We start from the raw sequence: 57,671 nt of genomic DNA on the forward strand, positions 1-57,671 counted from the left end.
GCGAGTCTGGCGGTTTGGTCATCGCTGGCGACAATGGCCTGTATTTCCTCGATGAAACCACTGGCGAACTCGAACACATTATCGACCCTGAGCCAGAGCTAGAAAATAACCGCTTCAATGACGGCAAATGCTCACCAGATGGACGATTTTTTGCAGGCACTATCAGCCTAGTGAAAAAACAAGAAGCCGCACTCTACCAGCTGGATGCCGAAGGCTCACTGCAGCACGCCTACGGCCCTGTGACCAACTCCAATGGCCTAGCCTGGTCAGCGGACGCATCCACACTTTATTACATCGACACCCCACGCCGCGCCGTCATCGCCTTTGATTACTCTGAGACCACAGGAGAAATTTCCCGCGAACGCCAAGTCATCAACACTGGCCACATCGACGCCTCACCAGATGGCATGACCATCGATGCCGAAGGGAAACTTTGGGTCGCATTCTGCCACGGATCATGTGTCGTGCGCTTCTGCCCAGAAACTGGATCCGAACTCCAGCGCGTCGAACTCCCCGTCATGGAAACAACCGCATGTGCCTTTGGCGGCGACAATCTCGACGAACTCTACGTCACCACCGGCATCCACGGTAGCATCGAAGAAGAAAATGCTGGCCGACTCTACAAAATCACCGGGCTCGGCGTGAAGGGCATTCCAGCATTCGCCTACAAAGGGTAAAACCATCCACTCTCAAACAAAATGCTCAGCTGACTCCAGCTGGGCATTTTTTGTGCCCTCAGGTCACGCCGAGTGCGCGGACCACTTCATTTTCCCCAGCCAGCTAGGCAAAAATAATGGCCGACTCTCTCACCCAAGAAAAGCCGGCCATTACAAACACAAACAATGAAAAAACCCCAATAGTTATGAATGACTATTAAGTGAACGAAATGATTTAGGGGAAGGTAAAAACCGTTAGCTAGATATCAGCTCGTTGTATACAAGAAGCGTCACGACTAAATCATTTTTCTAAAAAATTACGATTTGTATATCAGATCAAAAACGACCGTACGAACACTAGTTCTGGCACGCTAAATTTGCCCTAAAAAATCAGCTGGATCTAAAAAAGGATGGCCAGCTCTCTCACCCCTGAGAAGCTGGCCATCAAAACACAAACAATGAAAAAACCCCAATAGTTATGAAGACTATCAAGTAAACGAATTGAAATTTAAATAAGGTAAATCCCTTAGCTAGACATCAGCTCGTTGTATACAAGAAGCGTCACCACCAAATCATTTTTCTAAAAAATTCCTCGCAGCCAAAAAATCACCCAAACAGGCGTACCAAACCAACTTGTGATCAGCAGATTAGCTAGATTCAGCCCGTCCAGCTGGGACAAAAAAAGGCCAGCTCTCTCACCCCTGAGAAGCTGGCCCATATAACACAAACAATGAAAAAAACCTAACAGTCTCAATGAACTATCAAGTAAACGAAATGAAGGAAGGCGAGGTATAGTCGCTTAGCTTGGTATCAGCTCGTTCTAATCATAAAGCGACACGACTAGACCATTTTTCTAAAAAATCTATATTTCCATACTAACTGGATAAACAACCGTGCAGAAGCGGTTTTTCCCACCGCCCCATCGATGAAATATTCCAAGCGGAAAAACCATCAGGGCACAAAAAGAGATGGCCAGCTCTCTCACCCCTGAGAAGCTGACCATCACAAACACAAACAATGAAAAAACCCTAATAGTTATGGGAGACTACTAAGTAAGCAAAACCAGGAGCTCAATCGAGTATGGGGAGTCGAGTGAACCACCGTGCCCTGCTGTACATAAAAAGCGCCGCAGCGAAGTTTTTTGTCTGACCAATCTATAAATACCCCAAAAGACCACAAACAAACGTGCCAACCAAGCCATTCAAAACGAACAGATAACAAATCCCAAAACCGGCACCAATACAATGCCCAAGCCAGCTAGATCCTGCGACGAGAATTGGATGAAATCCCGCTAAATAATGCACGGCATTTTTTCTCCACATGACCGGTGATTCCTTATTCCACATAGCATGCAGCTGGAAACAACTTGGGTTTTTCCGGGTTTTTCCCAGCCGCCAGCTGAGCTCACCAACCAGCTGGCAAACCACAATCCAGCCAGCTTCCTCAGCGAGCTCGCCACCCCACCAATTCGGCAGGATCACCGCTAAATAATGCACGGCATTTTTTCGTCATACGGCAGCATTACCGCTAAATAATGCACGGCATTTTTTCTCCACACGACCGGTGAGTCCATATTCCACAAAGCATCCAGCTGGAAACAACTTGGGTTTTTCCGGGTTTTCCCAGCCGCCAGCTGAGCTCGCCAGCCAGCTGGCAAACCACAATCCAGCCAGCTTTCTCAGCTTTCACCATGCTAAGGAGCAAAAAAAGGTCCAAAGGACCAAGAGATCACAGCCCAGACCAAGGCAGGGCTGAAAGCCTAACGCAGGTCTGGGTGATCGCCCCGAAGAGATCTGAAGCCCCAAAGGGGCGAGAAAAAGCGCACTAGCTAGCTATGAGTGAGCTCACCAGCGGGCTATTTGAGGGCAAAAAGATAGCGGCTAGATCACTCACCCAAGAGAAGCTAGCCGCTACCAAACACAAACAATGAAAAAAACCAGTAGTCAGCGATGACTCCTAGCACAAGACGTTTGCACTAAACTAAATGAAGACTCCATATCAATCACTTACTACTTGCGTCTTGTACTAGTGAAGCGCCACAAAGCATGGTTTTGTTTAAAAAAGCATTTCTTTTTTTCCAACCTAGATTTTCCATTTATCCACGATGATTCAGGGCGCGTCTTTCCAGCTGGTTTTTGGGCAATAAAATGACCGGTACTCAAATAAATGAGGTACCGGCCATCCATACACACAAACAATGAAAAATCTTAACAGTCAATGACTAGACAGATTTTAGAACTTCTTCACTGAGCGTTGGGATGATGAATAAACCCTGTCTCACGCGCGCCCAGTTTAGGTTCTGATTAGTATAAGCATCTGGTCATGAGAATTTTTCATATATTGTGATTTTTTTATCAAAAAACACTAAAGGCTCGCCATAACACATGGACAATAGCTACCCGCAAGACATTTAGGCTGATGCAGATAGAGCTGAAACCATCTCTTTATGTGAGGTGAAATGATCTTTGCCTAAAGCTAAGAAAAACCTCACCTGCACCACATCTGGCTGATTCGGTAGCCAGCACAATAAGGCGCCAGTGGATGATTTTTCTAAATCCCACAGCTGCGCGCGCTCAGGTCGCACCCAGCCAATTTCCTGCATGCGGGAAAAAAACTGCTCGCGAGACATGCCAGCTGGCACCGCTAGCTGGCTATCGACGGTGCGATATTTCTCCTGTGGCTCGGCCAGCACCACCGGGTCAGCTAGCTCCAGCTGGCTGCGGAATTTGCGGCTATGCCAATGGCGTGTCCACCGGCGAATCTTCTGCTGCGCCCACGATACGAGCTGGAGTTTCAGCTGAGATTTGCGTCCATTGTGGCCAGCGGCCAGCGGACGCATTGGCATCACATACCGATGCAGCTGCTGGTATGGCTCCGCGCCGACGATACCATGATAAATCACCGCATCGGCATCCATGCTGCCCAGATGGTTTACTGAGCTCATGGCTGCGCCGGTATAGATCACCCCTTCCCAGCTGGCGCCTTGGTTGCGGCGAAATCGCTCAGGGTGCTCACGCATCAATAATGCCTCGGCTCGCCCGTATCCACGTTGTTGTTTCAGGTAGCGGTAGAGCGTCGTGCGCCGGTGGTGCCAAACAAAAGCCGCGCCGGAAAATCCCAGCTGGTAACCGGCCTCGCGCAAGCGCCAACAAAAATCCACATCATCACCCGCCACCCAGTAAATAGAGTCAAACCCACCAATTGCCTCAAAGGCATCTCGGCGCACACACAAGTTGCAGCCAGGCAAATGCTCGGCCTCCACATCATCCAGCATCACATGCGACGGGCCACCTGGAGCTGACGCCACGATGGCCTGCGCTTCATTCTCCGCAGCTGGCGGTAAATTCGGTCCACCACAAGCATCCCAGTCTAGCTGGTTAAATCCATGAGCAATCCATTTCAACCACGCTGGATCTGGCTCGCAGTCATCATCGGTATAAGCAAAAATCTCCCCCTTCGCCTTGCTGGCGCCAAGGTTACGCGCGGCGCTCAAGCCTGCGTGTGGCTGGCGGATCAGCCGTACTTTGGAAAATTCACCCACCACCTGCTCGATGTTGTCTTGGGATCCATCGTCCACCACGATCACCTCGTATTTAGCATAATCCAGCTGGCTGAGCGCCTGCAGGCACGCCTTCATGCGATGCGCGCCATTATGCACACAAACAATCACCGAGATCTTTGGCCAGTAAGCCTTAGGGTAGCGGTCTAACCCAGCCTCAGGGCCGTCCACCTTCTTCAGCTGGGCAGTCAAATCAGCCAGCGCTGGTTTGGCTGAGCCATCTCGGCGTTTCAGCCCAAAACTCCAATCATCCACCACTCGTCCACCATTAAACCAACGGTCAGACCAAGCGTACACCGTCGTCCCAGCTAGCCCAGCTAGCAAGCATTCCTCCAGCTGCCAGCACAGCAGCTCGCTTTGTTCAGCTTCAGCGTGGCGCTGGGTATCCATGCCCACCTCGGAGATCAAGACGGGGCGGTCGCCAGCCAAATGGTGCAGACGCGGTAAATATCCGGCAAAATCACCGCGGTCTTCTAAATAAATATTATACGCAGTGAAGTCCGCATTGCTCGGCTCCAGAAACTCGCTTGTTGGGTAGTTGGAATACGCAAATAACAAATGTGGCATCAGCTCGCGGCCTAGCTCGATCAGCTCTTGCAGCGCATTCACACAGCGGTGCACTTCCAGCCAGCGCGCGAGGTCTGAGTTCAGCTCGTTAGCTACGTAAACTGCCGCCACCGCTTGATGTTTCCCCCAGCGCAGCAGTGATTTTTTAAACTGCTCACGCACCTCCAGCCAGCTGGATTTGCTGCGCAAAAAATCATCCTGCCACGGCCAGGAAACCCCAACAAATACCCATAGGCCATTTGCCAGCGCCGCATCCAATAACTCATCGCTCGGGTCACCATAAATGCGGATCGCATTAAACCCTGCCGACCGCACCTCAGCAAGTTCACTCGCCGGATCTGGCTGCGGGTCTGGAAACGGACCAAATGTCACACATTTGATAAAAACACGCTGGCCAGCTGAAGAAAAAAATTTCCCCACCACCGTCAGCCTGTGTCTCACCGCATCATTCACAAAAAATGACCTACCAAAACATCTCGCCATTGTCAGCCGCAAAGCCCTACTAACTACTAGCTAGCTAGCTGGCCGCGATAAGACACTATCGATTGGAAATCTCAAGGCCTCCCACCAATGAATTTTTCACCGCGCAAATCCTGCGCCCTTGTGCGTAAGCAAAATTCTGAAATACAAGAGAACCCTTTTTGCTTTGCCCACTGAATCTGCTCATCACGGTAAATGATTGAATCGGGTCATCCGATTTCTGGGAAAATGATAGCCCGCGAGCGACCAAATCATCTTCCGTGGCTCTGCCGCGCGTTTCTTTGATGTAGATATCACAGCAACTTTTCTTCCAATCCATCACCATCCATACACAATAATAGGCATCCGGATCTGGCTCCACTACCGAATAAACAAGCTTCGGCTCCTGCTTGCCATTAGGCACAAGAAAATCCACCCCATTGCCTGATTCAGACTTACGTAACATCAGCCACACTTTCAGATTGTGCGCAAACTTCACCTTCTTCACAGGCACCGTAGATAAACCAATATAATGTAAGAGATCCTCGTCTAAAATCGAAAATTCATAATAATAGGTAGCCACCTCTCCCGGGAGCACTGGCGGGCACGGGCCGCTCACACCAGCAAGTTTATTGGATTTATTTCCGCCGATAATAACAGCTTTTTTATCCCATGAAGTATGCAAACAGCTCAGTGGATTCTGAGTCTCTAGCAGCCCCCAACCATCTGGCAATTCAGCATTTTTTCGGGATCTATGAAATGGCTCATAGACTTCCACTGCCTGTAACAATTGGGGGATTACCAGAAATATAATTGTGCATATATAAAAAGCTCTCACGTTCGTCTTAATCGTCAATTCTACATGACAGATCAAGGCTAAAACGAATTAATAAATGACGCCCTCACATCGCCATTTGCCTACGAGCTGAACAAGCGTCTTAGAACCAAGTGATAATGCAAATCAAACATCGTCCGCATATGCGACGCAGAATCACCATTCTCCAGCTGGCGGAACTTCTCGATGCTCTATTTCTGCGAAGACTCAGGGCCACCAGCTAAGGCGGTATTAATTCCTCCTAGCTGGACGCCTTTGCCATAAGCCCAATTCTTTAGCTCAAGCGAACCGTTTTTGGGTTCAGCACATTTTTTACACATCACGGCAAATGATTGAACAGGCCCCTTCAATCCCTTGTGAAATGGCACCTTGCGAGCAAGTAAATCATCCTCTGTCGCCTTTCCTCGCTGGCTTTTTAAATAAACATCAAAACAGCTATTCTTTGAATCCATCACCAGCCAGAGACAATAAGTTACACTCGCATCTGGCCTGAGAGAGGAATAAATTCGCTTTGCATCCTTTTGCCCAGTGGGAACAAAAATATCCACGCCTTCACCAGTAGATGATTTGCGTAGCAGTAGCCACATGCTCAAAGTACCCGAAGACCTAACACCTTCCAAAGGTAGAGATGAATAACCTAAGTAATGGAAAAGTTCCTCATCTAATAGTGAAAACTCACAATAATAGGTAGCCACTTCGCCAGCTTTGACCTGCGGACAAGGACGGCTAATTCCAGCAATCTTAGAGGAAATATTCCCACCGATAACAATGGTCTTCTCAAGCCAAGATGTCTCCACAAAATTCAATGGAGTTTTCCCATCCATCGGCCCCCAAGTATCTGGCAATACAGCCTCTTTGTGGCTGCGCTCAAATAATTCATACACTTCCTGGGCCTGCAGAAATTGGGGGGTTACCATAAATATAATAACACATATATAAAAAGTCCTCACGCTCGTCTTAATCGCCAATTGTGAATGACAGATCAAGAGCAAAAGAAACAATGAATGACATCGTGTTTCAAATTGAAAATTTAGTTAACAAGCAAACACTTAAAGCTCAACCCGTAACACAAACGAACCATAGTATGAATCCCTGTGACTGTTTTATCCAAGGCAAGCTACACAAATCAGCCACATCGACTTAGAGAAGCTGCACGCCCCACCAAAAGACAGAAAAACCTGTCTATTTATTAAAATCGATTCAGCTGGCAACCTTTCGCAAAAGCTAAATTTTTCAGCAAAATAGCACCACTTTTCAGCTCACTACTACGCTTGCTCATCACCGCGACAGTTTGCAGATCACGCTTCGCTATTTTATTAAAATCCACTCCTTTGGCTACCAAATCATCTTCACTTGCCGCACCAGTCCCAGCCTCTTTCAGATAGACATCATAGGTGAATGCCACGGTATCTAAAACCAGCCACATCGAATAATACACCCCTTCAGCCGGCTCCATGTTGGCTGAAATCACACTCGATTTCCCATCAGGCAAAGCAGCTAACAAATCCACCCCAAAACCACTGGATGAGTTGCGCAGGATCACACTGGCCTTCAAGTTACTCTCATCCTTCATCGCCTTTGCCAGAGTTGAGGAAATGCCAATGTAATGATTCACTTGGTCGTGCTGCAGCGAAAACTCAAAATAATAAGTGCCGACTTCGCCAATATTGAGCATTGGCACCTGACGCACCCAGCCAGCTAGGTCGTCTGATCGATTACCGCCAAAAACCAAAACCTGCGCATCCCAATCCGTGCGCGTAGGCGTGATCCTCGCAGACTGGGACATCGGCGCCCAGCCATTTGGCAGTTCGCCACCTTTACACTTGGTAGAAAAATCCTCGTACAACTCGCTAGCTAAAGAGGTAATACTACACAACGGCAGGAAAATAATTGCATATATGAACTTCAAACTCACACATATGTAATCGCTAACTATTCTCAATTCAGCAAGTTAAAAACCTCATCCAGCTAGCTAGAGCAACATCACATGACATTTACCGTCAATTTATAATGAGGCGCTCTTCATGAAAGTCCCACAACGCAACTAGCGCAGATTGGCTAGGCTCCCATGGTAATCCACTGAACCTAACGACACACCCTTAGCATAGGCAAAATTGCGCATTCTCAGCAGCCCCCTAACATCCTCACCACTCCAACGGGTAAGCATGGCAAATGTACAAATTGGCCGATCTACGGGTTTATTAAAACGCACTTTCTCAGCCAGTAGGTCCTCGCGGTCAGCTTCCCCAGAGCCCGCTTCCTTCAGGTAGATGTCAAAACAGAAATTTTTCATATCCACCACCATCCACAGTCCATAATACCTCTCGTAAGCAGGCTGCAAGCCAGTGACCACGGTGGTTACTTTCCCACCTGGCTCGGAGACCAAGAGGTCCACGCCATCACCAGTCGCAGACTCGCGCAGCACCACGTGCGCGGTAAAGTGGCTGAGTATTTTAAACCGCTGCGGCCTAGTTAGAGAGACACCAATATGGTGGTTGAGCTCAGTATCCTCCAAGGAAAACTCATAATAATAAGTACCCACACGTCCTAGTTCTAACTCAGGAACTGGCCGCAACCAGCCAGATAGCCATTTCGATTCACAGCCCCCAAAAATAAGCGAACGATTATCCCAATCAGTCCTAACCGGACACACGCTGGAGTGACCATGCATTGCAATCCACTCGCGAGGTAATATACTGCTCCGCGACGGGCGATCAAAATACTCATACAAAACCTGCGCCGAGAGCTGCAGGGGGGCTAACAACAACAATGCAAACAGACTAAGTTTCAGAACTTTCACAAACCTGTTAACTGAAATTCCATCGGATCAATCAAGATCTAAAGAACGATTGAGAGGACAGGTCGGAAAATTGCTAAATGTTTAGTTGATTATCAATCACTTAACTTACAATCCGTAATACATTTAAACTGTAGTATCAAAAATAATGACAAATTGGCTGAAAAAAGAATGGTTTCTCGCAGGTATGGTCGCCGCCATTCTGCTCGCAATTGCATTTCCAGCTCCTGGCGTCTCAGCTGGACCACTCCAGCTGGATACAATCACCTCCCTTGGCATTGCGCTAATCTTCTTTCTCCACGGCATCGGTCTGTCGCCCAAAGCCATCATCGCAGGCATGAGCAACTGGCGACTGCACCTCTACGTCCAGTCTATCACTTTCCTCGTCTATCCACTGATCTGGCTGATCTGCGGCGATGGCCTACAAGCCTTTATGCCTGCCGCCCTGGCCTTTGGTTTCTGCTACTTATTTGCCCTGCCTAGCACCATTTCTTCGTCCGTAGCGATGACCAGTATCGCCCGCGGCAACGTGCCTGGCGCCATCTTCAATGCCTCGCTCTCTAGCATCCTCGGTGTTTTTATTACCCCATTTCTCGTCCAGCTTTTCATGGGCCTAGACGGCGTCAGCATGGACCTATCAGCCACAGTTAGCTCCATTGCCAAAATCCTCATTCTGCCCATGATCCTTGGCCAACTGCTGCGCCGCCTACTCTTGCCGTGGCTGGACAAACGAAAATCAATCGTCAACAAAGTCGACAAAATCGTCATCCTCTTGATTGTCTACAATGCCTTCTGCGACTCAGTAGCAGGCGGCATCTGGGCTGATTTCTCCATCTGGCTGCTAGCCGTCACCATCATTATCAGCGGCCTAGTATTGTTAGCTATTTCACACGGCATCACCAAGTCCACTGGCTGGCTGAAGTTTTCCAAGGAAGATGAAATTGCCGCCGTCTTCTGCGGCACCAAGAAAACTCTCGCCGCTGGCATCCCGATGGCCAAAATCATCTTCGCAGGAGACCCCGCCCTCGGCATGCTCTTGCTGCCCATCATGATCTATCACCCGATTCAGATCTTCTACTGCGCCGTGCTCGCCAACCGCTACGCCAAGCGGCCCCAGCTGGATAACAATTAGTCATTCGACCTTGCCTAGCAGCTAGGCTGAATTTAGCCTGCCGCATGTCCAAGCAATACGCACTCATTCTCGCAGGCGGCAGCGGCACACGCTTCTGGCCATTATCTAGAAATGCCAAACCAAAGCAACTGCTCAACCTGTTTGGAGACACCACCTTGCTCGGCCAAACGATAGACCGCCTCAAAGGGCTCATCCCGGTCGAAAATATCTTCATCCTCACTAACGAGCTGCAAGAACAAGGCGTACGCGAATGCGCTCCTGAGCTGCCAGCTGAAAACATCTTTGCCGAGCCAGCCAAGCGTGATACCGCTCCAGCCGTAGCCCTCGGCATCGGCCTCATCGCCGCCCGCGATCCCGAAGCCACCATGATGGTGCTGCCAGCGGACCAGCTCATCCAAGACACCGCCAGCTACCACCAAGTGATGGCCGACGCACTTACTGTTGCAGCGTCTAGCGAATCCCTTCTAACTATCGGCATCAAACCAACTTGGCCATGCCCATCATACGGCTACATCGAGCGCGGCGACGCCCTCCAGCTAGATATGCCTGAGCTGAAAAACCAAGTCTATCAAGTTAGCCGATTCCGCGAAAAACCAAACCCTGAGCTGGCCCAACAATTCCTCGACCAAGGCAATTTCTCATGGAATGCAGGCATGTTCATCTGGTCCATCGCCAGCGTCACCAAAGAGCTCGCCCAGCACACACCTGAGCTAGCCAAGTTCATTGAAGACATCGCCGCAGCTGACGATACTAAAGCATTTGTTAAAGAAAACTTCCCTGAGCTCACGCCAATTTCCATCGACTACGCGCTGATGGAAAAAGCCAAAACCGTGCTCAACATCGAAGCCACCTTCGACTGGGACGACGTCGGCTCGTGGATCTCCGTCGCCAAATACCTCGACGAACAAGGTGACAATAACAAAACCAATACCGAGCTGGCTGAAATCGATAGCCAAAACAACATCGTCTTCAACGCCAGACCAGGAACGAAAGTAGCCCTGCTAGGCTGCGACGACCTCATCGTTGTGCAAACTGATGACGCGTTGTTAGTATGCAACCGCCACCAAGCCGACGCCATCAAAAACCTCGGCGGCCAGCTGCCCGCCGAATTACTCTAACTAACTCATCTGACCATGCTTCATCCCGTCCTCTGCATTGACTACGGCTCCGCGCGAATTGGCCTCGCCATCACCGATCCCGTCGGCATCATGGCCCATCCGCTAGAAACAATCCACTGCAAGGATGTGAATCCATTGCTGAGGATTGCCGAGCTGATAGAGCAAAGACAGGTGAAGCAGCTGGTGGTTGGCCTGCCCTATCACCTCGACGGTCGCGAGGGCGACGCTGCCGAAAAAGTCTACGGATTTGTCAAACGCCTGCAGGAGCACATTCCCCAGCTGCCCATCCACTACTGCGACGAAAGGCTCAGCACCGTAGCTGCGGCTAACAAACTGCGCCAAGCTGGCAAAAAAGCCAAGTCGCACAAAAATATCATCGACCAAGCCGCCGCTGTAGAAATCCTCAACGATTGGCTCACTAGCCAAGATACCAGCTACGAGCTGCCGCCAGAAGGGTTCTAGCATCCCCCCATCGCCAGCTAGCTGCAGCGGAATATTTCACCTCCAGCGGTGGGCAAAATTTCCAGCTAAATCCACGTTATGCCAGTCTGATTGAGCCCACAGCGGACTTCAGCGGTATCACAACGAGAAATTTCTGTCATTTTCGCCAAATCTATGGTGAAAAGCCTGCGCGCGCTGGCTTCAGCGCGAGCCACTCTTAATCGATAAGCATCATGAACGTATCACTGAACTGGTTAAAAACACACCTCGACATCTCTGACTATAGCCTAGAGAAAATTGACGATTTGCTCACCTTCGCGGGCATCGAGGTAGAAGGCGTTTCTCAAAGCGGAGTGCCATCAGACAAAGTCGTGGTCGCTCAGATCAAGTCCGCCGAACAGCATCCAGATGCTGACCGACTCAAAGTTTGCCAAGTAGACGCCGGTGAAGGCGAGCTCCGCCAGATCGTTTGCGGTGCACAAAACTACTCCGTTGGCGACAAAGTCCCATGCGCCCTCCCAGGTGCAGATCTTGGAAACGGCTTCCTTATTAAAGAAGGCAAACTGCGCGGCGTCGCCTCCCTTGGCATGCTCTGTGGTGCTGATGAAATTGGCCTCGTCTCAGAAGAAGACGGTCTATTTATCCTACCAGCTGATTCTGCAATCGGCACCAAACTCGTCGACCTCTTCCCTAGCGATACCATCATCGAGGTTGAAGTCACTCCTAACCGCCCAGACCTACTTTCCCACCTCGGCATGGCTCGCGAACTCGCAGCTCTCGCCAAAGTAGAACGCAGCCAGCTGGAAATTCCATCCGCTGAAACCACGCCAGCTGGTGATGACATCGTGCTCAGCCAGCCAGCTCAAGGGCCATACTATACCGCCCAGAAGATTTCTAACGTCAAGGTGACTGACAGCCCTAGCTGGCTGAAAGAACGCCTCGAAGCCATCGGCCTGCGCCCAATCAACAACGTCGTCGACATCACAAACTACGTGCTCCACGAGCTCGGCCACCCGCTGCACGCCTTTGATGCCGCTAAAGTAACTGGCGCGCTCGACATCCGCCTAGCAGCTGATGGAGAAAAATTTGCCGCCCTCGACGAAAACGACTACCAGCTAGAATCTAGCGACCTCGTCATCAGCGACGCGTCTGGCCAAGTGCTCGCACTAGCTGGCATCATGGGAGGAGCTGATAGCGGCGTCACCGAGACCACAACCGACGTGATTCTCGAGTCAGCCTATTTCACTCCATCTGAGATTCGCCGCACATCGCGCCGCCTCAACCTCAGCTCAGATTCATCTTACCGTTTCGAGCGAGGCTCAGACCCGCAAGCCGTTCTCAATGCCTCAGCCTATGCCGCTAAGCTGATCTGCGAAATCGCAGGTGGCCAGCTAGATGGCGCCACTCAAGTAGCCGGTGAAGCCCCAGTGCTCACCCAGCCAGTAACTCTGGACGTCGCCAAGCTCGACCAGCTGATGGGCGGATCTATCACTCTAGCTGAAGCCGAAGCTATCCTCATTTCATTAGGGTTAGAAAAAGGCGAAGACAACCAATGGATCATCCCATCATTCCGCCTCGATCTGCAGCGCCACATCGACTTGGTAGAAGAAATTGCCCGCGTCCACGGACTCGACAAAGTAGAGAGCCGCTACACAGGTACCTTTGTTGATGAATCTCCAGTGGACAAAGCCTACGACGCCCAGATGGCGCTGCGCTACAAGCTGGCATCACTTGGTTTCTACGAAGCGCAAACTATCAAACTGATTGCTGAAAAATCACTCGATGCCACCGTTGCTCAGCTCGGTGACGCGCTGCCTCAGCGACCACTGCAAGACGGCGACCTCGTCAAAGTAGCTCTGCCGCTTAGCGAAGATCACGCCATCATGCGCCCGAGCCTAACTCCAGGTCTCGTTGCCACCGCTGCACGCAACCTGCGCCAAGGAGCCAAAGCACTGCGCTTCTTCGAAATGGGTCGCCAATTCCGCAACATGGGCGGCGGCAAAGCCAAAGATCTCGAAGCTGATTCTCTAGCAATTCTCATTTCTGGTGAACTCCAGCCAGCCAGCTGGGCGAATACCAAACCATCTCTAGCTGATCTAGCTGACGCCAAAGCCATCGTTGCCCAACTCCTGCCTCAACAGGACGTACAGATCAACAAACGCGACCGCGACGGATTTATCCTCGCCGGTGATGTGCTCGCTGACGGCAAGCCAATCGGCGCCATCGCCCAACTGAAACCATCTCGCTGCCGTGAACTCGGTACTGAGCTGCCAATCTACGTTCTCGAGCTAGACCTCAAGAAACTCCAACAGCTCACCAGCGAAGATAGCCCAGTCAACCCGCTGCCTCAGTTCCCTGGCTCAGCGCGCGACTCAGCGATCGAAGCTCCGCTGAGCTTAGCTAACGGAGAGATCGAAAAAGTACTCGGCAAGTACAAAGAGCCGCTGCTAGTTGAATTCCGCTGCACCGACATCTTCGCCGATCCTAGTGGCGAGAAGATCGCCGCAGATAAAAAGTCCATGACCTACAGCTTCATGTACCGCTCAGATAAAGGCACACTGAAACAAAAAGAAGTCGATCAAGCACACCAAAAACTGCTCGATCACCTCACCAAATCACTGCCTATCAGCTTCCGATAGAAATTTCAAACCACCCCCAAACAGAAAGATCCCAGCGCTCACCGCGCTGGGATCTTTTTTTGTTATGAAATGATTGTGCTAGAGCACGCAGAAATTAGAATCTGTAAGTAAGACCTGCTTCTATACCGAAGAGGTTGTCGAATTTATTGAAGTCACCTTCAAAATCACCATAGACTTCATAAGCGCCATCTGATGGGTATTTCACATCATAATCGTTAATCCATAAGTAGCGTAAATTAACGTTGAAGGCCCAATGCTCGGTGATTCGCTGCTCAATGCCAGCTACCGCATCCAAGTAGATAGATGTCGTATCTCCGCCACCACGATAGGTTGAACTCATATCTGGTGCTTTATAGATCAGAGAGTCATTGATAAATGCTAAACCAAGGCCTACACCTGCATATAACTGAGTGCTGGATGTAAGTGAGTAAGACGCACGGTACGCCGCCCCAATTCCGAACACATCGACGTCAGATGAACCAAAATATCCATATCCATCATAGCTCTGCTCATCATTGAAGTAGAACATCTCTAATGAAAAGCTGTTGATTGCATCTAGCTGATAGCCAAAGTTGGCAAATACATAAGGAATTTCATCGTCAATAAATTGGCCACCACCAACAGTAACATAGCTAAGCCCCGCATCATCAGCTGGCAGATAGGCGCTATGATCTAGGTCTTTGGCTTGAGCTGACGCAGCTAACAGGGCCACCGCTGAGAGAGAAATGATAGAATTTTTTTTCATAGTTTTGCTTAGTCATGAAACCTAACCCACAGCCGAGGACAAACCATTGATTAGGTCGCGCCGATAACAAGCAAAATCCTTTCAGCTGTAAACTACTAATTATTGATACATAGCTAAAGATTCTTCTACCAAGCTAACAACCAAGCCATTACAAAACAAAAAAATACCCCCAGCGCGAGGCGCTGAGGGCATTCACTTACCTATGAATTCACAAGAATCCAAAAACTATTAAAATCTAAATGTCAGGCCCATCTCAACGCCAAACATCAATGGTTCAAGTTCGTCGTTTCTGATAGTAAATGAGCCGTAATCCACGTCATAATAACTCACATGCATAAGTCGCATACCGATGTTAGCATGTAGGTTATGGCTGAGTTTTTGGTCCAATCCAAATACTGCATCCATATAAAAGGTAGTCGCGTCGCCGGTGTAGCGGCCCCAATAGCCATCACTGTCACTCCACGTCAGCTTGGAATCAACAAACATTGCCCCTAACGAACCACCAAAATAAAGCTGCGTATTAGGTCCAACAGGATGATAGGCTTTATAGGCTAAGCCGATACCAAAGTAGCTATCGTCGTAAATATCGTCGACCCAATCACCGTAGCCGTAATCGTAAAAGTAACCCTCACTATTGTCGAAGAAGGTGAACTGCAGTGATACCGAGCTGAATTCGTTCAGATGGAAGCCGATGTTCGTAGTATATACGGGTTCGCTGAGGTCAAACAATGTCCCTACAGTACCTGATAGAAAGAGCCCTGTGCTCTCATAGCCTTGGCCAGGAGCCATTGGCGCTGGCTGCTGAGGCGCTTGCTGTTGGCCTGAATAATATCCATTCTGCGCCACCGCTGCTGAGACGGCCAATCCACTTACACAAATTATCTCTTTAATCATATCTCAATAAATTCTTGTTATTAAGCAGCTAGCTAGTCGCAGCCACTGCCCAGAAATAGACGGCCCGTCCGGTCATTTTATTCAATCCACCAAGACCAATGACCGAACGAGTGTCTCTAAAAAACGTTAGAAGCTGTAGCTCACACCCAGCTCGAGGCCAAAATAGACGTTGTTGAACTTCCCTGTAAACTCACCCAAGTCATAGTCAAAATCATTATCGTTAATGTAGTACATCCGCGCGCCCAGTTGGACAGATAAGTTTTGGTTGATCATCTTTTCGATTCCAACCTTCGCGTCTGCGTAGGCGCTCCACGAACTATCATCAAAGTAAAATTTTCCAAAGAACATGCTGCTCATCGTCAAGTCAGACTCAAGGTAGGCTGCTCCTATGCCGCCGCCGTAATACCAGTTCAGAGTTTCCGTCAGAGGCTCTGTACGCTGGTAAGATATACCTATTGACGTCTGATATAGTTTGTTAGTCACTTCATAGTGAGATGACATTCCGGTACCATTGTCCTTGAAGCGCATTAGCTGCAGAGACAGGCTACTTTTCTCATCAAGATGATAACCCAGACTCAGGGTAAAATATGCTTCCTGAGTATCAAACATATTACCCACGCTCGCTGAGGTGAACCAGCCACCATCTTTGCGCAGCTCTAGGTAATCGATACGGGTATCGTCCAGCGATGGCACCAGCATGTCATTGACGCTAGCTGGCTGGCTTCTTTTGTCTACAGAAGTCGGTGTTGGCTCCACAAGCATGTCATCAGCTACTACTGATTGAACTCCCACTGCACAAAGCGCCATGGCGCCCATCATTAAATGTTTCATTTTGCCTAATTGGATCGGTTTTAATTCCCCCCACACTCACCCGCATGGGTACTTCAATCACATTAACCGCAGCCAAAATTGCAACCAATTCATTTTCAGAAACATGCGTCCATTCAATTTCACCACCACTACACAACTCACTGAAAACGAAAGGGATAAAACCATTCATTCAAATACTCAATTTATTAAAACCATAAAGCCAAAAACACCTTACTCATTCATTATCAACAACAAGAGACTAGCCTGTTGATTTATCAGATCTAATAGCCAATAAAAGCAAACTAACAAACTCGTCAATCATGACAAAAACGAACGCTCTGCAACCGTTGTCACTACAGCAAAAACTAGCCCACAGGTAAAAATTAGGTCATCAATGACATCTTTATTTCTTGGCAGCCCAATGCATCTCTCTAGAGTATTGCGGTTATGGGTATGCAATCTGTAAAAAGTGTTCCAGTAGAGATCTACTGTAGAGTTCTCAAGGTAGCCTCACACATCACAGAAGCCATTATCAATGACGACAAGGTCATGCATCAGGTGCACGTCCAGCGGCTACGATCGCTTTACGATGAATACATCATCACCAACGGCGGCGCTCATCCCTTTCTTATCGAAACCATTGCAGACTTCACCGAAGACCTTCCCGAAGCTGTGATGTGGTACCAACTTGCCATCAAAGAATCGGCCAAGTACCCAGACGAGCCGGTATACACCAAGCAAATCTCAGCTGGAGAGCGCCTCATCTTCTGCAGCAACCGCAGCATGCACGAGCAGGCTGCCGCCTTCCTCACAGATGGCCACCGCGGCGCGCTCGAAGAAGAAGACTGGGAGTGGATTGGCCGCTCTGGTGATCTACTCGAGCAGATGCCCTAAAAGCTCAGCGCAATAAAAAGACTCATAAATTATCTTTGCATTCAGCCAGCTCAATTAGCAGCTGGCTGAAATTCACTACCTCTATCTGAGTCACGAGATCGTCACTCATTCGCGCATGACATAGCTGGCCGACCAGCTACTTCAGCCAGATGATCTATTCATCAGCTAGGATCCAGCTGATGCAATAAAATGCATTCCTGATGAGTCACCCACTTGACTAATTTAAACAACCTGCAAAACTGGTAAACCCAATAAGGGTAAATCAATAACCGTACCCAGAAATCGACGTGTCACCCACAGAGCAGCAAAGGCCGCAATCCCATCCTGAAAAAAATTCATCAGCTAGTGATCTTGTATCATCTATCCATATAGGCGCTGGCAGTGTTAGTATGCTAGTTGGCAGCTACGCAGATGATCAGCAAACCATTTCAGCAGTTGATTTTTTAGAGCAGCCATTGCCTCTAGCTAGAGATGTATTTGGCGAGGGCACCATACGTCGAGATACGGTTGAGAGGATTGTGAAAATCCTCAAAGACTTCCGCGCTGCGCTCAGCGAGCTAGGCATCCCAGACGGCATGCCTAACCGCGTGGTAGCCACCAACATCATCGCCGAATCTAGCAACCGCGACGCCGTTCTCAACCGCGTGCAAATCGCCTGCGGCATCAGCGTTGAACCACTAGACGACGGCGAAATGACCCGGCTGATCTACATGCAAAGCCAGGCGCTGCTGAAATCAGTAAAATCACTTTCCAACAAAAATACCTTAGTCGTTCACGTTGGCCCCGGAAATACGCGGGTTCTTTATTTCTCCAATGGCAACATTGCCCAGTACTCCAGCTACCGGCTCGGCAGCTTCCGTGCCTATCAGGCGATCCAGAAAAGCCAAGCCAAAGGCAAAGCGCTGCTCTCCATGCTGCAACAACAGACACGCGCCAGCATCGACAGCATCCTCTTTGACTATCAAAACCAGCAGATTGACCAGATGCTCGTCATTGGTCACGAAATGCAGTTCATCAGCCCTCACCTATCAGCCGCTAATAGCGAAGGAATCACGCCTCCTGAGCTGCGCTCATTCTTGAGTAAAATCGCGGACATGGGAGCCGACAAACGAGTCAAAAAATACCACCTCGACTACGCTCACGCCGACTCACTCATCGCCGCGGTAAAGATCAACTCCAGGCTGGCTGAAGCATTTAAAGCTGAGCGCGTATTCATCCCTAGCGATGATTACGAAACTGAATTGTTAGCAAACCTACCAAACTCTACCAACTTCACCGTACGCTTCCAACAAGTAGTCCGCCAATCAGCCATCTCCATTGCGAGCAGATATAAAATCGACCTCAACCACGCCAAGTTAGTTGAATCATTAAGCACGACCATATTTGATAAACTAGCACCACTACACAACCTCGGAGCCAAAGAAAGGCTGCTACTCAGCACTGCCGCCATCCTTCACGAGACAGGTAATTTGATCAGCGCCAGCTCGCACCACAAACATTCCTATTACATCATTCGCCATTCCGAAATCTTTGGACTCAGCTCCAAGGATATTGAAATTGCTGGGCTCATCGCACGCTACCACAGACACTCGATGCCCAAACCGTCGCACGAAGGCTACAAGGAACTCAGCCGTGAGAATCGCATGTTAGTCAGCAAACTAGCGGCCATCCTAAGAGTCGCAGATGCGCTAGATCGCACTCACGCACAGCGTATACAAGACATCGACATCAAGCTCAGCAATCAACGCATGAGGATTTCTATCACCACCCAGCGAGACATCGCCATTGAGCAGCTCGCCCTCAAAGAAAAGGCAGACTTATTCCGCGACATCTACGGACTCGATGCCTCACTAGAAGCCCAGCCACCGAAACAATTCTAAGCGCAGACCATCCCATGAATCCATCACACTTTATCAACCGCGAACTCAGCTGGATCGAATTCAACCAACGGGTGCTAGACGAAGCACTCAACCCAGATCTACCGCTGCTAGAGAGGTTGAAATTCCTCGCCATCTCGGGCTCTAACTTAGATGAATTTTTCATGGTTCGCATTGGTGGCTTGATGTTATTGCACCAAAGCGGCAGCCGCAAAAAAGACATCGCTGGCCTCACCCCCTATCAACAACTCACCGAAGCTAGAACTCGGCTAGACGAGATGTTGATGTGCCAATATCAACTGCTCAATGAAGAGCTGATTCCAGAACTTGAGCAGCAAGGCATTCGCCAAATTCACGATTTCAACCAGCTAGAAGGCAGCCAGATCAGCGCGCTTGAGCGGGTGTTCCACGAGAGCGTCTATCCAGTAGCTACGCCACTAGCCATAGACAAAGATAGAGACATTCCGTTGTTCCCAGATCTACAAATCGCCGTTGCCTGTTTACTCACTAACGACGATAATGAAGAACCGCGACTAGCCATCATCCCAGCGCCTAACCACGTGCCTAGGTTCATCGAAGTTCCTGACGAAAAATGGCTCAGCTACGTCACCATCGAGGACCTACTCATCAAGCACCTGCATGATTTCTTCCCCGGTGAGAAAGTCAAAGCAGCTGCTCCATTCCGCGTTACTCGCAATGGAGACATCACACTCAATGACGAGAATGCGCTCGATCTAGCAGACGACATGGAAGACATTCTAGCAGCTAGAAAACACAGCACTACCGTGCGGCTAGAAACCGTCAAAGGAGTTTCAGCTGAGCTGCTCACTGAACTGCAAGAAGTATTTGGCATCAGCAAACGCGAAACCTACAGAATCCCCGGTCTCATTGATCTCAAATCACTGCTGCAAATCGCCTTCACCAATGGGTTTGAAAAACTCAAAACCGACTCTTGGGCACCTAGCAGATCACCTCAAGTTCCAGCCCACCAGTCGATCTTTGAAACACTGAGTGAGGGTGATGTCCTACTCTATCACCCATACGAATCATTTGACCCAGTCATCAAGCTGATCAAAGAAGCGTCTGAGGATCCTAACGTTCTCGCGATCAAACAAATTCTCTACCGTACCGCATCTGATAGCCTGATTGTTGATGCGCTCATCAAAGCGGCGGAAAATGGCATTCAAGTCACTGTGTTAGTTGAGTTGAAAGCACGCTTCGACGAAGCGCGCAATCTCATCCGAGCAGACGAACTTCATCGCGCTGGCGCAACTGTGATCTACGGAGTGAAGGGTTTAAAAACCCACGCCAAGTGCGCGCTCGTGGTGCGCAAGGAAGAAGGACGCATCAAACGTTACTGCCACTTTGGCACCGGCAACTACAACGAAAGCACGGCTAAACTCTACACCGATGTTTCCCTGCTGACCTCAGATTCCAGCTACGGATCTGATGCATCCGCATTTTTCAACTCGGTATCGGGCCGCACACAAATTCCTAACTACCAGCATATCGTCGCCGCCCCCTACCATCTCAAGCCACACCTGCTAGAGCTCATCCAGAGTGAGCAACAGCGCGCCAAACAGGGAGAAAAAGCCTACATTTGGGCGAAGGTGAACAGCCTACAAGATCCCGATATCATCAACGCGCTCTACAAGGCATCGCAAGCAGGAGTTAGTATCCGTCTCAACATTCGAGGCATCTGTTGCCTGCGCCCAGGCGTGAAAGGTCTATCTGAAAATATTAAAGTCACTAGCATCATCGACCGCTACCTAGAGCACGCGCGGGTCATGCTCTTCCACCAAGGTGGCCAAGATCGTGTCTATATTTCCTCAGCTGACTGGATGGTGCGCAACTTAGAAAAACGTGTCGAACTTCTCGTTCCTGTACTCGATACTGGCGCGAAGAAAAGGCTCATCAAATTGCTAAAAACTCACCTTGATGACAACGTCAAAGCCCGCCACATGTTAGCTGACGGCAGCTACAAACTGCTCAGCGCAAAATCTGGCAGCAAACAAATCCGCGCGCAAGAATCACTACAGAAAGCAGCGGTGCGCCGTGCTCGCCGAGCTGAACGCGAGCGCTCAGTGATTCTCGAGCCGCACATGCCAAAGGATTAATAGCTAGCTCAGCTAGAAATTTGATCTAGCTGGCTGGAAATTCAAAAAGTTAAAAGCCCTGATGGAGTGGGATCCATCAGGGCTTTAATGTAACGGTGCTTGGGGGGTGTATTTAGGAAATCTTTAGTTAGCCGCAGTGGCTTTACGTTTATCAAGTGATTCTTTTGACTGAGCGTCGGCCCATTCGTCAAATTCGTTAGCGTCGATCACCTCAATGTAGCCAAGCATGTTAGCGTGACCTTCACCGCATAGCTGGGCACAGACCACTGAGCTTTCCATGATTTTCACTGGCTTGAACCAGATAGGAATGTCTTTACCTGGAATGCAGTCCTGTTGGATACGCATTGGTTTGATAGCGAAGTTATGAATTACATCCTTAGAACCTAACTTAACAATTGCTGAGCGATTGACAGGAAGCTTGAGGCTTGAGCCGAGGAAGTCGTCATAACCATTAGGATCATTAGGATCAAGCCCAAGTGGGTTAGCGTCGCCAATAAAATGCGGCGAGGTCCGGCCAAACACACCATCTTTGCCTGGATATTGATAACGCCACGCATATTGTTCACCCACAACGCGTACTCGAGTCGCGTTAGGCTCACGGCGAAGGACGTCTGAGAAGCTCTTGGCGTCAGCGCGCTCAGCCCACAGCGGGAAGGCAAAACCTAGCAAGAAGATCGCTTCGACGATAACCACACCAATTTCGAGATGAGATGAGGCGTGGTTTTTCACACCTGAGTATTCAGCTTTTGGATTGCGGCGGTGCCAGAATCGGAAAAGTGTATAGAGGAAGAAAATCGTCCAGCCAACAAAGAGAACAAGCATCAACCAATGAACAAATTCGTTCTGTTGGTCAACTTGACCTCCGTGCTCGGAGTAGTTTTCAGGTAAGCCAAGGTATTTGGTAAGCATAACAAATAGGGTGAGAAAATATTGAGTTAGGAAACAGGTGGATGGTCTTGCAGCTCAGGTGGGAGCGCTGCGGCAGATCTACGAGCGATGCGGATGATGAAAAAGAAAATCGCACACAAGACCGGCATGATGATGCACAGCATGAAGAGCATGGCGTAGCCAGCTGCTAGGCTGTCTTTATGGTCCGGGCCATTGCCCATGCATACGTAGCAAGCGAGTGTGTTGATTTGATAGATCATAACTGAGCGCTGAGTTTTTTGATTTTAGAATAAAAAAGCACGCCGTAGACAGGCAGGATAATCATGCCGAGCCCACATGCTCGGCCGATGATTTTGATCATCGAATCATCACCGGTTGGCTCGAGCGTGAATGCCCAAGTGGTGATGAATGCACAAAATAGCGTGGCTAGAGTGACAAAGAGAATGTGGAAACCTTTCAGAGACATGATTAGCTTTCGGTTACGATGCCGCTTCTAAAGACATCTTCGTTTTCAAATTGGATAGGATCAGCTTTGCTCCAGCCGATGAGCCAGACCATGCAGATGGTGAAAATCACGGCAATTCCCATGGAGAAATATACCATAAATTTCTCGCCGGTGAAGTGCATGAAGATCATTAGAACCAGCGATGCCTTGATGGTAGCAATGAGCAAACCGAGGATAAGGTCAGCAGTATCAAAGCCGTGAACACCGATATCGAGAGCTGGAATCTTAGCCACCGCTACGGTGACCACCGTACCAATAAACAGGATTGCTCCAACAATCAGGAACTTCTTCTGTGACTTTTTAACTTCTTCAATTGAATGAGCCATTTGATAAAAATAGTTGAGGTTAAGAGGATTACATCAAATACATGATTGGGAACAGGAAGATCCACACCAGATCGACAAAGTGCCAGAACAGGCCACCGACTTCCACGCGGTTAGCCAGCCACTCTGGGTTCTTGCGGTACATGCCAGTGCCGAAGAAGAGATAATAAGCTAGTACAATAGCACCACCAATAACGTGTAGGCCGTGTAGACCAGTCATGGTGAAGTAGATGGCGTAGTAGTTATTCCAAGCTGGAGTAAATTTGGATTCAAACAGAACCTGCTCGCGGGGAATCGTTAGCTTAGGGAAATTGTATTTACCGCTCTTGTGATCAGCGCCGGTGAAGCCAGCAGTCATGCTCGGGTAAGCGTCTTGGATCTCTTGGTGAGTCAGGTCGTGCAGGTCTTTGCCAGCTTTTTGCAGCTCTTCGAGAGCGACAATTTCTTTCCAGCCCATACGGTAGCGATCAGCTTCGGTAGGCACACGCTTGGCGACTTCGTTGCCGTTAGCGTCTGTCTTTGTCTTGTACTCTTCCAGCAAGTGCTGTTCGAGTTTTTCCACTACGATGAGGTGGTTATCCCAGAGAGTTTTGATGCCTTCATCTTTCAGCAACCATGAGTTTGCAATGGCAGCTTCAGGGTCGATGCCCATTTTTTCAGCCTGCATCACCGTGTGGCGGAATGAAATCGCATCCACATCGAGAACGATATCACTATTGCCCATGGTTCCAGCTAGCGTCGTGCCGTCGTTGAGCACGATAGATCCGCTGTCCCCTTCTTTGTCGCTTGCACTCTTGTAGATTTTCTTAGGATCAATGTGCAGCGCGATAGGAGAGGTTGCTTTGAATGTCAGTGAGCCCACAGCAGTCTTCAAATCACCAGCTGGAATAGCGTCCACCAGCTCTTTGTATTTGTCGTTTTGCAGCTTCTTGCGCTCGGCGTTGCGGTTGTTCTCGCCAGGAGTTTCCTCCTTAGCGAATTTCCATGACTGACGCAGCTTATCTTCGAGGATTTCAGCATTGTTAGCGCGGTTGTTAATAAACAGCTCTTTAGCTTGGCTGAGCATGTCCACGGAAATGGCTTGGCCAGCTGGGAAGATTTCCTCGCCGTCAACCACCAGAGCTTTTTCTAGCTGGAGTTTGCCGTCCCACTCAGCTGAAAAATCAGCGTAGTATGACTTGGAAAACTTAAATAGATCGATGGATACAGTTTCCGCCTCGATAGTAATTTCAGTGCCTTTGAGACCCTCATGCGGGTGCAAATGACCTTCAACCACGGCGTAGTCGTTAAGACGCACCGCTTGGTGGTGGAACTTGGCATTGTACTCCATGCCCTTGAGCACCATGAACAATCCAGCGCAAAGCACCGTGATGCTCATATAGATGCGGAACTTCGTCAGCTCGCGCAATTTCAATGACGCCCAAGCCATCACCACAGTAACGGATGATGCAATGAGGATGAAGGTATTGATCAAACCTGGCAGCACTGGCAGTGCGCGCTCTGGCCACGGGTAATCTGCGTAAACACGCAGGAAGATGTAGGCTGAGAACAGGCCGCCGAAGAGCATGACCTCTGAGGCCAGAAACAACCAGATAGCAATCTTGGAGTTCGTTAAGCCAGTGTCCTTACGAGGATTGACGATATATGGAATTTCCATGGTATTGTGTTGAAATAGGGTTCGTTAGACGCGGGGAGCTGGGTGATTAGGCGTCTTTATTAGTTTCGGCTTTTGGCTTCACAGGCGCTTGCCACTGCGGGTAGTAATCTTCGTCCACTTCTGGGCGTGAGTACTCGTAAGGGCCACGGTAAACGATTGGCTCCTTAGTAAAGTTGCCATGTCCTGGAGGGGTTGGAGTTGCCCACTCGAGAGTGGTCGCATTCCACGGGTTATCATTTTCCACCTTCTTGCCCCAAATCCATGCGGAGAGAACGTTGATGATGAATGGCAGCTGGGCGACAGCGAGCAGCCAAGCAGATGTGGACATCAGGATGTTGAGGTCAATGTGTTCGGCGACTACTTTACCAAAAACGTTAGCGCTTTCTGGGTCAGTCACCACATAGGCGTCACCACCATTATACCAGCGGCGGTGGAAACCAGCCATGCCCTGAATCAGCATTGGGAAAAACAGGAAGTTGATGAGAATCAATGACGGCCAGAAGTGCAAATGAGTGAGCACCTTGCTCATGTAACGCCCGCTGATTTTTGGATACCAATGATAGATACCAGCAAAGAGACCAAACAGAATGCCCGGTGCTACCACATAGTGGAAGTGACCGATGACGTAGTAGGTATCGTGCAAGTGCAGGTCGAGCATGCTGAATGCCAGCGGCAGACCAGTGAGACCACCGATACCAAACATTGGTAGGAAGGCACAGGCCCACATCATTGGTGGTGTGAAGCGGATAGATCCACCCCAGAGTGAAATGATCAAACAAGTCAGCAGAATCACTGACGGGATAGAAATCAAGTTAGTGGTAGTTTGGAAGAAGGTAGAAATCGCTGGTCCCATGCCAGTCATGTACATGTGGTGAGCCCACACGATGAATGAAAGGAAACCGAGAACGAGCACACCGTAAACCATGGACTTATATCCCCACAGCGGGCGGCGTGTGTTTACTGGGATAATTTCAGCCACACAAGCAATCGCTGGCAGCAGCAGAACGTAAACCTCTGGGTGACCGAGGAACCAGAATAGGTGCTGGAAAAGAAGTGGTGAACCACCACCAGCTGCATTTACCAAACCAATCTCGCGGTGATAGAGACCACTTGGCTGGAAGAAGCTAGAATCCCATACGCGGTCGACCAGCTGCATGATGCCAGCTACTTCGAGTGGTGGGAATGAAAGAAGAAGGATGAAACCAGTAACGAGCATTGCCCATACCAAGAATGGCATGCGGAACCATGTGAGGCCCTTAGCGCGCAGGTTAATGATCGTGGTGATGAAGTTTACCGAACCGAGCAGCGATGAAGTGATCAAAAAGACCATGCCAACAAGCCACTGAGTTTGACCAGTCATCCACTGGTTTGGGTGCTGAGTATCAGCGAAAAATGAAAGCGGTGGGTAGTTTGTCCAGCCAGACTTAGCAGCGCCAGATGGCAAGAAGAAGCTAGCACACATGATGATGCCACCCACTAGGTAAAGCCAGTAGCTGGCCATGTTGAGTTTTGGAAAAGCCATGTCCGGCGCACCAATCTGCAGCGGCGTCACGTAGTTACCAAAGGCACCAAATCCGAGCGGCACCACCCCAAGGAAAACCATGATCGTTCCGTGCATCGCACCAAACATGTTATAGGTCTCGCCCGGCATTTTACCATTCTGCAGCCACTGAGCCTTCCAGGTATCATTGAGGAAAAAGCTCATCCATTCCGGCACAGGCTCGTTAGGGTAAGCGATGCTCCAACGCATCATAATCATCAGGTAAAAACCAAACAACAGAAACAACATGGCGGTGAGGCCGTATTGAATCCCGATCGTCTTATGATCGGTTGAGAAGATATACTTCTGTATGAATCCAGGGTTGTGGTGATCAGCGTGGTCGCTCATGAATTTAGGGTAATCTTTTAAGTTAGCACTTAGATTGTTTGAGGTCTTCGCATTTCTTGCTCCAGCGTTGGCATTATCTGCCTTTAACTATCAGATCCGAACTGCAAAAAGAGGACTCCGAAGAGTCCCGTAGTTTGGGTGGGGTGATTGGGTGAGTGTGGGAGAATCCAGCTGGATCCCTCACCATGCATGAAATCTTAACGACTATGCATATCTTGCTCAGGCAGGTGAAATAACCTACCTGAGAAGTTTTTCAAGTATAATTATTCAGCAGCCTTTTCAGGAACTAATGTTCTCTTATTGACTAGAGATGTAGGATCTAGCGCTTCGCCTGGGAGAGCGACGGCGTGATCAGCTTGCAACTCAGCAGCAGTGAATGATTTAGCACCAATTGTATTGGAAAGCGCAATCGCTTCTTTAGCCATATCTACTGAGATGATATCGCCACTATCGTTGCCCCATGCGTTACGCACGTAAGTCAACAGCGCAGCGAGTTCTGCAGGTGAGAGGCCTTGGCCCATAGCAGCCATGACACCATCGTATGATTTTCCAGCTACTTCGATTGGTCCATTGATACCATTCAGAGGAATCAGCGCCAGTGTCTGGGTATGACCAGTCACCCACTCAGATCCTGCAAGCGGCGGGATACCTGTACCACCTGCACCATTTGGCTGGTGACAGCTAGCACACTTAGTTGAGTAAACTTGCTCACCTTTACGCATGAAGGCTTCCATTGCCTCAACCGGCTTATCCACAGCTCCACCGCCCGGCTGTACAGCACGTACGTATTTGACTGGGGCTGATTTTTGATAATCGAACATGTGCCCACCAGCTCCAATAACGCCACCTGCAATCAGCAGAACAATAGCGCTACCAATGATGACCCAGAGCGAGAGTGGCTCGAGACCTTCTTCCTTGAGACGCTTTTCACGCGCAGCTGGAGAATTCAGTCCAGTGTGAGCATCAGTCACATTGGTGGTCTCATCGAGATCCGGCTTATCCGGAAATGAATTGTTATTCGTGTCAGACATGGGATGTAAAATCTATGATGAAGTGAATCCAGCTAGGCTTATTCTTCTTCGTCTTTGTTTGGGTTATAATTGATGCTATCGGGCACTGGCTGGTCACGCTTGAGTGACAGCAGGTAGCTAGTGAGCGCTACAGCCTGATCGTTAGGGATGACCATATATCCTGGCTTATTTTCCAGCGGCAGAGCTATATCAGTGCCTTGGCCTGAGTTTTTCACCTGCTCAAAGAATCCCAGCTGAGATGGGCAATTTGACCATTTTTCGTGAGTTTTCGTCACCGTATTGCGCGGGTTATAGAAGTGCAGGTAGAGGTACATCTCAGGGCTGATGCCAAGCGCTTTTGCTTTAGCATTGATGCGATGTCCAACGTTGCTGAGATCTTGGCCGATGCGGTTGGTACCGATCTGGGCAAATTTCTCACCTTGGTAATCCCAAGCTGTAGTTTCGCGGCGTGTATCACCACGTTTTTCGTCATCCATCACGCCAGCGAAATCTGGGCGCCAGAGATCGGTAACGACCACGGATGAGCTAGCTGAAAGCGAAGTTGGGCGAATCAGCTGGGTGTGACAGTTATAACAACCATTAGAGGCGTAAACCTCGGCACCTTGTGAAATCAGGCCTGCGTTGACTGGATTAAAGTAAACCTCAGATTTGCCAGAGTCTTTGTCGCCCATTGGCAGAGGAGCCGCATCTGTCATCTTGATAGCTGGTACCAAGAGCATGAAGATGAATGGCAGTCCAAAGCTAGTCAGCATTAAGATGATAAAGTATTTCAATTTCATGATGATTAGGAAATTTGTGATCTTAGTTCGCTTTGGCGATTAGTTGTTATCAATCAATCCTTCACGACCGTGTGGGCCAGTAGCGGAATGATCATGAGTCAGCAGAGTTGGGTGATTGCTGCGGCGTCCGAGGCGCAGCCACATCAGCGTGAGATGGAAGAGGAAGAACACGTTAGAGAGCAGCATGAATCCCCAAACGATAGAGGTAGCGATAAGGAATGGACGAGTCGCCATGAACGCGCTGTACCATGGTTGCTCCCAATCTTGCTGAGCCACACCTTGAGAAATGCTACCAAACAATGCGATGCAGCCGAGCAGCGTGAGCACACCGTAGATAGAAAGCCAGAAGTGCCAGCGGATCATACGGCGTGAGATCCACTCACGGCGAGTGATGCGAGGAACGATGAAATAAATCGCACCAAACATGGTCAAGCTGAAGAATCCGTAGAGGCCAACGATATCCAGACCGTAACCAGCTGAAGTAAACTGCGTGATGGCGATCATATCAGGACGCGCTAGGAAGGCGCCAAAGATAGCGTAAGATAGCAGACCAATCACGCCAGCTACTGTAAAGCGCAGTGATGGGCTGTGAGCCACAGTCTGAGCTTTGCCTTTGAGTGTCTTGAACAGACTTACAGTCAGCGCGAGCACTGGGATAACCACAGCGATCGTAGCTGCCGCACTGGTGAATGGCATGAATGTTGGGATTGGAGCACCCATCAGCACTTGCATGCCAGCCCATGGAGCAAGTCCAGCCAACAGCCAGAATGCCACTTGTGAGAGTGAGTAATTGTACACCGCACGACCGGTGATTTTTGGCACCAAGTAGAAGGCCGCAGCCACACCAATTGGTACAAAGAAGAGCAACATCAGCGCTGAGCGGAACCACGCAGCGGAAGCGGTTACCATCAGTGGGTGGATGTCGAAAACGTGCACAAACAGGTTCGCAGCAAGAAATACCCATGGGAACCAGATGATTGCTCCGAGCAGGAACCACTGAGAAACGTAGATGTGCTGCCAGCGGCGAACACGGAAGTGAATCATAGACCAGATCGCAATCGCTGCATATGTAGCTAGCATTGGAGCCCAGATGAATTCAGGGAAATCCATCCAGTAGATACCAGATCCTTTTCCAGCTAGAATGCAGATGGTGCCCAGGGCAACCAGAACATTCCAGACGTGTCCAGCTACCAAGATAGCTACTGAACTACGGCTTTCCTGGCGAGACAGACGGGCCATCAGCCAGATGGCGACGCCAAATGCAGCCTGCAATCCCCATCCGTAGATCAGGGTATTCAGGTGAGCTGGGAAAACTCTACCATAATTTAAGGCTGAGCAATTTCCCAGAAAATCTGGGCTGTGCGCCTTCATGGTGGCGATCATCGCCAAAACGAGTGATACGGCTAACCAAGCGGCCCCACTGGTGAAGAAAAACATCACTGGGTGACGCAGAGAGTGGTCAATAAGCGCTCTCTGCTTGCCGTGCTCGGCTGAAGGAATGTGGCTATCGGGTGCTGATTCCATGGTGTTGTGTAAAAATCTGGTTAATTATAGGGGCTAAAATTACTGCGCGGCTGGTTTATCAGATGCGCTTGGCTTCTGCTTAAGCAGCTCAGCACCCACCTTATCGAAGGCAGTTGTTGGGTTTGCTTCTTTTAATGCAGCCTCCTCAGCAGCATTGACCTCTTGGTTGACCTTCATCCGGCGCTCGGCGTTTTTATCTTCGGCATCCACCTTGCCACAAACTGAGCAAGGCACGATGACGACGGCTAAAATGCCAAAGGCTACGAAGAGACCCAGACCAAACCAAAATGTGCTGAATCTGCGGAAGAATGTATCTCGTGGATTGGAGTCCATAATGATGAATTAGTTTTGAGCTTCTTCGGGTTAGTTGGAAACGTTAGCTGACTCGAGGATACGAGCGTCACGGTTTGGATAGAGCGATTGCTTACCGAGGTTACGCAGCAGGATGAACATGAAGAATGACCCCACAGTGACAAAGGCTAAGATATCTCCCCAGAAGGCTCCGCTGAACCATAGCGTTGGCTCAAAGCCATTCATGGTGCTGAGTGATGGAGCGCGCTCAGGGATGACGATGATGTACATATCGAGAATATGCAAAATCAGCATGTAAGAGGCAAAAATGCAGGCCAGAGCTGGCTTACGCTTCATGTAATGTGGCAGCATGAAGACAAATGGCACGGCGAAGTGACCAAATACCAGGATGATGTTAGCTACGTTCCAGCCCTCTGTATTTCGCAGCAGGAAGTAACGAGTCTCCTCGGTGATGTTTGCGTACCAGATGAGGAAGAACTGAGAGAAGTTCACATACGCCCAGAAGACGATGAAGGCGAACATCAGCTTACCCATAATGTGGTAGTGCTCGGCGCTAGTTACCGTTTTCAGGTACCCCTTACTGCGCAGCCATGTGAGCACGAGGATCAATACTGCCATTGAGTTCAATACAGAACCAGCAAAGTAACATACTCCCCACATAGTTGAGAACCAAGTGTAGTCGAGAGCCATCAGCAAATCGAAAGCGATGAAACTGATAGACAGACCGAACATGATCAAGCCAGCTGGCGCCCAGTAGCGCAACTGCAGTGTGCTCTTAGCACTTGGATTGTCGTCAGTATCTTGTTTGACCGACTTATTTTTCAGCCAGATAACAAAGCCACCGAGGCCCACAAAGTAGAGTGCCATGCGTACGTACCACCAGTTGAGGTTGACGTAGAAATACTTCACATAGAGCAAGTGATCATGTGGATCGTGAGACGCGTGCAGGCCATCTTTAGCGTAGCTACCAAAGATACCACCACCGATGGCATCTTTTGCCGCCGCGTAGTTGAAGCCAGTTTCACGGTGAATATTCATCCACTCAAATAACTTAGACTGCACCTGCGGGAAGAAGAATGGAATCGCGATGATCGCCATCCATGGGAAAACTGTAGCCAGGTTCTCCATCAGACGACGAATCGACACGCCCCAACCTGAGTTAGAAACATGATGCAGAATCAGCCAGAAACAACCGCCGAATGACAGTGTAACGAAGTAAGCAAAGGCGAAAAGCCATGAGTAGGCGTAGTTGCCGCGGATGTCACCGCCGGGAGCGTCAGCTACTGGCTTAGTGATGAAAGCTGCAGCCTCAGATGGGCTTTGCTCTTGGTAGCTACCGGCAAAGAAAAGCAGGTAAACGCTGAGAATCAGACCAACAAATGCCAGCCCACCAAAAATCATCATTGGCTTAGCCAACTTTGACTTATCGATGTGTTCACCGTCAGCCGGGATATCCTTAGATGTAACGAAATGTGCCATGGGATGTGATAGAAATGGGTTGGATTACTTGCTCTCGTTTGCTGCGGTCTGTAGGGCGCGAACGTAGGCAATGATCGCCCAGCGGTCGCGTGTGGAAATGTTTGCTGCGTAGCCACTCATCTGCCTTACACCGTGAGAGACGACGTTGAACATCTGGCCATCTGGGTAAGTCTGAGAACCGAAGCTCTCCAGCTTGAGGTTAGCTACACCAGTGATGCCGATTTTAGCGACGATGCCTTTGCCGTCACCAGCTTCGCCGTGACATGGTAGGCAGGAAATGTTGTAGCGCTCTTGGCCGCGGCGCAGGAAGGCTGCGGTATTCTCAGCTGTCAGCCCGAGTTCTTCAGGCATGCCAGTTCCGTAAGTGCCGTCGATCTGGCCAGTGTGGTAATAGCCCACACCGTTTGTGAATCCGTAGCCGTTAGCATCTTCAGCATTGGCTTCAAAGCCGCGCGGAATGGTTCCCACTACTGGCTTACGAGCACCCATGCCGTCTTGGAAAAACAAGCTAGGTTTCTGAGCTTTTACGTAATCTTGTTCGTCCATATCTGGGAAGATACGGAGCGGTCTCTCACTGAATTTTTGCCCGCGGAATCCGAAGATACCGATGACCATCACGATGATCAATGTGTAGGCGAGAAGAAAATAGCGCATGATAAATGGTTTTTGAGTTGTCTAATGAGTCGCGGATTCCAGCCAACTGGCTAGTTTCCATTCATGTGGTTAGTCTTCCTCTTCAACGAGTTCGATATTGGTTCCACCGGCTTCCTCGAGTAGCTCTCGAGTAGCGTCGGCATTAAAGTTAGGGTCGCGTGCTTCCACCGCGATGAAGAACGCGTCATCAGTCACGCGCTTGAACTGCTTGCTCGCAAACAGTGGATGGTTGAGACGTGGCAGGCCCATCAGGCCAAGCACTCCAAACAAGGTAGTGAAACCTGAAAGAAGAATCGTCAGCTCAAATAAGATTGGGAAAAAGGCCGCTGTAGTGAAAATGTTAGCTGGCTTCGCCTGAACTACGGTTGGGTAGATCACCACCTGAGTGGTATAGGCAAGCGTGAAGCCTGTGATGAGACCAAGGGTACCACCACAGAAAACCAGGTAAGGAAGGATGGACCGTTTCATGCCCATCGCATTGTCTAAGCCGTGAATTGGGAACGGCGAATAACAATCCCACTTTTTAAAGCCGGCATCACGTACCTTTTCAGCTGCTTTATAGAGGGCAGATGCGCTCTCATATTCAGCGAGGTAACCATAAACGCGTTTTGCAGATGTGCTCACAATAATGTAGTTGTTAAATGGTTGTGTTTATTTGGCTTCTCCGCCGTGAAGTTCTTGTTGATAGGCTTCAGCCTTTTCAGTGCCATCATCTGGATGATCGTTGATGTCATCGAAATGCGGGTCACTCTGTTTAAGTGTCCATTTCACCTCTGCAATGTTGATACATGGCAGGAAGCGTAAGAAGAGAAGGAAGAGCGTGAGGAACATGCCCACGGTGCCGACGTAAGTCATGATGTCGACTGCACTTGGGTTGTAGTATTTCCAATCACCTGGCAGCCACATACGTGGAAGTGTGGTGACAATAATTACAAATCGCTCAAACCACATGCCGATGTTCACCAGCATACAAACGCCCATAACGACCCAGAGGTTCTCGCGCATCGCTTTGGCCCAGAAAATCTGTGGCGCAACCACGTTGCAGAACATCATGCAGAAGTAAGCCCAGTCGTATGGTCCTGCGATTCGCAGCCAGAACGCTGCACCTTCGTATTTAGATCCTGAGTAGAAAGCTACAAACAACTCCATGATGTAGGCGTAACCAACGATGGTACCAGTCAAGAGGATGATCTTGGCCATGTTGTCGATGTGCTTCATCGTGATCATGTCCTGCAGACCGTAGATGAAACGCGCTGGGATCATGATAGTGAGTACCATGGCGAAACCACCAAATACCGCACCAGCCACAAAGTATGGCGGGAAAATAGTCGTGTGCCAGCCAGGAACCACTGAGGTCGCAAAGTCAAACGAAACGATAGAGTGAACGGAAAGAACCAGCGGAGTAGATAGCGCTGCGAGAAGAAGGTACATCATCTCGTAGTGGCTCCACTGACGGTTACCGCCACGCCAGCCGAGAGCAAAGATACCGTAGAGCATCTTACGCAGACCAGGTTTGCAACGGTCACGGATAGTAGCCAGATCTGGAACCATGCCCATGTACCAGAAGATCAAGGAGATAGTAAAGTAAGTGGAAACCGCAAATACGTCCCACAGCAATGGTGATTTGAAGTTCTGCCAGATCGCATTGGCATTTGGAATTGGTGCTAGGAACCAAACCATCCATACACGACCAACGTGGAACATTGGATAAATACCCGCACAGCAGACCGCAAAAATGGTCATCGCTTCCGCTGCTCGGTTAATCGAGGTTCGCCAGTTTTGTCGGGTAAGGAACAAAATCGCCGAAATCAAGGTACCGGCGTGACCAATACCAATCCAGAAAACGAAGTTAACAATCGGCCAGCCCCACATTGCGTTGTTGCTGTTGCCCCAAACACCGACACCGGTGGAGACAAGGTAGAATAGACCGCCACCTACGCCGATCGCAGCTACGATCACACTTGGGATGAAGAGCAGCCACCAAATCAGCGGCTGACGACCTTCGATGATGCCACAGATGGTCTCTGTGATCCAGTTGTAGGATCGGTTGTTAAGGATCAGCTGCTCACGCTCCAAGACGGGAATCTTGGGCTTGTTACTGTCTGTTCCGGCTGTTGCAGAATTTGCCATGGTTTCTTATGAAATTAGGTATTAGTAAATGTGATAATTCTCAGCTGATTAGTGCATGGAGATGGTGGCTTTACCAATCGCCTTAGCGTCTGGCATCTTGGCATTTGGATTCTTAACGCGTGCCAAGTAAGTGGTACGCGGCATGGTGCCAATGTAGTTGAGTAGGGCGTAGTTACGCTTCGAGTCACGAGCGCGAACCACGGTCTCTTTGTCACCATTTTGGATGTTACCAAAGGTAATGGCTCCAGCTTCACAGGCGTCTTGGCAAGCCACGCGCACTGAGTTCACTGGCGGACGCATTTCTGCATCAGAAACGCTAACTTCAGCTGAAGGAACTCCAGCAGCCACTGACTTGTTCTTAAGAACTGACTTGGCCTTGATCTTAGCTTCCTGCAGGCGCTGCACACAGTAAGTACATTTCTCCATCACACCACGCATACGAACAGAAACGTTCGGGTTGCGCTGCAGGTGTGGAGCTTCGCCCACTTGCTTCTCACCGAGAGGTCCTTTGTAGAGGTTCTTGTGAACTAGCGGGTTGCGCTTGTTGTAATCAAAGAAGTTGAAGCGACGTGCTTTGTACGGGCAGTTGTTAGCGCAGTAACGAGTACCGATACAGCGGTTGTACGCCATTGTATTGAGACCGTCTTCTGAGTGAACGGTAGCATTCACTGGGCAAACAGTTTCACATGGAGCGCTTTCACACTGCTGACAGGCTACCGGCTGAGGAATCATCTCTGGGTTAGACTCGTCGTAAACTGGCACCTGATGACCGTGGCCATCATCTTCAGTGATCAGTTGACCATTGATGTCTGTTTTCTGCACCGCAGCAAAGTAGCGGTCCATACGGATCCAGTGCATCGCGCGACCAATCGCCACCTGAGTTTTACCCACAACTGGGATGTTGTTTTCCGCCTGACAGGCTACCAAACAAGCATTACAGCCAGTACAGCTGTTGAGGTCGATGGTCATCGCCCACTGCTGACGTTTGTCAAACAGGTGCTCGTCGGCTTGGTACTTATCGTGCCAAGTGCTTGAGCCTTTCTGTTTGTAGAGAGAAATATTTGGCGGTGCGTGTGAATCAACACCTTGCTTTTTCACGCCTTCTAGCTGCTTCTCGAAGCTGCCTTTGTGCTCCACGTCGTTAGTGGAAATCTCGCGAGCAATCGCGCGACCGTACATTGAGTGGTGCTCCTGAGTCACCGCGGTGCTGTAGCGTTTATCGAGGTCTTCGATCTTCGCGCCAGTGGCGATGTATGGAGTTTCAGCGGTGCGTAGCAGATAGGCATTGAAACCTGTGTTGACGCCTACTTGGCTAACATTCGCTGCACCTTCAGTGCTGAGGCCTAGCTCGTTGTGCTCGTCGTACCCTTGACCGTAACCAAGTGCGATTGAGATCAAATTATCAGCCTGACCAAATGCCACCATCACTGGGATTTCCAGCTCGGCGCCATTGACCACAACTTTGATCACTGGCTGGGCGCGATCGCGACCTTCACCGTCAGGACCAACTGGTGCGTTAGGCTTGGAAACATCCACCATGCCGTACAGCTTACCTTTTGGCTCCAGCTGCACGAGTTTCTCATAGAGTCCCAGATCTTTAGCTGTCTGCGGCGAAATCATCGCGCAGTTATCCCAAGTGATCTTGGTTAGCGGATCCGGAGCTTCCTGCAACCAGGCGTTGTTGATGTAGCGACCATCCAGAACTGATGGATCCGCTAGGAATGAAATTTCTAATGCCTCAACTGTAGGAGCAGCTACTGCCGCGCCAACTACAGATGATAGATCAGCTGCACCCACTTGAGCGGCTGCATAAGCTCCCTTATCTGAGAATCCGTCGCGCAGCAGTTTTGTCCACGCGGCGTCGCCTGCCCCACCAATGCCTTCAAAGGTCTTGCGAACCTCTTTGTAAGCAGGTGAAAGCTTGGCGCCTTCGGTGATAGAGTTGAAAAGTTTGCTACCAGTTAGCAGAGCAACCAAAAGATCCAGCTCAGAAACACCACCGTAGAGTGGCAGAATCATTGGCTGAACAACGGTGTAACGACCGTCAGCAGCATAGGAATCACCCCAACTCTCGAGGTAATGAGCAGCAGGAACGTGCCAGCTAGCTGCATTGGCGGTGGCATCGAGGCGTTCGCCCAAATGCACCAAGTTTTTCAGTTTCTTAGCGGCAGCGGCAAATCCAGCGGCGTCGTACACTGGGTTAGCTGGACCAACGAGGATCACATTTTCCACGGCACCAGAATCGATGTCAGCGAGCAGATCAGTTAGTTTGCCGTAAGCACCAGAGTTAGTCACTACTGGCTTGAGTGTTTTGCCGTAGCTGCCGAGCTTCTGGTTGATCGCAATCACCAGCTGCTGGACGGCTTCACTGTGACGTGAGCCAGCTACTACCACACTGTGACCAGCGTGTGCTTTCAGGTCAGCGGCACATTCTTTTACCCACTTCTGCTCGAACTCACCGAGCGCGCCAGCTGGAACCTGAGTGCTAACACCCAGCTCAACAGCAACTGCCGCAGCGATGCGAACAATCTGGCTTGGAGCAATGCGCAGGCGGTGATCCGCCATGCCACCTGTCAGGCTGAAGATACCTTCAGCGATATAAAGACGATTGATGCGGTTTTTGTCCGGCTTCTGGTCGTACTGAGGACCTTCAACAGCGCGGTTGTTATAAAAACCACTAACTGGACCCTGCTGGTCCATTTCTAGAAAATCAGCATCTAGCGAGAGAATGCGCTCAGCCTTGCTGTAATCAGCAATAACAGCTGATCCTTTGCCAAATACTTTTTCGTTAGCTAGCTTCTGACCTTCGCCAGCTAGAGCTTCGTATTTGTAAAACTTAGATCCGCTATGCTTGGCGGCAATCTCACCTACCAAACGGTCGCGAGTCGCTGAGTTATCTTCACCAAATACAAAGGCTGTCTTATTAAGATCAGCGGAGAGCTCTTTGGCAAATTCTTCAAACTCGCCACGAGTCACTGTTTTACCAGCCTTAACAAAATCACGTGAACGAGCTGGATCGTACATGTTAAGCACAGATGCCTGAGCAAATGTACCTGTACCGCCCTGCTTGCTGAACAAGCGGTTAGGCTCAATCTTTGTAGGACGACCTTCGTGTGTAGTCACTACTAGAGATGCCGCACCTTTGGCAGATGGCATCGACGAAGCATAATATAGTGGCTTCCCTGGGATCACCCATTCAGGTGCCTCAGCGAAAGGAACGATCAATGATTCAGGGCGGCGACATGACGCCAAACCAAATCCAGCCAAAGCTGTAGATGCCCCCATCAACTTCATGAATGAACGGCGAGTTACCTCGCGATCTTCTTCGGTCTCAATCTGGGCTGAACCCTCTGGGAATTCACGTTCCAAATACTCACGGAACTGTGGCGTATCCTCCAGCTGGCCAAGACTACGCCACACTTTCGTGCCGGTCTCTTCTGCCTTATTCATCTTGCGGTCGCTCATTATCTTTCTAAATGCTTTGTTTTCCTATTAGCAGGCGTGGGATACGAAATTATCGGTGACAGGTGAAACAGCTCTCTTTCGGCTGAATGCTCCACTTCTCTTTTAGGGCCTTGCCCAAAGCCAGCTGGGCATCTTCTCCAGCCTCAACTTTGATCCCTAACTCAGGATGCGCTGCGAGATATTCAGCCGCATCAAACTTCAAATTATACACTTCTTCTAGCGGTCGCAGGTGCTTCTCTGGCGCGCGGTGACACTCCAAACAGAAATCCATGCTCAGGCTCTTATCATGCCAGACTTTGCGCATTTCATCGACCTGCCCGTGACAGCTAACACATGAAATACCGCGGTTAAGGTGAGCTGAGTGATCAAAGTAAACGTAGTCGGGCGCTTTGTGAATGCGCACCCACTCGATGGGTTTACCTGTATACCCTGCGTAACTCTCATCAACTGCTGCTCGCAGTGGTTCAAGCTTCGGATTCTCCGTTTGTACGTGCTGGTGACACTTCCAACAAGTGTCAGCCGTAGGCACATTGGCATGGCCGCTCTCTTCCACAAAACTGTGGCAGTAACGACAATCAATACCGTTCTGAGTGACATGCAATGCGTGATCAAAGGGGATAGGCTGGTCCGGCTGATAGCCGACCCTCTGTGCTTTCGGAGTTGCATAATATGCAAAACCCGCAGCTACACCTAATGCGATACACGCAACAGATCCTGCGATCTGAAACGGAACTAAATTGGACCAACGTGGAAAGAAATTAGCCATGACTTCTGCGGGGCTTTTAGGGCTTGTTAAAAATTTCACAAGCAAATTTCGCGCAAAATTTGACAATTAGTACTCAGCTTATCGTTAAAAATACTCTACTAAACGCCTGATCTCAGGCCATTACAGCATCCACGCCCTGCAAACGACCGTTCCTAAACGCAATTTGACAAATAAAGAAGTACATTTCTCCTTTAGTCTATAAGGCATAGAGGCAAAAAAACCAGTGTCAGCAGAGCTGACACTGGTTGCTTTTTGCTATTCTTATCCAGCTACCAAACAAGGTAATCACCAAGCAATTAGCCAGCTTTCAAAAAACTTACGTCAGTATAATGGAGCCAACTCTCCATTTTTGCTAGAAAACCTGATAGATTAACCATTCAGCCCGACACACTCAGACTACCTTCTGTAGTCAGATCTGTTCCTGTCATCCTGGCGATTTGATGAATAGCTAGATGACTTCTTAGTTGAAGACTTTGGCTTCGGAGCAGGTTTCGCTTTAGGTTTAGGAGCTGGCTTTGCTTTTGGCTTTGGCTGAGGCGCAGCTTTAGGTTTACTCACCTGACGATAACCTTTACCGGAGTCATGACGGTAATATTGGTTATTAGCCACCCAGTAATTGCTATTGTTCACGCGCACCTGCTTGGCGCCACGCGGTGGCGACTTCACATAGCTCGTGCGACTAGCTGGAGCTGAGTGATGCCTCACCCCGTAATGTTTACTTCCACGCGGTGGCGCGCAGGACACATAACCGCGGCTAGGATAGTAGCGGTAGTAGCTGCTGCCAGAATGCCAATACGACACCCCGCTGATCACCACACGGGTGTGGCCACGCGGCACCGAATGGCCTGCCGAAGCATAGACAGGAGCAGAAGTTTCGACGTAACAAGATGTAGTGAATAGGGCAATACAAAGAATGGGAACCAATTTAGTTAGTGTTTTCTTTATCATTTATTTAATTTCTCACTAGTTCGCCATCTTGGACTCACTAGTTATTTTTATATTCACTTTTTGACAGGTTATTTACCTGCAAGTGCGGAAATACAGCAGCTCGCACGTGGGCGAAATAAAAAAATCTCAGCCCAGCAAGAACCCACAGAAAACTAAAACGATCTGTTATTTTTCATTGCCCGACCACATCACCCTGCTAGAAAACTAACATAAAGCCACTCATCTCCCTGCTGAAAACCTTCAGCCTCATTTTAGCCGTCCTAGCGACTGGCTGGTTTGCGCTCAACTACATGACCATCACCGACCCATCCGCCGAGCAGGCAGCATTAGCCACTATAGAGAAATACCATGCCATCGACACCAGCCAGCTGGAACTGAGACAACTCGACCGCGGAACTGGCAACAACTTCGGCGAGTTTATTGTCTACGAAGTCAGCCAGACCACCAGCAATGGAGAAAAAATCGCGCGCGTCACCGTCAACAGCTTCCTATCACTCGGCTGGCAGCAAACCAGCTACTCGAATCTACAACACGACACAATCGACCAGCGCAATCAACCATAACCAGCCACCGTACACCTTCAGGGCGCAGCCCGAACCTTAGGCCGAAGGCCATACCTTCAGGGCGCAGCCCGAACCTTATGCCGCACTAGCAAAGCGCAGCGCTAAGAAACAGCATCCAGCGCTTGCTCGAGCTTTTCAATGATCCAGTTAGCATCTTCACAGCCCACTGAGATGCGGATGAGGTTACGGGAAACCCCACAGCCTTCTGCCCAGTCGAGCTCGTCGTAGTGAGCCAACATGGTGAATGGACACACCAGCGTGAAATCGGTGCCGAGGCTCGGCCCTTTAGTCAGCTGCAGCGCGTCGTAAAACTTCGCTGTTTTCTTGGCCTGTTTGAGCGTGAATGAAATCAGCCCACCAAAACCACCGCCTTCGCGCATGAGTTTTTCATACTCAGCTGCCGTGGTAAATTTAGGAAACATCACAGAATCAATAGCCGCGTGTTCCTGCAAGAAATCAGCTACCAACTCACCAGCTGTGTTCACCTTTGCCATGCGCTCAGAGAACCCTTCAGCATTAAATGACAGCACCGAGGCGTCGTCGCCATACAGGCGCACACCGCTTGGGCAGTCGATTTCAAAAAACTCTCTCAGCTCTGAGTAAAATGGTGATTCAGGCACTAAAGTCACCTGCCCCGCCATCACATCGCCTTTACCTGACACCCATTTGGTCAAGCTTGTGGTGATCACATCCGCGTAGCTCGTGACGTCGATGTTGTAGGCGCTAGCCACAGTATCATCAACAATCAGAGGGATGCCACCTTCGCGACAAGCCGCTGAGATTTTAGCGAGATCAACGGTGCGTAGCAGCGGATTGCTTGGCATTTCACAGAACACCGCAGCAAACTCACCCAGAGTCATGCGCTGCAGCGCTTCATCCAAACTCTCGCCAACGGCCTCATTGAGAAATACAACGCCTTGACCAAAATGCTGCTGCACCTTGAGCACGTCCACGTAGGGAAACTCAATTTGCAATGTTTTCTTGCTTGGCTGGCTGGCTGAAATCGTCCGGTAAACAGCATAAATCGCCGCCATGCCATTTTCGTAAAGGTAAACGTCCTCAGCTTGGTAACCACCAAGTCGCGCCATCTGGTGGCGAATCACCTGCGGTTCATCTGGCTGGGCGTCCTTGCCCTCGAGCACGTTTACAGCTTGGCGGCTGGAAATGATTTCGCCGGTAAAGCGCCAGTACTCCATCGCCAACTTAAGATTTTCTTCTGAAACCAACAGCGCGTGCATGCCCTCGTAGCTGACAATGCTAGTCGCCTCGCTGGTGCGCTTTTCTACATACCGCTGGGCTCTCTGAGCCGCCTCTTTGCGTGGAAATAATACCGCCTTCTGGCCCGGGCTCGCAAGAGCTGTAGTAGCCTCAGCAAACACTCGCTCAACAGCTGGGTGAATACAAAATCTAGGGTATCCACTGCGCAGCTTGCGCATCACTTTGTCGCGCCCTTCTTCATATCCCACAATGGAATCCCAAGTAGGCAGGCACACAGAACACGCATGGCGAGTATCTGGCAACGGTAGGCCAAGATCCTCTGCAGTCCAAGCGGGGGCTGTCTGTAAATCTCTCATCAGATGGCTGGGAAATAATAGCTTTCTACCAAAATGCAAGCTCGATATGCGCCAAGCAAACACGTTTTCATGTCTTAATCACTCATTTTGCTATGTCTAGCTAGCCCATGCAACCAAACACCGCCAGCAGCAAAAGGCACCGCTATGAGATTGGAAATCAGTGAGAAAAACCAGCAAAAAGATGTCAGGCATTTTTATATAACATAATCACATTCCCTTATAAATTAAGCCTTCTGGCTGATAATTGTCATTCAAAAATGGGTTTTTCTGGCTCACTTCGCCGCGGCCAAATGAATCGATAATCTGCACATTGCCAACCACCTCAGCTAGGCGACATCAGTTAATTACGGTTAGTTTGGTGAATTAACTGGGAAATTTCTCGCAGCAGGTCATGATCGTACCCTACGTTTTTCATAGAAAAGCACTGGCGGAATTTCGTATAACTGTAATCTTAAGGTTCAACATCTATTATCCATGCAGGATCCCAATCATCAGAATCACGAAGCACCTCTCCCTGAGGAGCTGCGTGCCCAACTGGAAAAATTCCGTAAACGTCTCTGGCACATCAAAGTAGCCGAGGCGGTACTTGCTGGTGTCTTTGGTTTACTCGCGTCATTTTTGCTAGTATTTGCACTCGACCGTCTCTTACCCACCTCGGGCACCTTGCGCCTGAGCATCTTGATTGGCGGCGTTTCTCTGTTCACCTTATTTGCGCCATTCTGGATTCACCGCTGGGTTTTTCGCCACCGCCGTGAAAACCAGATAGCCAAACTTATTGCTCAAAGTTTCCCCAGACTCGGTGACCGCCTACTCGGCGCCGTGGAACTGCAAGATCAGCACGAAGATAAAAACTCACTCTCACCCGCCCTGCGCCAGGCAGCGCTGCGTGCCGTCGCCCAGGAAGTCTCACACCGCGACCTCGAGCTAGCACTACCAGCCTCCAGCCACCGCAAGTGGTCACTAGTGGTTCTCGGTCTCTTTCTCATCACCTCATCGGTTCTGGTCTTCACCCCGCAGGCTAGCTTGAATTCACTCAAGCGCTGGCTGCTACCGCTCTCAGACACCGAGCGTTTCACCTATACCAACCTCGATTTATCCGAGCTGGGCACACCGCTGATGGTTCCCTACGGCGAGGCCTTCACCATCGAGGCGCCCTTGAAAAAAGAATCCGACGAGCCAGCTGTGGCGCGCGCTCAATACGGCAACCAAGAATGGATTGAAACCCCACTTGTTGGTGATGCCTATCATTTCAACTTTCCAGCTCAGCAGAGCCAAGATCGCATCCGCATCCACGTTGGCGACGCCCGCTACACGCTGCAAGCCGAGCCTATCATCCGCCCGGTCATCGAGCGTATCGAGGCTACGGTGAACTACCCAGAATACCTGCAACAAGCGCCACTCACCACCGACCTCAGAGCTGGATTCCTCACCGCGCTGGAAGGCAGCGAAGTAGAAATCCAAGCATTCATCAACCGCAACATCGCCACGGCCAGCGGGCAAATTATTCCGCTCACCGCAGAAGGCACCGGTGATGCCCAAGCACTCAAAGTTAGCATCTCACGCAACCAGCTGACCACTGAGAAAATTGCCATTGGCCAGCAGTCGCTACAGATCCCGCTCGACTGGGAAGACATCTACGGGCTCGCCACTGACCAGGCCATCAAAGTCCAGCTAGAAAGCAAACCTGACGCCGCTCCAGCTGCCTACCTCCAAGGGATCCAGCGCCAGCACGTCATGCTGGAAGAAGAGACCGTCAACTTCGAGATCGTCGGCGAAGATGATTTTGGCCTGAAAGCGTGCGGCATCATCTGGCAAGGTGAGTTCACCCGCCCGAGCCCAGAAACACCAGCTGCTGGTGAGCTGACGCTGAAAAAAGGATCGCCAACAGAAACAAACCTCAACCACGACTTCGCCTTCGCACCAATGACGCTGGATATCCTGCCGCAAAAACTCACCGTGCGTGCTTGGGCCCAAGATTACCACCCAGATCGCGAGCGCTCGTATTCCGCGCCCATCACCATCTACATCCTCTCAAAAACTGAACACGCACAAGTGCTCAAAGTCGAATACGACAAAGCCATCGGCGAGCTCGAAGAAGCACTGCGCCGTGAGCAAAACCAGCTAGATCAAAATAAGCGGCTGGAAAAACTCGACGCCGACGATCTGCAAACCGACGAGGCATTAGAAAAACTCAACCAGCAAAACCAAGCTGAAAAGGAAAGCATCGAGCGCCTCAAGAAACTAGATGAAAAGCTCGAGCAGCTATTCAAAGATGCCGTGCGCAATGGCGAAATCGAAAAAAGCACCCTGCGCAAAATGGCTGACGCCAAACAATCCATCGGTGAGCTAGCTGAAAAAGATTTGCCTGAGGTGCAGAAGAAACTCGAAGAATCCGAGCAGCGCAGCAATACCCCAGAAAAGGCCAAAGAGGACCTCAAGGAAGCCGTTGAAAAACAACAAGCTGCCGTGCAAAAGATGAATGAGGCACTGAAAAATGCCAACCAAGCCAACGAACAACTTGAAGCTGGCACATTTGTCAGCCGGCTGAAACGTGCCGCCTCACAAGAAGACGGCATCAGCGCCAGCTTCAAAGAGAATCTGCCAAAAATCATCGGCTTATCAATGGACGAGCTTGATCCAGTCGACTTCCGCACCATCAGCGAGCTGTTCCTTGAGCAAAAACAAACCGCCAACGACATCCGCTGGATCAAAGAAGATCTCGCACATTATTTTGCCCGCACGCAAAAAGACGAACACAAGCAGCTGGCTGAAAAAATGGAAAATGCCAGAATCACCGAAGCCATGGAGCGGCTCACTACCGCCACTCAGGCCAACGTCAGCTACCTGTCACTCAGCAATGCCAGCGCATGGGCCGATCAACTGCGCGATTGGGCAAAAACGCTCGATGGTAATTCTGGCGGCGGCGGCGGTGGTGGCGGAGGAGGTGGCGGCGGCGGCATGGCCGATCAAGACTTCGAGTTCATGCTGCGTGTCATGAAGATGATTCAGACTGAAACCGACATCCGCGCGCGCACTCGCGCCGCCGAGCAACTCAAGCGCACCATGGAAGAAAATCCAGCCAGTGAGCGCCCAGCGCCAGCTGAGCTGAAAGATGAACCCGGCACACCAGCTGAAAAAGACAACCAGTCACCAAGCACGATATGATTGCCCATAACTACAGAAGCTATAGAAGCATCTGCACATCGATCGCTATCATCGGTCTCGTCGCCACTGTGCCAGCCAACGCTGAGCTGGATACCGACGCGATGATAGAATCCGCTGGAGAATCAGCCGCTGCAAATAACGCGTATCGTATTTCTCGCAACCAAGACGAACTGGCGGCAGATGTGCAAGAACTCATCGACGAGCAGGCTAACGAAAAAATCATCGGCATGCTAGAAGAGCTTGAGGGGTTCATGGGCGAAGCCACTGACCGGCTGGAAAGCGATATCACCGACGGCGATACGCTAGCCATCCAGACACAAATCATCGAAAAAATCTTCGAAGCAGCCAAAGAGAAAAATAAACAAAACCAACAAGGCGAAGGTGAAGGCGAGGGCCAAGAAGGCGAGGGCGAAGGCCAACAAGGTCAAGGTCAAGGTCAAGGAGGCCAGAGCGACCAAGGCGGTATGGATTCCATGCTGCAGATGATGCAAAATATGATGGATGGCGGTAGCGACATTGGCGAGACCCAGAAAGAAGGTGGCAAAGGAGGCAAAGGTGAAAAACCTGGCCAAGGTGGCGGCGGTGAAAGTGAAGGAGACGCCCAAGGCCCAGCCAATGATGCGGACAACGAACTCAACCCAAGCGAGCGCACCGTGCCCAAGAATTCCGGTAAATCAGGCCAAAGCGTGCCGCGCGAATTTCGCCAAGCCATGGACGCATTCAACAAAGGAGCTACCAAACAAATTCAGCCTTAATGAAATCTCTCATCACCATTTTTCTCGCGCTCTGTCTTGTGGCCCAAAGCCAGCTAGACGCTCAATCGCTGCCGCGTCAGCAAAATGATCCAATTCCTGGCCAGCTGGAAGCAATGTACACCCGCGGGCTTCGATTCCTCTCTCAATCACAAAATGAAAATGGCGCATGGGGCGACCAATCGGGCTCTCGCCGCGGTGTCGTCGCACTCTGCACCATTGCCATGCTCGCCCACGGTGATGACCCAAATACCGGCCCCTACGCTGGGCAAATTAGCCGATGCATTGGCTTCTTGGTTGATGGGCAAAATTCCAACGGCTTCATCGGCCCGCAAATGTACGATCATGGATTTGCCACCCTCGCACTAGCTGAATGTTACGGCATGGTAGATGATCCCAGAATCGCGCCAGCGCTGAAAAATGCCGTCGACCTCATCCTCTCCGCGCAAAAACATAACTCCCTCGGCGGCTGGCGATATTCTCCAACAGACAAACACCCAGATACCACGGTAACGGGCTGCCAGATCGTAGCACTTATGGCAGCGAGAAATGCTGGCATTCCCGTACCTGATGCCGCACTGCAAAAAGCTATCGACTACATGAAAAGCTGCTGCGGCAGCAATGGCTCATTCGGCTACACCAGCAATGCTGGTGGTCGCGTCACTCTCACTGCTATCGGCAACCTTTGCCTATCGCTGACAAACCAAACTGAAAGCAACAAATTTAAAAAATCGCTAGAATACCTCAAAAAAGAGATCACCTATCAAGATAGCTCCTACCCATATTACTTCATGTACTACATGTCGCAGGCGCTCTTCCAGGCTGACGAAGAAACATGGCAAGTATGGAACGCAAACCACATCCGGCTACTCGCAGCCACCCAGCTGCCTGATGGATCGTGGGCCGGCAACCGCGGCAACGCCTACTCCACAGCAGGCGCCTTGCTTTCTCTAGCGCTCAACTATCGATTCCTCCCCATCTACGAAAAATGATTTTCCCCAATCACCATCTTAAAATCAGCCAAGCGCTCACCATCGCACTCAGTTCATTGGCCAGCTGCCTGCTCGTTCACGGCCAGAGCGACCTCTTGCGCTTTGCCAACAACGACCAGCTGCACGGCAAATACCAGTCGATTGACAGCCAGGGCCAAGTGGTATGGAAAAATGATCATGCCGAGCAGGCCATTGCCTTCAAACAAGATAAACTTCACCGCATTATTTTCAACAACGCCCAGCCAGCTGAATCCAGCCAGTACACTCAGTTTGTCGAGCTCAGCAATGGCGATATTTTGCCAGCCAAAGTAGAATCGTTAGATGCTAACTTCATCCAGCTAGATACCGACTACGCCGGCCACCTAAGCATTCCGCGCAATAAGCTAAAAAGCATCTACTCACACCCCTATCAAGGACGGCTGCTCTACTACGGGCCACTCAATGAAGATGGCTGGGTACAAGTCAGCTCACCTGAAGAGAATGGTGATGAGGAATTCGACGATGAAGAGCTGCCCGCAGAAGATCCCACCGACTGGACCCACCATGGCCTGTCTTGGTACTCCACCTCAGACAGCAACCAACATCTCGTTAGAGAAAATGCACTCACTGACCAATGCAGCCTGCGTTTTGAAGTCGAGTGGCGAGACCTCTTTTACCTCAACGTCGCGCTGTTTGCAGAAACGCCAAACCTTCACCTAGCAGATGAAGATGCCGCGGCTAGCGCCAAGAAAAAGCTCAGCACCATGCAAAAAATTGGCGAGGTCACCGGCCAATGTTATGTGCTCACACTCAGCCAGCACAATGCCAATTTGCTCAGACTGATTGAAGACGAAAAGGGTGAAATCACATCGCAAAAAATCAGCGACCGATCCAGCTCAGTGCGCGCTATGGCCAACAAAAAGATGGCCGTAGAAATCCGTATCAGCCGCCCTAACCGGCTACTCTTACTCTTCATCGACGGCCAGCTAATCAAACAATGGCCACTAGGTAGCGAAGTGCATACCAAGGGACTCAGCCTAGCACTGAGCAACGGTAACAATAACCACACACGCTCAAATATTTTCAAAATCTCCCAGCTCAGCATCAGCGAGTGGTCTGGCTATTTTGATAGCCCAGCCAGCATGGAAGTCTCCGACCAAGACCTCATCATGCTGCACAACGGCATCGATAGAATGGCTGGCAACTGCGAATCTATCAACAATGGTAAAGTCACCTTCTACGGGCCGTACGACTCACAACTCAGCGTACCACTCGATGAGGTTAAAGTCATCAATTTCGCCACCGAAAACATCAGCCAAGAAAGCGAAAACGACAACCAGGTCAGCCGCATATTCCTCGCTCCCTACGGGCGCATCTCTGGATCGTTAGTAAAATCTGACCACCAGCACCTCAACATCAAACACTCTCTGATAGGAAACGTCCCCATCTCCATTCATTTTGCCAGCACGCTAGATTTCTCAGCTAACCAATCATTACTCGACCTTTGGGATGACCGCTTCTAACCACATCATCAGACTTCTATCCTGTGCCTACGCAGGGCTGCTCTGTCTGCCTGCGTCAGCTGATACACTCACTCTGACCAGCGGCGATAAAATCACCGGCACCCTAACGGCTCTGAATGATGATTCATCACTCAGCATTAAAACGCCATTTGCCACCGAGCCTCTTACCATCGTAGGCGACAGCATAAAGAACATCGCCATCGACCAGCAGAGCCAAGCTCACCAACTGCACCACAACCGGCTGGTACTCATTAATGGCGACACCCTGCCATGCGACATCACCCACATCGACCAACAGGCGGTCCACATCAATACTTGGTATGCTGGTGAGTTTTCTATCAAACGCGAGCTCATTGATAGAATCATCGTTGGTGTCGACAATAACCAAATCATTCACTCAGGCATCGACGACGTCGCTAACTGGGAAAACAGCCAGTCTGGCCAATGGGAACTCGATGATGGACGCTACGTCAATGCCGACGGACGCGGAACCTTATCGCGCCAATTTGACCTACCGGAAAATTACATCCTGAAATTCAGAATCAGCTGGCAAGACGGCATCAGCATGCGCATGCGCTTTAGCTCAGTGCAAAGCTCCATTCAGACAAACAACGATAACGCCTATGAGTTAGTCTACAATGATGCCGGGCTGCGTCTTTCTAGCATCTCAAAAGAACATGGCTTCAGCACATTGCTAGAGCTGGCAGAAGCCGCGCCAGATAACCTTCCAGCTAACCACATGGATGTCGAACTTCGTGTCAACCAAAGCACGGGAGCCATCTCACTCTACCTCGAGGACGAACACATCGAAGATTGTACCAGCGCACTACCGGCACCACTGGGAAAGTATATCAGCTTTGCTAACAACAAAAGCAGCAGCCAGCTAAATATCGAATCAATCTCCATAGAAGCGTGGAACGGAACCAGCCGCCCAGAGCAAACCAGCAAGATCACCGATCGCTCTCAAGATGTTCTTGTCGATGACATTGGCAATGTTATCCGCTGTAATTTTGATGCTCTCATCACTGAGAATAAAAAAACCAAACTCACCTTCATCCAACCTAACGAGCAGACCAAAGTAAAGGCGCCGATGGAAAAAATCAGTGCGCTCTTCTTCAAACAAGATGACCAAGCCAACGCGCCATCTCCGCCAACTAGCATGCAAGCTGAGCTCAGTGGCCACGGGCATATCAAACTGTCAGCCAGCTCACTCAATGACGGCACACTCTTGACTACTCACCCACTGCTCGGCCCCTGCAAAATCAATCTATCTGCCGTCACCTCACTATCTAACCCAAGCAAAGCTGATGCCCAATAAATTCATCCAATACATCATTTTGGGAATCGCCCTAGCCAACTTAGCTCACCCAGCAAAGGCAAGGGCGGAGGAAAATGAAGCGCCTGCTGACAAACCTATCAGCAAGCTCTATTTCAAAGGGCGCGATTCTCTAGATGCGAGTCTGAAAAACAGCACCGACGAGCAATCACTTGCTATAGAATCACCTCATCTAAAGCTGCCAGCTAACATTCTCAAATCTGAACTCATCGGCATGAGTTCCACTGGACCAGCTAGTGATCGTCAGATCCCCAACAATATTGCCCGAGTCGTATGTAAACCAAGGTTCCTTGAGCAACAAGGTGATGTCCTGCAAGGTGAATTGATCGGCCTATCAGCCAGCGAAATTGTACTCAAAACCTGGTACGCTGGTGAGGTCACCATCCAGCGAAGCATGGTCGACTCCTTAGACATTCTCAACAAAGGAAATGGCTCGTATTACGGCCCCAACAAACTCAGCGAGTGGGTAAACTCTAGCCCAAAGTCATGGACATTCTCCAATGGCACACTCATCTCTAACGAAGCAGCTCACATCGGCCAAGACATTGGCCTCAGGGATAAAGCTTATATCTCATTCATGATGGAGTGGACCAATAGCCCAAGCCTAGAAGTTCACCTGTATGCTAATGAGATCAATACTAACCACCCGAGCCACAGTTATGTCATCTCCATCATGAGCAGCCAAGTGCGGCTTCAGGTCAAAGGAGGCAAAGCAAATAACGCCCACATGACCTCATTCCTGAAATGGGATAATCCTAATACCCAAGGTAAGAAAGCGCACATAGAGATCTACGCTAACAAAGAAAATGGCGACTTCACCGTAGTCATCGATGGCAAACGTGTTGGCATGCTGCGCTCCAACAACCCAAACCTAGCGAAAGCTAAAAAAGGCCTCATCTTTGCCTCATCTGATAGCAAACCGATGCGTGTCAGCAACATCAATGTTAGACCGTGGAATGGCATGGAAAAATCAGCCATTAACGAACTGATTACACCGCCAACATTTGAGCAAGATGAAGAAACCGCGCCTCACCAGATCAAACTCCGCAATGGCGATTCCATCCGCGGTTCGGTCGTCGCAGTGAAAGATGGTTTCATCTCATTGAAAACTCAGTTTGCAGAGATCGAAGTTCCAGCTGACCGCGTATCATCCATTGAGTTTGATTCACAAGCTGACGCGCCGATTTGGCAAGCTAACGACTTACGCGCATGGTTCCATGAAGGTGGCTTTATCACCATGCGTTTTGACCGCCTCGAAGATGGAAAAATCATTGGTTACAGCCAGAGCTACGGCGAACTAACTATTGACATCGAAGCCTTCTCTCATATCCATTTCCAAGTCGACAATCAGTCATTAGATCCACTGCATTCTAGAATCAGGTAATGCTCAGTGGGGCCTAATCATCTTTCACTATCAGCATGGATAAACATTTTATTCTGGGGACCGCTGGCCATATTGACCACGGTAAATCCAGCCTCATTCAATCGCTAACAGGAACTAACCCGGACCGCCTCCCAGAGGAAAAGTCACGCGGTGTCACTATCGAGTTAGGGTTTGCCCATGCCGAGCTAAGCGACGCTAAGCACAGCTACCAACTAGGCATTGTCGACGTGCCCGGCCACGCTGATTTTGTCAATAACATGGTAGCTGGAGTCAGTGCGCTAGATTTGGTGGTATTTTGTGTCGCGGCTGATGATGGCTGGATGCCACAGTCAGAAGAGCACTTGCAGATACTTCAATACCTCGGCATCAACGAGGTCATCATCGCCCTCACCAAATGTGACATCTGCTCAGATATAGAATTTGCCACTGAGCTGGTACGCGAAGAAATCGCAGGTAGCGGTATCGCCGAAGCCCAAATCATCCCTATATCCGCCCACACTGGCGATGGGCTGGACGAGCTCAAGCTGGCCATCATTAAAAATCTAGCCAAACGTGATTCCGCTAGATCTGATCTTCCAGCCAAACTCGCGGTCGACCGCGTTTTTTCTCCTCGTGGAGTCGGCACTGTGGTTACGGGCACATTAGTTGGCGGCCCTATCCAGCTAGGTGAGTCACTCATCTGCCTGCCTAGCAAGCTGAGCTGCAGCGTGCGCAACATCCAAAACCATAACAGCACTAGCGAGGTGGCGGTACCGGGATCTCGTACTGCGCTAAATTTACCCGATCTATCCATCGCCGCTAACGGCAAAGCTGGCGTGCATAAAGGTGACTACATTTGCGCGACAGGCATTGGAAAACTGAGCGATACGCTGGACGTTTTCCTGAGCAGAGATGCTAGACCTATTGGCAAACTCGCACCGCGCACACTCAAACATACCGAGAAGGTGATGTTACATCACGGTGCTCATCGCGTTTGGGCTAGAGTTATCCTGCATGGCACTAACGAGCTGCAAATGGGCGAGCAGACATACGCACAACTGCGGCTCGACGAAGCTCACTTCTTTCAGCTGAATGAACATGCTATTCTTCGCGATGGCGCGCAGAGCCAAACGCTAGCTGGCGTGGTTGTTCTCGACCCGCTTGCCGAGCGCGCGCAGTTCCGCAGCGCTGATAGACTGACAAGGCTCGAAGCTAGATGGCTAGACCAACTCAGCCCAGAGTCGGTATTGCAGACCGAGCTGGAACGGACAAAAGTTCTCGCCGAAGATCGTTTACTCACTAATCACCAATTCTCCGATGCGGAGCTAACGCGTGCCGTCAACCGACTGAAGCACCAAAACGTGGTGAACTCTCAGCTAGGGCATTTGGTTCTAGCAGAGTGGTGGCTGCCAACTATTAACAAAGCCAAACAGCTGGTGCTTGATTGGCACAATAACCATCCAGAACAAACCGCGATGCCAAGTGGTGAGTGGGAAAAACAGCTAGAGCTCAATGAGGATAGACAAGTTCAGCTGGTACTCGCGACCTTATGCGCTGATGGATTTAAAAAGACAGACAAAGGAATCGCCAGCAATAATCACCTGACAGAAATTCCAGCTGAGCTAGAATCGTTAGCTGAACAAATTTACCAAACGATCACGCAAGCCAAACTGCTCCCGCCAGCAAAAACTGAGCTACTAACGACTCCGCAACACCAGCAGGTTTACCATTTCCTCATCAGAAGCGGCAGGCTGCTAGAACTGGATGGCGGCATCCTCATGACCGCTGAGCAAGTGGAACAATGCATCGCGCAGGTGAAAGCATTCATCCTCAGCCACGGCCAAGCAACTGCTAGTGAGCTGCGCCAGGAGTTGGCGACCAACCGCAAGTTGATCATGCCATTTTTAGAAATGTTGGACGCTGAGAAGATTACACTCCGTGACGGCAACTTCCGCACTCTGATCGCTTAAACGGACTAGGAAAAAATCTCACTGGATTTTTTCTCCAGCGTGATTAGCTTTAATCACTATGTGGCGTATCAGCTTCATCATTCTAATTTTTTCCAGCTCGTTTCTCTTCGCGCAAAGCCGTTCCTTGCTCGATGACGATCCCGAGGTCATTTACTTGGACCAACATATCGACCGCAAAATCGAGCTGATTGTAGCTGAGGATGCCAACGTCTTTGCCACCAAAACAGCCAACCGCCATCTCGGTGTTTTTGCCAAAGGCACCAAGGTTGAGTTGTTAGCTATGACTGACAAAGCCTATCGCGTCAGAGGTCAGGCGAAGCATGCTGGTGTCGCTGGCTGGGTATCGCCAAAATTAATGGCCTCCACAGATAAGGACTTCATTGAGAATCTAAAGAAACTCTACGAGCGCCAGATGATCGTGACCGCCCTGATTAATAATAAAGAGGTCGCCATTGGCATGACGCTGGACGAAGTCTCTCAGTCCTTAGGAGAACCAACCAAGAAGAGCATGCGGCAGACGAAGGATGGGGTCACAGGCAGCTGGGAGTTCATTCAGCTAGAGGAGAAAAAACATTATCGCGCCGTCAGAGATATTAGATCGGGGCAAGTGTATCAACAGCTCTCGCACACAACAGTGGAAGAAAAAGGCAAAATTGTTGTCGAGTTTGAAGGTGATGTGGTCACCGCGCTCGAAGAGAGCGAAAACAATTCAGGAGGTCGCATCAAAATTATCACACCGCCCATTGTTTGGGGCTGGTGAGCCGTTAGCATGGCGACGCTTGGCGACGCTTGGCGACGAAAAAGCCCCTAGCTGAATCCAGCTAGAGGCTTTTTAAATTTAATTGTCTCAGCAATTAGACGGTCATTACTTCTTCCTCTTTCAGAGCGAAGATGCGATCGATTTCTTTAATCGCTGCGTTAGTGAGTTCCTGAACTTGGTTCTCGAAATCACGCTGGCCATCTTCAGTGAGGGCATTTTCGTTTTTCATCTTCTTCGCTTTGTCCATGCCATCTTTACGGCATGCACGAACGCGAACGCGTGCGTCTTCTGCGAGACCTTTGACCATCTTCACCATATCGCGGCGGCGCTCTTCTGAGAGTTCCGGTACTGGCAGGCGCAAGCTACGACCTTCGTTAGATGGGTTGATGCCAACGTTGCTTTCGATGATCGCTTTTTCGATATCTTTAACGGTGCTAGGATCGAATGGCTGAACCATGAGCATGCGTGGTTCAGGCACAGTGATCACAGCGAGAGCTTTGAGCTTTGATTTGGTTCCGTAGCTCGCCACGTGAACGTCTAAGTTCTCGATCAGAGCTGGTGATGCTTTGCCTGTACGAACACCAGAAAACTCTGTGCCCATGTACTCAACGGCTTTGTTCATCGCGTCTTCTACTTCTTTGATGACTGTAGTTGGTTCCATAATTAGATTAGTTTTTAGAAATTGAAATTTACTCTACGACGGTTCCGATATTCTCGCCGCCGAGAGCCTTAGTGATATTTCCATTTTTGCCCAGATCAAAAACGACGATAGGAATGTGGTTGTCCATGCACAGGCTGAAAGCAGTCGAGTCCATGACTTTAAGCTCCTCGCGAATACATGTTTGATAGTCGATGGTATCGTAGCGGACCGCATCCGGGTTTTTCTTAGGATCGCTGTCGTACACGCCATCTACCATGGTCGCTTTCATGACCACGTCTGCCCCCATTTCGCTGGCTCGCAGCGCGGCAGTCGTATCAGTTGAGAAGAATGGGTTGCCTGTTCCAGCGGCGAAGATCACTACTGTACCAGCTGCTAGATGACGAGATGCCTTACGGCGCACAAATGGCTCGGCTACATTGCGCATTTCAATGGCGGATTGAACCACACATTCAACACCTTCAGCTTCGAGCGCACCCTGCAGTGCCAGAGCATTCATCACGGTAGCCATCATGCCAACGTAGTCAGCTGTTGGACGGTCCATACCGCGAGCGCTGGCGCTGGCACCACGCCAGAAGTTACCACCACCGACAACGACGCCGATTTCTACATCACCGGCATCCTTGGCTGCTCTGATTTCGCTAGCAATTCGCTCGACGATTTCTGGGGAAATATTATCCTGGCTGCCAACTTCTCTTAAGGCTTCACCACTGAGTTTTAAAATAACGCGTTTATAGACGGGAGATGATTCTGATTGGCTCATAGGACAAGGTTTGTTGGCGTTAAGAAAACCAATTTTGAGTGCTAATGGAAAGCCAAATTGTCATGATTTGACGATTCACTTTATTCTCTGCTGATAGATTGCAGATTACCCGCAGCAAGATAAGTTGACGTCCACGCCAGTCGCCATGAATATAAAACAAATTGTTACCCATCCAGGAGGTGCCCATAAAGATGAATTTATCGCCTGTAGCCTGCTCGTTTCACTTTACAATGTGCCCATTTATCGTCGTGAACCCAGCGCTGAGGATCTGGCTGACAAAGAAACTTGTGTGGTAGACATTGGCGGCGAACACTCACCGGAAAATCGCAATTTTGACCATCACCAATTCCCGCGCGACTATCCACCGTGTTGTTCTATTTCTCTCATCCTTCAGCACCTCGGTGTATATGATGATGCTAAGGCATTTTGCGATTGGTTAGAGCCAGCTGAGTGGTTTGATACACGCGGCCCGGGGGTGACAGCCAAGTGGTTAGGAGTCGAACGTGATGCCATGGCAAAACTGAATTCACCAATCGATATCACCCTGCTACGTCGCTTTGCCAAACATGATGAACTAGCAGCTGGAAATCCAATTTACGAAGTGATGAAGATGGTAGGCGAAGACATGCTAGACTACGTGCAAAACCTTCGCCAGAAGCTAGATTACATTGAATCTCACTGTGAGCACTGGGAGATTCCAGCTGGCAATGAGACGATCAAAGCGATCTTTTTGCCGCGCACTGAACCACTTGCCGACGAACCATCTATGGGGCTGGGCCGCTACATCCTCAGTCGCCAGCTGGAAAATGAAGTTGCCGCGATCATCTATCCAGACCGCCGAGCTGGAGGTTATGGTGTCGCCCGCTTCAATGATCACCCGCAGATGGACTTTAATGCGATCAGCGATGAAGAGGATGTTCACTTTGTACATAACAGTGGATTCCTAGCAAAAACCAGCGCGACCGATCCTCAGCGTCTGCAAGGATTTGTAAAATCTGCCTGGAGCCCACTAAGTTAATCTAATGAGACCGTTTGACCAGCTCACTTGGGTAAAAGGATTACTAGCCGTTAGCCTAATCGGCTCACTAGGCATACTTGCCTGTAAGGCGGCTAAACCTAACGAATCGTCAGACATTTCTTCTGACGACCCCGAGCGAGCTGCGAAAGCGATGGAGAAAGTCTCCAAATACATGCCTAGCCAGCTGGAGGTGAAAGGGCTGGCTATCGGCGATCCAGTCTACATCCGAATTTTCAAAAAGGAACGCCAGCTGGAACTCTGGATGAAGGGCGCAGACAAATCTTCCTATCAGCTGGCAAAAACCTACTCGGTAGCCGCCATGTCAGGAGAGATCGGCCCCAAGCTGAAGGAGGGTGATTTCCAAGCACCTGAGGGTTTCTACGCCACTAACAAAGGATTACTCCATCCCCTCAGCCGTTACCATTTAGCTTTCAACATTGGCTACCCTAACGCCTACGATCGCGCTCATGAACGCACTGGATCGTTCATCATGGTTCATGGGGGGCGCGTCTCGGCGGGCTGCTTTGCCATGACTGATCCAATGATTGAGGAGATCTACTCGCTCTGCGCCGCGGCTCTAGCTGGAGGCCAAAACGAGGTGCCTGTGCATTGTTTTCCATTTCGTATGGATGCTGAGCAAATGGAATCTTTTGCCAGCCACTCAGAGATTCAATTTTGGCAGTCGCTCAAACCAGCATACGACCAATTTGAAAGTGAGAAAAACCCGCCGCAGATCGACCTTGTCGACCGCAGCTATGTGGTAGCCAACTCAACTAAGGTTGAAGATTAGCCTGCTTTGCTTGTTGCTCTTTCAGCCAGTTTTTGAAGTAGGCTTCCTTGAGGTGCTGGACGTCTTCAAATTTGATCCGACTCTGCCGCTTAAGCTCTTCAGGCCAGCGGCCTAGCTCTAGGGTAAGCTTTATTTCTTTGTCGCCACGCAGCACCTTCAAAGTCACCTCGTCGCCCTCAAACATATCCGCTACTCGTTGCCCAAATTGGCCAGTTGGCGCCACTTGGTCGTGAAATTTCTGACCATTAAGCTCGAAGATTTTGTCATCCAGCTGAAGCCCACCGCGGAAAGCTGGACCATCTGGCATCAGCGACCTAACAAGCACGCAGTTATAGGGGACATCCATCTGCCCCTTTCGAATATCATTCATGGTGATCCCCACGTACCCACGCTCACGCGGAAATCGCTGGAAGATAACTAACTCTTTGAGCAAGCCAAACAGGCGCCTCTTCGCCTCTGGGGATTCTTCCTTGGCATATCCTTGATAGATCAGCGGGAGCGATTCATCCAACGTCGCCTTCCCCCATTGCCTGAGCTGCTCAGTCGCCTGATCTCGTTTGGCATAACTTTCATTAC

49 protein-coding genes (2 of these 49 running past the window's edge) are annotated in these 57,671 nt (G+C 50.0%); 20 read left to right on the plus strand and 29 right to left on the minus strand.

Annotated features, from left to right (window positions below; genetic code table 11):
- Together JIN82_RS04290 and JIN82_RS04295 are read left to right on the plus strand one after the other, a co-directional pair.
- On the plus strand, nt 1-677 hold the 3' portion of the coding sequence (locus JIN82_RS04290; protein ID WP_200310406.1) for an SMP-30/gluconolactonase/LRE family protein. It extends 178 nt beyond the left edge of the window; 677 of the gene's 855 nt are visible here — the last part of the coding sequence; its start codon lies beyond the left edge, outside the window; it ends in the stop codon at nt 675-677.
- Between the two features lie 1,328 nt (nt 678-2,005).
- Nucleotides 2,006-2,143, plus strand: coding sequence for a hypothetical protein (locus tag JIN82_RS04295; protein ID WP_200310407.1), 138 nt, complete (start codon nt 2,006-2,008; stop codon nt 2,141-2,143).
- Nucleotides 2,144-3,066: 923 nt separating this feature from the next.
- On the opposite strand, the gene JIN82_RS04300 is transcribed toward JIN82_RS04295, so the two are convergent.
- The 5 genes from JIN82_RS04300 to JIN82_RS04320 all read right to left on the minus strand — a co-directional run bounded on the left by JIN82_RS04300 (nt 3,067) and on the right by JIN82_RS04320 (nt 8,876).
- The gene (locus JIN82_RS04300) at nt 3,067-5,265 is read right to left on the minus strand and encodes a glycosyltransferase (protein ID WP_200310408.1); all 2,199 of its coding nucleotides are present in this window, start codon (nt 5,263-5,265) and stop codon (nt 3,067-3,069) included.
- A gap of 55 nt (nt 5,266-5,320) precedes the next feature.
- Nucleotides 5,321-5,926: a hypothetical protein gene (locus JIN82_RS04305; RefSeq protein WP_200310409.1), complete on the minus strand. Its 606-nt coding sequence runs from the start codon at nt 5,924-5,926 to the stop codon at nt 5,321-5,323.
- Nucleotides 5,927-6,267: 341 nt separating this feature from the next.
- Nucleotides 6,268-7,077 carry a hypothetical protein gene (locus JIN82_RS04310; RefSeq protein ID WP_234041763.1) on the minus strand — a complete coding sequence of 270 codons (810 nt, stop codon included), beginning with the start codon at nt 7,075-7,077 and terminating at the stop codon, nt 6,268-6,270.
- A gap of 188 nt (nt 7,078-7,265) precedes the next feature.
- Nucleotides 7,266-7,985, minus strand: a complete 720-nt coding sequence (locus JIN82_RS04315; protein ID WP_200310411.1) for a hypothetical protein — start codon at nt 7,983-7,985, stop codon at nt 7,266-7,268.
- A gap of 135 nt (nt 7,986-8,120) precedes the next feature.
- The gene (locus tag JIN82_RS04320) at nt 8,121-8,876 is read right to left on the minus strand and encodes a hypothetical protein (protein ID WP_200310412.1); all 756 of its coding nucleotides are present in this window, start codon (nt 8,874-8,876) and stop codon (nt 8,121-8,123) included.
- A gap of 145 nt (nt 8,877-9,021) precedes the next feature.
- Here JIN82_RS04320 and JIN82_RS04325 point away from each other — a divergent pair, with 145 nt between their 5' ends.
- The 4 genes from JIN82_RS04325 (at nt 9,022) to pheT (ending at nt 14,203) form a co-directional block, all read left to right on the plus strand.
- Nucleotides 9,022-10,005, plus strand: coding sequence for a bile acid:sodium symporter family protein (locus JIN82_RS04325; protein WP_200310413.1), 984 nt, complete (start codon nt 9,022-9,024; stop codon nt 10,003-10,005).
- Between the two features lie 44 nt (nt 10,006-10,049).
- Entirely contained in the window at nt 10,050-11,123 is a 1,074-nt protein-coding gene (locus tag JIN82_RS04330; protein WP_200310414.1) for a mannose-1-phosphate guanylyltransferase, read from the plus strand.
- 15 nt (nt 11,124-11,138) lie between these two features.
- Nucleotides 11,139-11,585, plus strand: coding sequence for a Holliday junction resolvase RuvX (ruvX, locus tag JIN82_RS04335; protein ID WP_234041764.1), 447 nt, complete (start codon nt 11,139-11,141; stop codon nt 11,583-11,585).
- 212 nt (nt 11,586-11,797) lie between these two features.
- Complete coding sequence (pheT, locus tag JIN82_RS04340) at nt 11,798-14,203, plus strand: phenylalanine--tRNA ligase subunit beta (protein WP_200310415.1); 2,406 nt, start codon at nt 11,798-11,800, stop codon at nt 14,201-14,203.
- Between the two features lie 94 nt (nt 14,204-14,297).
- Here the strand turns inward: pheT and JIN82_RS04345 are convergent, their stop codons facing one another.
- The 3 genes from JIN82_RS04345 to JIN82_RS04355 all read right to left on the minus strand — a co-directional run bounded on the left by JIN82_RS04345 (nt 14,298) and on the right by JIN82_RS04355 (nt 16,673).
- On the minus strand, nt 14,298-14,948 hold the full coding sequence (locus JIN82_RS04345; RefSeq protein ID WP_200310416.1) for an outer membrane protein: 651 nt from the start codon (nt 14,946-14,948) through the stop codon (nt 14,298-14,300).
- A gap of 228 nt (nt 14,949-15,176) precedes the next feature.
- Complete coding sequence (locus JIN82_RS04350; RefSeq protein WP_200310417.1) at nt 15,177-15,842, minus strand: hypothetical protein; 666 nt, start codon at nt 15,840-15,842, stop codon at nt 15,177-15,179.
- A gap of 126 nt (nt 15,843-15,968) precedes the next feature.
- Nucleotides 15,969-16,673 (minus strand): outer membrane protein, encoded by a 705-nt coding sequence (locus JIN82_RS04355; protein ID WP_200310418.1) that lies wholly within the window; start codon nt 16,671-16,673, stop codon nt 15,969-15,971.
- 432 nt (nt 16,674-17,105) lie between these two features.
- Between JIN82_RS04355 and JIN82_RS04360 the strand changes: the two genes are divergently transcribed.
- The 3 genes from JIN82_RS04360 to ppk1 all read left to right on the plus strand — a co-directional run bounded on the left by JIN82_RS04360 (nt 17,106) and on the right by ppk1 (nt 21,540).
- Nucleotides 17,106-17,546: a hypothetical protein gene (locus tag JIN82_RS04360; RefSeq protein WP_200310419.1), complete on the plus strand. Its 441-nt coding sequence runs from the start codon at nt 17,106-17,108 to the stop codon at nt 17,544-17,546.
- Between the two features lie 389 nt (nt 17,547-17,935).
- Nucleotides 17,936-19,426: a Ppx/GppA phosphatase family protein gene (locus tag JIN82_RS04365; RefSeq protein WP_200310420.1), complete on the plus strand. Its 1,491-nt coding sequence runs from the start codon at nt 17,936-17,938 to the stop codon at nt 19,424-19,426.
- 14 nt (nt 19,427-19,440) lie between these two features.
- Nucleotides 19,441-21,540, plus strand: a complete 2,100-nt coding sequence (ppk1, locus tag JIN82_RS04370) for a polyphosphate kinase 1 (RefSeq protein WP_200310421.1) — start codon at nt 19,441-19,443, stop codon at nt 21,538-21,540.
- A gap of 123 nt (nt 21,541-21,663) precedes the next feature.
- Here ppk1 and JIN82_RS04375 read toward each other — a convergent pair whose 3' ends face one another.
- The 17 genes from JIN82_RS04375 to JIN82_RS04455 form a co-directional block, all read right to left on the minus strand.
- The gene (locus JIN82_RS04375) at nt 21,664-22,449 is read right to left on the minus strand and encodes a cytochrome c oxidase subunit II (RefSeq protein ID WP_200310422.1); all 786 of its coding nucleotides are present in this window, start codon (nt 22,447-22,449) and stop codon (nt 21,664-21,666) included.
- Between the two features lie 26 nt (nt 22,450-22,475).
- A complete protein-coding gene (locus JIN82_RS04380; RefSeq protein WP_200310423.1) occupies nt 22,476-22,688 on the minus strand; it encodes a hypothetical protein in 213 nt (70 codons plus the stop codon).
- Complete coding sequence (locus tag JIN82_RS04385; RefSeq protein ID WP_200310424.1) at nt 22,685-22,894, minus strand: hypothetical protein; 210 nt, start codon at nt 22,892-22,894, stop codon at nt 22,685-22,687. The genes JIN82_RS04380 and JIN82_RS04385 overlap by 4 nt, the downstream gene beginning before the upstream one ends.
- A gap of 2 nt (nt 22,895-22,896) precedes the next feature.
- A complete protein-coding gene (locus tag JIN82_RS04390; RefSeq protein ID WP_200310425.1) occupies nt 22,897-23,259 on the minus strand; it encodes a cytochrome C oxidase subunit IV family protein in 363 nt (120 codons plus the stop codon).
- A 28-nt stretch (nt 23,260-23,287) separates the two neighbouring features.
- On the minus strand, nt 23,288-24,913 hold the full coding sequence (locus tag JIN82_RS04395) for a cytochrome c oxidase subunit 3 (RefSeq protein ID WP_200310426.1): 1,626 nt from the start codon (nt 24,911-24,913) through the stop codon (nt 23,288-23,290).
- 46 nt (nt 24,914-24,959) lie between these two features.
- Nucleotides 24,960-26,801 (minus strand): cytochrome c oxidase subunit I, encoded by a 1,842-nt coding sequence (locus tag JIN82_RS04400; RefSeq protein ID WP_200310427.1) that lies wholly within the window; start codon nt 26,799-26,801, stop codon nt 24,960-24,962.
- A 263-nt stretch (nt 26,802-27,064) separates the two neighbouring features.
- Nucleotides 27,065-27,832, minus strand: coding sequence for a c-type cytochrome (locus JIN82_RS04405; RefSeq protein WP_200310428.1), 768 nt, complete (start codon nt 27,830-27,832; stop codon nt 27,065-27,067).
- A 38-nt stretch (nt 27,833-27,870) separates the two neighbouring features.
- The gene (locus tag JIN82_RS04410) at nt 27,871-28,611 is read right to left on the minus strand and encodes a hypothetical protein (RefSeq protein WP_200310429.1); all 741 of its coding nucleotides are present in this window, start codon (nt 28,609-28,611) and stop codon (nt 27,871-27,873) included.
- A 39-nt stretch (nt 28,612-28,650) separates the two neighbouring features.
- Nucleotides 28,651-30,135, minus strand: coding sequence for a cbb3-type cytochrome c oxidase subunit I (locus JIN82_RS04415; protein WP_200310430.1), 1,485 nt, complete (start codon nt 30,133-30,135; stop codon nt 28,651-28,653).
- 39 nt (nt 30,136-30,174) lie between these two features.
- On the minus strand, nt 30,175-30,468 hold the full coding sequence (locus tag JIN82_RS04420; protein WP_200310431.1) for a hypothetical protein: 294 nt from the start codon (nt 30,466-30,468) through the stop codon (nt 30,175-30,177).
- A gap of 30 nt (nt 30,469-30,498) precedes the next feature.
- The gene (locus JIN82_RS04425; RefSeq protein WP_200310432.1) at nt 30,499-31,926 is read right to left on the minus strand and encodes a hypothetical protein; all 1,428 of its coding nucleotides are present in this window, start codon (nt 31,924-31,926) and stop codon (nt 30,499-30,501) included.
- A 24-nt stretch (nt 31,927-31,950) separates the two neighbouring features.
- On the minus strand, nt 31,951-32,580 hold the full coding sequence (locus tag JIN82_RS04430; RefSeq protein ID WP_200310433.1) for a c-type cytochrome: 630 nt from the start codon (nt 32,578-32,580) through the stop codon (nt 31,951-31,953).
- 69 nt (nt 32,581-32,649) lie between these two features.
- Nucleotides 32,650-33,204 (minus strand): DUF3341 domain-containing protein, encoded by a 555-nt coding sequence (locus JIN82_RS04435; protein WP_200310434.1) that lies wholly within the window; start codon nt 33,202-33,204, stop codon nt 32,650-32,652.
- Between the two features lie 27 nt (nt 33,205-33,231).
- Nucleotides 33,232-34,710, minus strand: a complete 1,479-nt coding sequence (gene nrfD / locus JIN82_RS04440; protein WP_200310435.1) for an NrfD/PsrC family molybdoenzyme membrane anchor subunit — start codon at nt 34,708-34,710, stop codon at nt 33,232-33,234.
- Between the two features lie 48 nt (nt 34,711-34,758).
- On the minus strand, nt 34,759-38,175 hold the full coding sequence (locus JIN82_RS04445; protein WP_200310436.1) for a TAT-variant-translocated molybdopterin oxidoreductase: 3,417 nt from the start codon (nt 38,173-38,175) through the stop codon (nt 34,759-34,761).
- Between the two features lie 49 nt (nt 38,176-38,224).
- On the minus strand, nt 38,225-38,941 hold the full coding sequence (locus JIN82_RS04450; RefSeq protein WP_200310437.1) for a cytochrome c3 family protein: 717 nt from the start codon (nt 38,939-38,941) through the stop codon (nt 38,225-38,227).
- A 396-nt stretch (nt 38,942-39,337) separates the two neighbouring features.
- Nucleotides 39,338-39,889, minus strand: coding sequence for a DUF6515 family protein (locus tag JIN82_RS04455; RefSeq protein WP_200310438.1), 552 nt, complete (start codon nt 39,887-39,889; stop codon nt 39,338-39,340).
- Between the two features lie 290 nt (nt 39,890-40,179).
- Here JIN82_RS04455 and JIN82_RS04460 point away from each other — a divergent pair, with 290 nt between their 5' ends.
- Nucleotides 40,180-40,452: a hypothetical protein gene (locus tag JIN82_RS04460; RefSeq protein WP_200310439.1), complete on the plus strand. Its 273-nt coding sequence runs from the start codon at nt 40,180-40,182 to the stop codon at nt 40,450-40,452.
- A gap of 101 nt (nt 40,453-40,553) precedes the next feature.
- Here JIN82_RS04460 and JIN82_RS04465 read toward each other — a convergent pair whose 3' ends face one another.
- Nucleotides 40,554-42,026, minus strand: coding sequence for a PLP-dependent transferase (locus JIN82_RS04465; protein WP_200310440.1), 1,473 nt, complete (start codon nt 42,024-42,026; stop codon nt 40,554-40,556).
- Nucleotides 42,027-42,500: 474 nt separating this feature from the next.
- Here JIN82_RS04465 and JIN82_RS04470 point away from each other — a divergent pair, with 474 nt between their 5' ends.
- Genes JIN82_RS04470 through JIN82_RS04505 form a run of 8 tightly spaced genes read left to right on the plus strand, consistent with a single transcriptional unit; the run spans nt 42,501 to nt 53,866 of the window.
- Nucleotides 42,501-45,191, plus strand: a complete 2,691-nt coding sequence (locus JIN82_RS04470) for a hypothetical protein (RefSeq protein WP_200310441.1) — start codon at nt 42,501-42,503, stop codon at nt 45,189-45,191.
- Nucleotides 45,188-45,946, plus strand: a complete 759-nt coding sequence (locus tag JIN82_RS04475) for a hypothetical protein (protein ID WP_200310442.1) — start codon at nt 45,188-45,190, stop codon at nt 45,944-45,946. The genes JIN82_RS04470 and JIN82_RS04475 overlap by 4 nt, the downstream gene beginning before the upstream one ends.
- The gene (locus tag JIN82_RS04480) at nt 45,946-46,935 is read left to right on the plus strand and encodes a prenyltransferase/squalene oxidase repeat-containing protein (protein WP_200310443.1); all 990 of its coding nucleotides are present in this window, start codon (nt 45,946-45,948) and stop codon (nt 46,933-46,935) included. Before JIN82_RS04475 ends, JIN82_RS04480 begins: the two co-directional genes overlap by 1 nt.
- Entirely contained in the window at nt 46,932-48,437 is a 1,506-nt protein-coding gene (locus JIN82_RS04485; RefSeq protein WP_200310444.1) for a hypothetical protein, read from the plus strand. The genes JIN82_RS04480 and JIN82_RS04485 overlap by 4 nt, the downstream gene beginning before the upstream one ends.
- Nucleotides 48,424-49,755, plus strand: a complete 1,332-nt coding sequence (locus JIN82_RS04490) for a hypothetical protein (protein WP_200310445.1) — start codon at nt 48,424-48,426, stop codon at nt 49,753-49,755. Before JIN82_RS04485 ends, JIN82_RS04490 begins: the two co-directional genes overlap by 14 nt.
- Complete coding sequence (locus JIN82_RS04495; RefSeq protein ID WP_200310446.1) at nt 49,745-51,157, plus strand: hypothetical protein; 1,413 nt, start codon at nt 49,745-49,747, stop codon at nt 51,155-51,157. Before JIN82_RS04490 ends, JIN82_RS04495 begins: the two co-directional genes overlap by 11 nt.
- Nucleotides 51,158-51,192: 35 nt before the next feature.
- Nucleotides 51,193-53,106: a selenocysteine-specific translation elongation factor gene (gene selB / locus JIN82_RS04500; protein ID WP_200310447.1), complete on the plus strand. Its 1,914-nt coding sequence runs from the start codon at nt 51,193-51,195 to the stop codon at nt 53,104-53,106.
- Nucleotides 53,107-53,164: 58 nt separating this feature from the next.
- On the plus strand, nt 53,165-53,866 hold the full coding sequence (locus tag JIN82_RS04505) for a hypothetical protein (protein ID WP_200310448.1): 702 nt from the start codon (nt 53,165-53,167) through the stop codon (nt 53,864-53,866).
- Between the two features lie 94 nt (nt 53,867-53,960).
- On the opposite strand, the gene frr is transcribed toward JIN82_RS04505, so the two are convergent.
- Together frr and pyrH are read right to left on the minus strand one after the other, a co-directional pair.
- Nucleotides 53,961-54,527, minus strand: a complete 567-nt coding sequence (gene frr / locus JIN82_RS04510; protein WP_200310449.1) for a ribosome recycling factor — start codon at nt 54,525-54,527, stop codon at nt 53,961-53,963.
- Nucleotides 54,528-54,555: 28 nt separating this feature from the next.
- Nucleotides 54,556-55,287 carry a UMP kinase gene (gene pyrH / locus JIN82_RS04515; protein WP_200310450.1) on the minus strand — a complete coding sequence of 244 codons (732 nt, stop codon included), beginning with the start codon at nt 55,285-55,287 and terminating at the stop codon, nt 54,556-54,558.
- 145 nt (nt 55,288-55,432) lie between these two features.
- Between pyrH and JIN82_RS04520 the strand changes: the two genes are divergently transcribed.
- Together JIN82_RS04520 and JIN82_RS04525 are read left to right on the plus strand one after the other, a co-directional pair.
- A complete protein-coding gene (locus JIN82_RS04520) occupies nt 55,433-56,305 on the plus strand; it encodes an MYG1 family protein (RefSeq protein WP_200310451.1) in 873 nt (290 codons plus the stop codon).
- A 4-nt stretch (nt 56,306-56,309) separates the two neighbouring features.
- A complete protein-coding gene (locus JIN82_RS04525; RefSeq protein ID WP_234041765.1) occupies nt 56,310-57,095 on the plus strand; it encodes a L,D-transpeptidase family protein in 786 nt (261 codons plus the stop codon).
- Here JIN82_RS04525 and JIN82_RS04530 read toward each other — a convergent pair.
- Nucleotides 57,079-57,671: the 3' portion of a PDZ domain-containing protein gene (locus tag JIN82_RS04530; protein ID WP_200310452.1), read on the minus strand. It continues 106 nt past the right edge of the window; 593 of the gene's 699 nt are visible here — the last part of the coding sequence; its start codon lies off the right edge, out of view; its stop codon occupies nt 57,079-57,081. The genes JIN82_RS04525 and JIN82_RS04530 overlap by 17 nt on opposite strands.

It is taken from the genome of Persicirhabdus sediminis (genome assembly GCF_016595495.1).
Lineage (GTDB): Bacteria > Verrucomicrobiota > Verrucomicrobiia > Verrucomicrobiales > Akkermansiaceae > Persicirhabdus > Persicirhabdus sediminis.

Bases quoted from the DNA above. Each gene is read 5' to 3' on its own strand.
- JIN82_RS04365 (WP_200310420.1), top strand. From the start codon at position 17,936: ATGCTAGTTGGCAGCTACGCAGATGATCAGCAAACCATTTCAGCAGTT.
- JIN82_RS04490 (WP_200310445.1), top strand. From the start codon at position 48,424: ATGACCGCTTCTAACCACATCATCAGACTTCTATCCTGTGCCTACGCA.
- JIN82_RS04350 (WP_200310417.1), bottom strand. From the start codon at position 15,842: ATGATTAAAGAGATAATTTGTGTAAGTGGATTGGCCGTCTCAGCAGCG.
- JIN82_RS04465 (WP_200310440.1), bottom strand. From the start codon at position 42,026: ATGAGAGATTTACAGACAGCCCCCGCTTGGACTGCAGAGGATCTTGGC.
- pyrH (WP_200310450.1), bottom strand. From the start codon at position 55,287: ATGAGCCAATCAGAATCATCTCCCGTCTATAAACGCGTTATTTTAAAA.
- JIN82_RS04430 (WP_200310433.1), bottom strand. From the start codon at position 32,580: ATGCGCTATTTTCTTCTCGCCTACACATTGATCATCGTGATGGTCATC.
- JIN82_RS04375 (WP_200310422.1), bottom strand. From the start codon at position 22,449: ATGCTTACCAAATACCTTGGCTTACCTGAAAACTACTCCGAGCACGGA.
- JIN82_RS04455 (WP_200310438.1), bottom strand. From the start codon at position 39,889: ATGATAAAGAAAACACTAACTAAATTGGTTCCCATTCTTTGTATTGCC.
- JIN82_RS04330 (WP_200310414.1), top strand. From the start codon at position 10,050: ATGTCCAAGCAATACGCACTCATTCTCGCAGGCGGCAGCGGCACACGC.
- JIN82_RS04380 (WP_200310423.1), bottom strand. From the start codon at position 22,688: ATGATCTATCAAATCAACACACTCGCTTGCTACGTATGCATGGGCAAT.
- JIN82_RS04405 (WP_200310428.1), bottom strand. From the start codon at position 27,832: ATGTCTGACACGAATAACAATTCATTTCCGGATAAGCCGGATCTCGAT.
- pheT (WP_200310415.1), top strand. From the start codon at position 11,798: ATGAACGTATCACTGAACTGGTTAAAAACACACCTCGACATCTCTGAC.
- JIN82_RS04300 (WP_200310408.1), bottom strand. From the start codon at position 5,265: ATGGCGAGATGTTTTGGTAGGTCATTTTTTGTGAATGATGCGGTGAGA.
- JIN82_RS04395 (WP_200310426.1), bottom strand. From the start codon at position 24,913: ATGGAAATTCCATATATCGTCAATCCTCGTAAGGACACTGGCTTAACG.
- JIN82_RS04520 (WP_200310451.1), top strand. From the start codon at position 55,433: ATGAATATAAAACAAATTGTTACCCATCCAGGAGGTGCCCATAAAGAT.
- frr (WP_200310449.1), bottom strand. From the start codon at position 54,527: ATGGAACCAACTACAGTCATCAAAGAAGTAGAAGACGCGATGAACAAA.
- ppk1 (WP_200310421.1), top strand. From the start codon at position 19,441: ATGAATCCATCACACTTTATCAACCGCGAACTCAGCTGGATCGAATTC.
- JIN82_RS04410 (WP_200310429.1), bottom strand. From the start codon at position 28,611: ATGAAATTGAAATACTTTATCATCTTAATGCTGACTAGCTTTGGACTG.
- JIN82_RS04505 (WP_200310448.1), top strand. From the start codon at position 53,165: ATGTGGCGTATCAGCTTCATCATTCTAATTTTTTCCAGCTCGTTTCTC.
- nrfD (WP_200310435.1), bottom strand. From the start codon at position 34,710: ATGGCAAATTCTGCAACAGCCGGAACAGACAGTAACAAGCCCAAGATT.
- JIN82_RS04325 (WP_200310413.1), top strand. From the start codon at position 9,022: ATGACAAATTGGCTGAAAAAAGAATGGTTTCTCGCAGGTATGGTCGCC.
- ruvX (WP_234041764.1), top strand. From the start codon at position 11,139: ATGCTTCATCCCGTCCTCTGCATTGACTACGGCTCCGCGCGAATTGGC.
- JIN82_RS04460 (WP_200310439.1), top strand. From the start codon at position 40,180: ATGACCATCACCGACCCATCCGCCGAGCAGGCAGCATTAGCCACTATA.
- JIN82_RS04420 (WP_200310431.1), bottom strand. From the start codon at position 30,468: ATGGACTCCAATCCACGAGATACATTCTTCCGCAGATTCAGCACATTT.
- JIN82_RS04445 (WP_200310436.1), bottom strand. From the start codon at position 38,175: ATGAGCGACCGCAAGATGAATAAGGCAGAAGAGACCGGCACGAAAGTG.
- JIN82_RS04345 (WP_200310416.1), bottom strand. From the start codon at position 14,948: ATGAAAAAAAATTCTATCATTTCTCTCTCAGCGGTGGCCCTGTTAGCT.
- JIN82_RS04355 (WP_200310418.1), bottom strand. From the start codon at position 16,673: ATGAAACATTTAATGATGGGCGCCATGGCGCTTTGTGCAGTGGGAGTT.
- JIN82_RS04495 (WP_200310446.1), top strand. From the start codon at position 49,745: ATGCCCAATAAATTCATCCAATACATCATTTTGGGAATCGCCCTAGCC.
- JIN82_RS04390 (WP_200310425.1), bottom strand. From the start codon at position 23,259: ATGGCTCATTCAATTGAAGAAGTTAAAAAGTCACAGAAGAAGTTCCTG.
- JIN82_RS04525 (WP_234041765.1), top strand. From the start codon at position 56,310: ATGAGACCGTTTGACCAGCTCACTTGGGTAAAAGGATTACTAGCCGTT.
- JIN82_RS04415 (WP_200310430.1), bottom strand. From the start codon at position 30,135: ATGGAATCAGCACCCGATAGCCACATTCCTTCAGCCGAGCACGGCAAG.
- JIN82_RS04400 (WP_200310427.1), bottom strand. From the start codon at position 26,801: ATGAGCGACCACGCTGATCACCACAACCCTGGATTCATACAGAAGTAT.
- JIN82_RS04470 (WP_200310441.1), top strand. From the start codon at position 42,501: ATGCAGGATCCCAATCATCAGAATCACGAAGCACCTCTCCCTGAGGAG.
- JIN82_RS04480 (WP_200310443.1), top strand. From the start codon at position 45,946: ATGAAATCTCTCATCACCATTTTTCTCGCGCTCTGTCTTGTGGCCCAA.
- JIN82_RS04475 (WP_200310442.1), top strand. From the start codon at position 45,188: ATGATTGCCCATAACTACAGAAGCTATAGAAGCATCTGCACATCGATC.
- JIN82_RS04385 (WP_200310424.1), bottom strand. From the start codon at position 22,894: ATGTCTCTGAAAGGTTTCCACATTCTCTTTGTCACTCTAGCCACGCTA.
- selB (WP_200310447.1), top strand. From the start codon at position 51,193: ATGGATAAACATTTTATTCTGGGGACCGCTGGCCATATTGACCACGGT.
- JIN82_RS04485 (WP_200310444.1), top strand. From the start codon at position 46,932: ATGATTTTCCCCAATCACCATCTTAAAATCAGCCAAGCGCTCACCATC.
- JIN82_RS04450 (WP_200310437.1), bottom strand. From the start codon at position 38,941: ATGGCTAATTTCTTTCCACGTTGGTCCAATTTAGTTCCGTTTCAGATC.
- JIN82_RS04425 (WP_200310432.1), bottom strand. From the start codon at position 31,926: ATGGCACATTTCGTTACATCTAAGGATATCCCGGCTGACGGTGAACAC.
- JIN82_RS04360 (WP_200310419.1), top strand. From the start codon at position 17,106: ATGCAATCTGTAAAAAGTGTTCCAGTAGAGATCTACTGTAGAGTTCTC.
- JIN82_RS04295 (WP_200310407.1), top strand. From the start codon at position 2,006: ATGCAGCTGGAAACAACTTGGGTTTTTCCGGGTTTTTCCCAGCCGCCA.